General features: G+C 32.6%; 37 protein-coding genes (2 of these 37 only partly in view). 9 read left to right on the forward strand and 28 right to left on the reverse strand.

All coding sequences use genetic code 11. The annotated features are described in order from the left end of the window. Positions 1-1,621, reverse strand: partial view of a SulP family inorganic anion transporter gene (locus bsdtw1_RS16040; protein ID WP_244638177.1) — the 5' portion only. It extends 26 nt beyond the left edge of the window; the window shows 1,621 of its 1,647 coding nt (coding positions 1-1,621); the start codon lies at positions 1,619-1,621; its stop codon lies off the left edge, out of view. Positions 1,622-2,075: 454 nt separating this feature from the next. On the opposite strand from bsdtw1_RS16040, the gene bsdtw1_RS16045 reads away from it, so the two are divergent. Beyond that, positions 2,076-2,702: a VanZ family protein gene (locus bsdtw1_RS16045; protein WP_183278565.1), complete on the forward strand. Its 627-nt coding sequence runs from the start codon at positions 2,076-2,078 to the stop codon at positions 2,700-2,702. A gap of 140 nt (positions 2,703-2,842) precedes the next feature. Here bsdtw1_RS16045 and bsdtw1_RS16050 read toward each other — a convergent pair whose 3' ends face one another. After that, positions 2,843-3,541 carry a DUF2161 family putative PD-(D/E)XK-type phosphodiesterase gene (locus tag bsdtw1_RS16050; RefSeq protein WP_183278566.1) on the reverse strand — a complete coding sequence of 233 codons (699 nt, stop codon included), beginning with the start codon at positions 3,539-3,541 and terminating at the stop codon, positions 2,843-2,845. Between the two features lie 393 nt (positions 3,542-3,934). On the opposite strand from bsdtw1_RS16050, the gene bsdtw1_RS16055 reads away from it, so the two are divergent. Further along, positions 3,935-5,686 (forward strand): methyl-accepting chemotaxis protein, encoded by a 1,752-nt coding sequence (locus bsdtw1_RS16055; RefSeq protein WP_183278567.1) that lies wholly within the window; start codon positions 3,935-3,937, stop codon positions 5,684-5,686. A gap of 129 nt (positions 5,687-5,815) precedes the next feature. Here bsdtw1_RS16055 and bsdtw1_RS16060 read toward each other — a convergent pair whose 3' ends face one another. Together bsdtw1_RS16060 and bsdtw1_RS16065 are read right to left on the reverse strand one after the other, a co-directional pair. Further along, positions 5,816-7,840, reverse strand: coding sequence for a glycosyl hydrolase family 18 protein (locus bsdtw1_RS16060; RefSeq protein ID WP_183278568.1), 2,025 nt, complete (start codon positions 7,838-7,840; stop codon positions 5,816-5,818). A 26-nt stretch (positions 7,841-7,866) separates the two neighbouring features. Beyond that, positions 7,867-9,615: a carbohydrate-binding protein gene (locus tag bsdtw1_RS16065; protein WP_183278569.1), complete on the reverse strand. Its 1,749-nt coding sequence runs from the start codon at positions 9,613-9,615 to the stop codon at positions 7,867-7,869. A gap of 847 nt (positions 9,616-10,462) precedes the next feature. Between bsdtw1_RS16065 and bsdtw1_RS16070 the strand changes: the two genes are divergently transcribed. After that, positions 10,463-11,392 (forward strand): alpha/beta hydrolase, encoded by a 930-nt coding sequence (locus bsdtw1_RS16070; RefSeq protein WP_183278570.1) that lies wholly within the window; start codon positions 10,463-10,465, stop codon positions 11,390-11,392. 217 nt (positions 11,393-11,609) lie between these two features. Further along, the gene (locus bsdtw1_RS16075) at positions 11,610-13,256 is read left to right on the forward strand and encodes a cell shape-determining protein (RefSeq protein ID WP_183278571.1); all 1,647 of its coding nucleotides are present in this window, start codon (positions 11,610-11,612) and stop codon (positions 13,254-13,256) included. Positions 13,257-13,324: 68 nt separating this feature from the next. Here bsdtw1_RS16075 and bsdtw1_RS16080 read toward each other — a convergent pair whose 3' ends face one another. The 8 genes from bsdtw1_RS16080 to bsdtw1_RS16115 all read right to left on the reverse strand — a co-directional run bounded on the left by bsdtw1_RS16080 (position 13,325) and on the right by bsdtw1_RS16115 (position 21,750). Then, on the reverse strand, positions 13,325-13,996 hold the full coding sequence (locus tag bsdtw1_RS16080; protein WP_183278572.1) for a DUF421 domain-containing protein: 672 nt from the start codon (positions 13,994-13,996) through the stop codon (positions 13,325-13,327). Positions 13,997-14,030: 34 nt separating this feature from the next. Then, positions 14,031-14,402 (reverse strand): hypothetical protein, encoded by a 372-nt coding sequence (locus bsdtw1_RS16085; RefSeq protein WP_183278573.1) that lies wholly within the window; start codon positions 14,400-14,402, stop codon positions 14,031-14,033. Positions 14,403-14,694: 292 nt separating this feature from the next. After that, complete coding sequence (locus bsdtw1_RS16090) at positions 14,695-15,459, reverse strand: MerR family transcriptional regulator (protein WP_183278574.1); 765 nt, start codon at positions 15,457-15,459, stop codon at positions 14,695-14,697. A gap of 378 nt (positions 15,460-15,837) precedes the next feature. After that, complete coding sequence (locus bsdtw1_RS16095) at positions 15,838-16,785, reverse strand: sugar kinase (RefSeq protein WP_183278575.1); 948 nt, start codon at positions 16,783-16,785, stop codon at positions 15,838-15,840. Between the two features lie 39 nt (positions 16,786-16,824). Further along, a complete protein-coding gene (locus bsdtw1_RS16100; protein WP_183278576.1) occupies positions 16,825-17,469 on the reverse strand; it encodes a bifunctional 4-hydroxy-2-oxoglutarate aldolase/2-dehydro-3-deoxy-phosphogluconate aldolase in 645 nt (214 codons plus the stop codon). Between the two features lie 26 nt (positions 17,470-17,495). After that, positions 17,496-18,983, reverse strand: coding sequence for a UxaA family hydrolase (locus tag bsdtw1_RS16105; protein ID WP_183278577.1), 1,488 nt, complete (start codon positions 18,981-18,983; stop codon positions 17,496-17,498). Positions 18,984-19,006: 23 nt separating this feature from the next. Next, positions 19,007-20,455, reverse strand: a complete 1,449-nt coding sequence (locus tag bsdtw1_RS16110; protein ID WP_183278578.1) for a tagaturonate reductase — start codon at positions 20,453-20,455, stop codon at positions 19,007-19,009. A gap of 296 nt (positions 20,456-20,751) precedes the next feature. Beyond that, complete coding sequence (locus tag bsdtw1_RS16115) at positions 20,752-21,750, reverse strand: LacI family DNA-binding transcriptional regulator (RefSeq protein WP_183278579.1); 999 nt, start codon at positions 21,748-21,750, stop codon at positions 20,752-20,754. A gap of 468 nt (positions 21,751-22,218) precedes the next feature. Between bsdtw1_RS16115 and bsdtw1_RS16120 the strand changes: the two genes are divergently transcribed. After that, positions 22,219-23,109 carry an IS1/IS1595 family N-terminal zinc-binding domain-containing protein gene (locus bsdtw1_RS16120; protein WP_183278580.1) on the forward strand — a complete coding sequence of 297 codons (891 nt, stop codon included), beginning with the start codon at positions 22,219-22,221 and terminating at the stop codon, positions 23,107-23,109. Positions 23,110-23,932: 823 nt separating this feature from the next. On the opposite strand, the gene bsdtw1_RS16125 is transcribed toward bsdtw1_RS16120, so the two are convergent. From bsdtw1_RS16125 to bsdtw1_RS16175, 11 genes are all read right to left on the reverse strand, one after another. Beyond that, positions 23,933-25,288 (reverse strand): glycoside-pentoside-hexuronide (GPH):cation symporter, encoded by a 1,356-nt coding sequence (locus bsdtw1_RS16125; RefSeq protein ID WP_183278581.1) that lies wholly within the window; start codon positions 25,286-25,288, stop codon positions 23,933-23,935. A 301-nt stretch (positions 25,289-25,589) separates the two neighbouring features. Continuing rightward, entirely contained in the window at positions 25,590-26,990 is a 1,401-nt protein-coding gene (gene uxaC, locus bsdtw1_RS16130; RefSeq protein ID WP_183278582.1) for a glucuronate isomerase, read from the reverse strand. 738 nt (positions 26,991-27,728) lie between these two features. Continuing rightward, positions 27,729-27,914, reverse strand: a complete 186-nt coding sequence (locus bsdtw1_RS16135) for a hypothetical protein (protein ID WP_183278583.1) — start codon at positions 27,912-27,914, stop codon at positions 27,729-27,731. Positions 27,915-28,190: 276 nt separating this feature from the next. Beyond that, on the reverse strand, positions 28,191-29,105 hold the full coding sequence (locus bsdtw1_RS16140) for an AEC family transporter (protein WP_183278584.1): 915 nt from the start codon (positions 29,103-29,105) through the stop codon (positions 28,191-28,193). Between the two features lie 2 nt (positions 29,106-29,107). Then, on the reverse strand, positions 29,108-30,571 hold the full coding sequence (locus bsdtw1_RS16145; protein WP_183278585.1) for a glycoside hydrolase family 1 protein: 1,464 nt from the start codon (positions 30,569-30,571) through the stop codon (positions 29,108-29,110). A gap of 756 nt (positions 30,572-31,327) precedes the next feature. Continuing rightward, on the reverse strand, positions 31,328-32,368 hold the full coding sequence (locus bsdtw1_RS16150; RefSeq protein ID WP_183278586.1) for a PocR ligand-binding domain-containing protein: 1,041 nt from the start codon (positions 32,366-32,368) through the stop codon (positions 31,328-31,330). A gap of 209 nt (positions 32,369-32,577) precedes the next feature. Further along, positions 32,578-41,778, reverse strand: coding sequence for a carbohydrate binding domain-containing protein (locus bsdtw1_RS16155; protein WP_183278587.1), 9,201 nt, complete (start codon positions 41,776-41,778; stop codon positions 32,578-32,580). A gap of 550 nt (positions 41,779-42,328) precedes the next feature. After that, entirely contained in the window at positions 42,329-42,493 is a 165-nt protein-coding gene (locus bsdtw1_RS16160; RefSeq protein WP_183278588.1) for a hypothetical protein, read from the reverse strand. A gap of 1 nt (position 42,494) precedes the next feature. Next, positions 42,495-43,838, reverse strand: coding sequence for a Ger(x)C family spore germination protein (locus tag bsdtw1_RS16165; RefSeq protein WP_183278589.1), 1,344 nt, complete (start codon positions 43,836-43,838; stop codon positions 42,495-42,497). After that, a complete protein-coding gene (locus bsdtw1_RS16170) occupies positions 43,825-44,934 on the reverse strand; it encodes a GerAB/ArcD/ProY family transporter (RefSeq protein ID WP_183278590.1) in 1,110 nt (369 codons plus the stop codon). Before bsdtw1_RS16170 ends, bsdtw1_RS16165 begins: the two co-directional genes overlap by 14 nt. Further along, positions 44,918-46,666: a spore germination protein gene (locus bsdtw1_RS16175; RefSeq protein WP_183278591.1), complete on the reverse strand. Its 1,749-nt coding sequence runs from the start codon at positions 46,664-46,666 to the stop codon at positions 44,918-44,920. The genes bsdtw1_RS16170 and bsdtw1_RS16175 overlap by 17 nt, the downstream gene beginning before the upstream one ends. 247 nt (positions 46,667-46,913) lie before the next feature. On the opposite strand from bsdtw1_RS16175, the gene bsdtw1_RS16180 reads away from it, so the two are divergent. Then, positions 46,914-47,390, forward strand: coding sequence for a DUF3237 domain-containing protein (locus bsdtw1_RS16180; protein WP_183278592.1), 477 nt, complete (start codon positions 46,914-46,916; stop codon positions 47,388-47,390). Between the two features lie 208 nt (positions 47,391-47,598). On the opposite strand, the gene bsdtw1_RS16185 is transcribed toward bsdtw1_RS16180, so the two are convergent. From bsdtw1_RS16185 to bsdtw1_RS16195, 3 genes are all read right to left on the reverse strand, one after another. After that, a complete protein-coding gene (locus bsdtw1_RS16185; protein WP_183278593.1) occupies positions 47,599-49,062 on the reverse strand; it encodes a family 43 glycosylhydrolase in 1,464 nt (487 codons plus the stop codon). 922 nt (positions 49,063-49,984) lie between these two features. Beyond that, positions 49,985-50,809: a phage replisome organizer N-terminal domain-containing protein gene (locus bsdtw1_RS16190; protein ID WP_183278594.1), complete on the reverse strand. Its 825-nt coding sequence runs from the start codon at positions 50,807-50,809 to the stop codon at positions 49,985-49,987. 286 nt (positions 50,810-51,095) lie between these two features. Beyond that, the gene (locus tag bsdtw1_RS16195) at positions 51,096-51,941 is read right to left on the reverse strand and encodes an aldo/keto reductase (protein WP_183278595.1); all 846 of its coding nucleotides are present in this window, start codon (positions 51,939-51,941) and stop codon (positions 51,096-51,098) included. Between the two features lie 174 nt (positions 51,942-52,115). Here bsdtw1_RS16195 and bsdtw1_RS16200 point away from each other — a divergent pair, with 174 nt between their 5' ends. Continuing rightward, a complete protein-coding gene (locus bsdtw1_RS16200; RefSeq protein ID WP_183278596.1) occupies positions 52,116-52,577 on the forward strand; it encodes a MerR family transcriptional regulator in 462 nt (153 codons plus the stop codon). A gap of 235 nt (positions 52,578-52,812) precedes the next feature. Here the strand turns inward: bsdtw1_RS16200 and ppsA are convergent, their stop codons facing one another. Together ppsA and bsdtw1_RS16210 are read right to left on the reverse strand one after the other, a co-directional pair. Then, a complete protein-coding gene (gene ppsA / locus bsdtw1_RS16205) occupies positions 52,813-55,425 on the reverse strand; it encodes a phosphoenolpyruvate synthase (RefSeq protein ID WP_183278597.1) in 2,613 nt (870 codons plus the stop codon). Positions 55,426-56,123: 698 nt separating this feature from the next. Beyond that, positions 56,124-56,450, reverse strand: a complete 327-nt coding sequence (locus bsdtw1_RS16210) for a winged helix-turn-helix transcriptional regulator (RefSeq protein WP_183278598.1) — start codon at positions 56,448-56,450, stop codon at positions 56,124-56,126. Positions 56,451-56,605: 155 nt separating this feature from the next. On the opposite strand from bsdtw1_RS16210, the gene bsdtw1_RS16215 reads away from it, so the two are divergent. Further along, the gene (locus bsdtw1_RS16215; RefSeq protein ID WP_183278599.1) at positions 56,606-57,007 is read left to right on the forward strand and encodes a pyridoxamine 5'-phosphate oxidase family protein; all 402 of its coding nucleotides are present in this window, start codon (positions 56,606-56,608) and stop codon (positions 57,005-57,007) included. 133 nt (positions 57,008-57,140) lie between these two features. Continuing rightward, positions 57,141-57,671: the 5' portion of a pyridoxamine 5'-phosphate oxidase family protein gene (locus bsdtw1_RS16220; protein WP_183278600.1), read on the forward strand. 96 nt of this gene lie beyond the right edge of the window; the window shows 531 of its 627 coding nt (coding positions 1-531); it begins with the start codon at positions 57,141-57,143; its stop codon lies off the right edge, out of view.

Below are 57,671 nucleotides of genomic sequence, written 5' to 3' on the forward strand. Positions count from 1 at the left end.
ACATAGATTGTCCTATGTTATCACATATATTTTCTTCTCCGATTATATCTATAAAGCCATATTTTCTGAGCATTTTCATTGGTTGTTCTTGTACATCCATAATCTTAAGTGTTGTATTATTACTTTTACATATATCAATCAGCATTTCGAAAGAATGGTATGCAGTAGAATCCATATATGGAACTTTACTCATTTTTATTATCAAGGTTCTAGGTGGATCTCCCATTTCTTTTATGGCACTGACAAACTTATTTGCAGCTCCAAAGAAAAATGGACCTGTAATTTCAAATACTGCAACCCCTTCTTCTAAACCTTCCTGATTATTTGTAAGACTTTCTTCATATTCATTTACATCGTCATCCAATATGTATTTTACTTCTGTTACTTCGGCCATCTTCTTCATAAACAATAGTGAGGCTAAAACCACACCCACACCAATTGCTACAACTAAATCTAATACAATTGTTAGGATAAACGTAACAATGAAAACTAAAGAATCACTTTTGGGAGCTTTAAATATATCTTTAAAAGCAGACCATTCTCCCATATTGTAAGATACCATAACTAACACAGCTGCTAAGGCTGACATTGGAACTAACTTTACATATGGCATACAGACTAACAATATAGCAAGTAATCCAAGTGAATGAACCATTCCTGCAACAGGGGTTCTTCCACCATTCTTAACATTAGCGGCAGTTCTTGCTATTGCGCCAGTGACAGGAATTCCACCAAAGGCTGCAGAAAAAATATTAGCAGTTCCCTGAGCAATAAGCTCCATATTTGAACGATGCTTTCCTCCAATCATTCCATCTGCTACTACCGCAGAAAGTAATGATTCTACACCTCCAAGAATAGCTATTGTCAAAGATGGCATTAAAAGTTCATTTATCATCTTCATACTTATTTTTGGCATTGAAAAACTTGGCAAAGAAGAAGATATATGTCCAAATTGTTTTCCTATCGTGTTGATTGGCAGATTAAATACAACAGTAATTATAGTTACTATTATTATAGCAACAAAAGTTCCTGGTATTTTTTTATTTATTTTAGGCCATGCAATTATAATAGCAAGTGTAAGCAATGCTATAAGAGCACTTGATATATTGATGGTTCCCATATTTTTAATGTAAGCTTCCCATTTGCCTATAAACTCTGAAGGTACTGATTGTATTTTTAGTCCAAGCAAATCCTTAATCTGAGTTGAGAAAATTGTGATGGCAATTCCACTTGTAAATCCAGTTGTAATTGAAGATGGTATAAACTTAATAAAACTACCTAGCTTTAACGCTCCGATTATTATTAAGAAAATCCCCGCCATTATAGTAGAAACTATAAGCCCATCTAATCCATATTTTTGTATTATTCCATATACTATAACTACAAAAGCACCTGTAGGTCCACCTATTTGCACTCTACTTCCCCCAAGCAAAGATACAATAAACCCTCCAATTATCGCTGTGTAGAGCCCCTTTTCAGGTGATACTCCTGAGGCAATAGCTAACGCAATAGATAAAGGTAGTGCAATGATAGCAACAATAATTCCTGAAATAAAATCCTTTGTAAATTGTTCCTTTGTATATCCTTTCATGCAGGTTACAGACTTCGGAACTAATAACATTTTTATCCCCCCGATATTTTAATTAGTTACATACATCTACAGATTTACTACTTTATATCTTCTGTCTTTTCCACGTCATAAAAGAATTCAAAACACGCAATTATTCTTAAAATGACTTTTTGATTGAAGTAGCACTTCTTTAGATGTACATTGTTAAGCCGTAGAAATTATAACACATAAATCCAAATTTAAAGTAAATGTTCCAATTTTTTAAATTATTTATCTATTGAATAACTTCCTACATATTTCATCATATTTGAGGATATATTATTCACTTCCGAGTTACTCCATTATTGCCACAGCATTACTGGATCTATTACAATTAATGTTATAATACCATAAATACACAAATACGAAGATTAATGGTATAATAATTTACATTGGAACTTTATAATGGTAGCTTTACAGTTAATTTATTGTTTCAAGGAAAGTAATTTTAAAGGAGTATTGAAATATGGCCAAAGGATACATATTCAAAGGAACAATTCTTTTTATAACTATAATACCTATTTACTTATTTGTTCTTTGTATTAGAATTTTTATAAGTAAAAAAAGTGATAAGGAGATATCTTTTAGGAAAGAACTTATAAGATTTATTTTTACTTTATATATTTTAGCTGTTGCTGGGGTAACACTGTTACCTATTACAATCTATTTTTATGGATCGCCGCCTATATATGATAATGTTATGTCAGTAAATTACGTTCCATTTACTGATATAGCAAGGGAGCTTTCTGAGATGGGACAGCACAATTTTTCAGTAGCATTTCAAATCAAACTTTTAATTAAAAATGTTGGTGGAAACTTTATTCTTTTAATGCCTATGGGGATGCTGCTACCTTTACTTACAAGTAAAGTACATTCCATTAAGAAGAGTTTTATATTAGGTTTCATTGTTTCTTTATGTATAGAAACAATGCAATTTTTAGAAAACTATTCAGGACTAGCCTTCGGCAGAATTGTGGATATAGATGATTTGATTTTAAACTCATTAGGAGCTGCAGTAGGTTATTGTATTTTTATTTTCGTAAGTATATTTATTTCAAAATATAAAAATAGTAATAACACTCTACAAAACTAAAACTTATTAGCTTCATTAAATAAAACCATGTATATGAAAGGTGTTATTATCCTATCTATACATGGTTTCTATTTAAAGGGTGTAAGCTTCAACTATCAGTTATGTATGACACCAAAATATACTATCAAGACAACACACAGCTAACCTGTTAGCAAAGATCTCTTCTTAAGTTCCTCTACTCCTGCTTCACTTAACTCATATTTTCCCTTGTCCAATTTCTTAAACCACCCATAATAATTCTTATAAAGAATAGAATAAGTTTTCTTATGTTCGAACCCAACTTTTGAAAGATTCGCGGCAGAAGTCGGACCATTTTCCATCATATATTCTGCTATCTTTATAGTCTGCTCTCTATATGCTGTCATTAGCTTCTTACCTCTGCTGCCTCCAACATTATCTTCAAGACTTCGTCCTTTAAATTCTTTCACTAAACTATTTCTTTTTTTCTTTCCTGAGTTTATGCTTTTCTTTATGTCGAAAGGAGCTGGTTCTATAGCAATCTTTACCGAGTACTCATTGTCTTTTTTAGAAACTAATATAAGTCCGAGTTGTAGTCTTTTTATTAAATTACATATATCTTTCCACTTCTTACTGAAAAAATTAATTTTAGGCTTTGGGATAGCTACATATACTAAGTCAGCAAATTTTTGTCTATTGGTAGCTTGCACCAATAATTCTATGGTTAAGCCTTTTTTGAGCTCCACTACAGCTACTTTGCTGTCTTTCATTGCAAAAACATCACAATTGCCGACTTCAGCTTTAACATCATATCCAATGCTTGATAGATATTCTCTAACAGGCTTATACAATTCTTCTTCAAGTAAAAAATCCTTCTTCATTATTCAACTCTCCACATGCTAATTAATATATTTTTATAGCAATCAACTATTTAATATTATACTATAAACTCTTTTAATGAAAAAATCACTGAAGCGACTTTCTTTAATGATTTTCTTGCACATCTGCCTTTCCAAATACATACCCGTAAACTTATAGGCAACATATTCTTCTTTTTTATTCTTTAACTTATATTATACTTTAAGTTTTTTACTCATAATTATCCACAAATCTTATTAAATTATACTTTCCCTCCCACTATTTACTAGTATTCAAAATAAAGTTTTGTAGAAATTCTACGAAAATTGTAATATAGAACACTAGATTTTCATTGGTATTTTAAAACTATATAAATATTTTTTTATTAATTCTAAATTTCAAATTTGGGGGATTATATGTCTAAATTCATTAAAATTAACAACATAAAATTAGGTGGAAAGATGAGCTTAATCTTGCTTATCCCAGTAGTATCATTATTTTTCGTATCTGCTCTCTCATTGGTTGATATTGATTCAATAAATAAAAAGTTGGTATCAGATTTGTATGATAATGTACACCAAAGTGAATATTGGCTACTAAATGCAGATAGGGATTTTTATCAGGCATTGGATGCTGAATCAGAATTAGAAAGTCCAGATAAAGGCTCTGATCTTAAAAGCTTGAAAAGTGATTATACTGAAAATTTAAAGCAAACTCAAGATAGAGTTAAGTTAGCAATCGATATACTAAACAGAGATAAAGCCACCTTAAGTAAACTAACTCATAAAGATTCAAATTTAAATGTTTTTCAGCTTTATGATAACTTTAATAAAGATTTTAATTCATGGACAAGTCTTTACGATCCTGAAACAAATACTTTAAAGGATAAGAAGCAATATTTAGATGCTTTTAATTCAGCAAGAAGTAATATAAATCAAATGGAGGAAATCTTAGACGATTATGGTAAGCAGGTTATCTTTAATAGTGCAAGTTCTGTACAAAGTATAAAAAATATAATTATGACTGTTTCTATATCTACCTTAGTAATTTCCTTACTTTTAGGCATAGCTTTAATAATTAACATCAATAGAAGAGCAAAAATTGCTATTTCTTTAATTAATAAAACTGCTGATTTTGATCTTAAATATGATGATAGTTATACACAATATTTAGAAGATAAAGATGAGTTTGGTCAAATAATTAAAGCTGAAGGAACTTCAAGAAAAGAATTTAGACAAACTTTAACAGATGTTATCTCTTCCACTAAATCCGTAAATATAATGGTTGATAAATCTAATTCTAACATGACAAGCTTAGGACTGGAACTAGAAGATATATCAAAGACAGTTGAGCAATTATCTGCTGGTATGGAAGAAACATCAGCAGCTACTGAAGAAATGAATGCATCTACCTTAGAAATTGAAAAAGCTGTTGAAAATATTGCCGGCAAGTCAGAGGAAGGAGTTACTTCTTCAAGAGAAATTAGTGGTCGTGCTACTGCATTAAAATCTGAGGCTGTTGAATCTCAGAAAAAATCACAACAAATATTAGTATCTCTTGATAGTAACTTAAAGGCATCACTTAATGAAGTTAAAGCTGTTGAACAAATTAACTCATTAACTTCAAGCATATTAGAGATCTCATCACAAACCAACCTACTTGCTTTGAATGCAGCAATCGAAGCTGCAAGAGCTGGAGAATCAGGAAAAGGATTCGCAGTTGTTGCTGACGAAATAAGAAAGCTAGCAGAAGTTTCAAAGCAAAGTGCTATGGAAATTCAAAACGTAACAGCTTCTGTTATAACTGCTGTTAACAAATTAAGAGAAAGCTCTGTAGATGTACTAGGTTATATGGAGAAGCAAGTAATTCCTGACTACGAAAAACTTGTTAATACTGGAGATCAGTATAACGCAGATTCATTAACATTTAATGATCTAGTTACAGATCTAAGTTCTACAACTGAGGAACTACTTGCATCTATTCAGGATGTTACTAGATCAATCACTGAAGTTAGTAGTGCAACTAACGAAGGTGCAATGGGAATGACAAGTATTGCAGAAAAAACTACTAATATTGTTGAAATGGCAACTGAAGTCATAGCTCAGTCTAATAGATCAAAAGAAACTGTAGACAATCTAGTTTCAATGATTTCTAAATTTAGATTGTAGGCGTAAAGCACCATTTAAATTAAGTGGTTATACATCCTTAATGAGCTTGCGCAAAAAATTAATATATACAAAAATCTCTGTAGATCTATAAACTTAGATTTACAGAGATTTTTATTATTTATTAACTATTTATTGTGCCTGCCAAAGTGCTGGTACATTTGGTGGTTCCCAGCCTACTAATGAGGTATGGGCCTGTATGCACTTATAAGTAACTCCATTATAGGTAACTAACGCGCCTACCGCATATGCTGTATTAGGTGCCCATGCAGAAATTCCTGTTGATGCTTGAGTCTTTGCTGATACAGAACTGCTCCATGCACTTACCCCAGCTGAATTTACTGCTCTTACCCTATAAGTATGAGTTGAGCTCGCAGCTAAGTTCTTATGAGCATAAGGACTTGTCACATTAGTTACTACAACTCCATCAACTTCTATATCATAACTTGTTGCATTTGATACTGTACTCCAAGTCACATTTATCTGTGAAGTACTTTCAGCTGTTGCTGCTAAGCCAGTTGGTACAGCTGGTACTGTTACTGTAGTTGAAGTCTTAGCAGATACAGATGTACTCCATGCACTTGTTCCCACTGAATTTACTGCTCTTACCCTATAGGAATGAGTTGATCCTGCAGCTAGATTATTATGTGCGTAAGGACTTGTCACATTTGTGATTACTGTTCCATCAACTTCTATATCATAACTTGTTGCATTTGATACTGAGCCCCAAGTTACGTTAATCTGTGAAGTACTTGCAGCTGTTGCTGTTAAGCCTGTTGGTGCTGTTGGTGCAGTTGGAGTCACTGTTCCACCAATTCCAAGCTTAGAAGCAATAGTACTAGTAAGAGGCATTCCAGTAGCTGGGTCATCATTTGATATATCCCAAGCGATTACACCACCAAACCCATTATTTATAACATAATCACATCTTGCAGCAGCTGATCTAGTGTCTTCGTAAGTATACATTATACCTAATGAAGAATTGTACAACCATGGGACTTGGGAATAGCTATCTCTATATTTTACATACCCTGATGTTTTTTCTAATTGTAGCATTTGGCTATAAGAATTTTGTCCACCTGGATTGTTTGGATCATCAAGATTACCTACAGGAGCTCCACTTGCATTTGCAAATAAGCCATTAGTTCCAGTAGTCTTATCAACATTCTTCCAACCTCTTGAATAGAATGGTGATCCAGCATTTAATTTATCAGCTGGTACATGATATTTACTTACAAAATACTTCATTATATAGTCTGTATTATATTTGTTCTTTATATCTATTGGTGATGTAGGTGAAGGATCATTTGGATTTGCATATATAGCTGATTGGTGATTTGTAGTATTTTCAAAAGCACCATGGATATCATAAGTCATAACATTTATCCAATCTAGATACTGACTGTATAAATCTGGTTGAGTTAGATCTACTTTGTCATATCCTCCTGGAGCTGCTATAGTCAATAACTTTCCTGATAATCCATTGTTGTTATACGCCTGTCTTATCTCTTGCATCAAAGAAGTATAATTTTGTTTATCCTCTGGCCCACCTGGACATCCTCTATCATACTGGTCTCCTGATGCAGGTGTTCTGTTAACTCCTGGATACTCCCAATCGATATCTATACCATCAATAAAAGGATATTGTTTTAAGAAAGAGACTACACTATTTATAAAAGTAGCTCTATTAGCTGCAGTACTTGCCATAGCATGGAAGTTCTCTCCTCTTGTCCATCCACCAATTGAAACAAGTATCTTTACATTTGGATAAAGTGATTTATAGTATTTATACTCTCCAAAATGTCCTCTTAGATCACCAGGATTCCATCCACCTGAATGAGGGAATGTTGCTTGATAATCAGCATACTCATCAGTACTTGCTAACTTATAAGTTGAATCCACTGTAAAAAATGCATGATTTACAACTGTAACCTTATCCCAAGGAATATTATCAACAGACATGCTATTATGTGCAGCACTATACATTCCCCAGTTTGGAAAATATACAACAAATCTCTTAGCAGCTGCTGCTTGGGTAGACAAGGTGCTATTAGTACTAGCTGAAGCTGTAGCGCCGGCAAAAGTAGGCGCTGCTAAAGATAAAACAGATAAAGAAACAGCAATAGAAAGTATCTTTTTCAAAGATAATTTTTTCATTTTTTAACCCCTTTCATTTATCCTTTTTATTGTGCTTGCCAAAGTGCAGGCACATTTGGTGGTTCCCAACCTACTAATGAGGTATGAGCTTGTATACACTTATAAGTAACACCATTGTAGGTTACTAAAGCTCCTACTGCATAGTAAGTATTTGGTGCCCATGCCGTAACTCCTGTAGAAGTCTGAGTTTTAGCAGATACAGATGTACTCCATGCACTTGCTCCAGCTGAGTTCACAGCTCTTACTCTATAAGTATGAGTAGAACCTGCTGCTAAGTTCTTGTGTGCATATGGACTTGTAACATTTGTTATTACAGTTCCGTCTACTTCTATATCATAACTTGTTGCATTTGATACTGAACTCCAAGTTACATTTATTTGTGATGTACTTGCAGCTGTTGCTGTTAGACCTGTTGGAACTGCTGGTACTGTAACTGTAGAAGCAGTCTTAGCAGATACAGCTGTACTCCAAGCGCTTGCTCCAACTGAATTTACTGCTCTTACTCTATAAGTATGAGTAGAACCTGCTGCTAGGTTTTTGTGTGCATAAGGACTTGTAACATTAGTTACTACTGCTCCATCAATTTCAAGATCATAGCTTGTTGCGTTTGATACTGTATTCCAGGATACGTTTATCTGTGATGTACTTGCAGAAGTGGCAGCTAAACCTGTTGGAACAGCTGGTACTACTGGGTTTGTACTTAATCCATCAAAGTAAGCACGATAATTATTAGTGAACTCATATCCGGTATATGCATCCCAATTTATTGACCAAGCCATTAATCCTCTAAAGTTAGCATAGCCTTGAGGGTTTGCAAGTTTGTAAGTTCCGCCATAAGATTGTCCTTTTATTAAATAATCAAGTGCTTTTTTCATCTCTGTAGGATTTATATATCCTCCACTTGGTGCTGCACCTGAGCTAGCTGGTAAACCGATCATTACTTGATCTTGCCTTAATGCAGGGAATACATTATTTGAATTTCCTCCTACTGGGAAGCCATGCAATAACATTTCTGCTAGAGCTACTTCAAAGTCAGCAGTTCCTTGAGTATAAACCTTACCATCTAACCCATAGCATGAACCTGAATTATAATGTTGTACATGTATATAAGTTAATATATCTCTTACACCATATATAAGAGGAAGATAACCTCCCCATATACCGCCATAAGTTCCAAAACCACCTTGAACATATGCAGTTTCAGGTGCCATACTAACTATAAAGTTAGATCCATAGTGAGCATATAACTCTTTTATTGCAGCTATCAGATTTACCATTTGTGGAGTTGTTGGATTTTTAAAATCACTATCTCCTCCATTTAGAGACATACCAGTTTCAAGGTCTATATCTATACCATTGAAACCATATTTATCGATTATAGATATCATTGAGTTAACAAATCTAGTTTTTGCTGCAGCATCTGGTAAGAGAACTACTCCATTTTGACCACCTACTGATAATACAACCTTCTTACCTATGCTGTTTAAATAAGCTATATCCGACTTAAAATCTGCATCAGTTCCTGTTACTGGTGCAAAAGTCATGGTACTATTGTCACTAGCTGAACTTGCAAAAGCGACATTGACAACATCCCATTTGGTTGAAACATTTCTAAGTCTTATTATGCCTGTCCCATTGTCAAAATTATGCCAGTATCCTACAAGAAGTCGGCTGTTAAGGGCCGGTGCGGCAAGGGCGCTAAAGGATGGTAATACTAAGAAAGTAAATACCATTGCCACAAGAAGTGAGGAAATTAGTTTAAGCTTCCTTTTCATAAAAAACTCCTTTCAAATATTAAATTTATATGATTTTATAGGTCGCTTTTTTATAAGGTATTTATTAAGGTTAGACTTTTTTATTAGTATCTCTATAAGATTTGATATTGTATTTTTAGATATAGCTATAAAAGATAATTTTTAAAAAGAGGTTTATATATATAGATGTATATACCAGTTCTATTTTATTAAAACATTTCATTTTCTTTTGTTTAATATTGATTTTGTTGTTTTACTATTGTGATTTAGTAGAAATACAAGTAGAAAATAAGTTATTTAGAATTAAATTATAGAAATGTATTATGTTAGCTACTGTAGATAACAGTGAGTAAAATATTCGCCTTTTGAGTTTAGTAATTATAATTATTAGAAATAATTACTAATTTTTATATCTTTATTATATAATCATAATGTCAATTTGTAAACATTATTTTAAATATTTTAGTTACTTATATTATTTATTAATCATCAAACATTACATATCTTTTATTATTGAGTTATAAACTCGTCTTTTACAACACTATGTAAGTTCTAAAAAACTTTATTTCTTCATTGATTAATCATACAGAGTTCCAAGCTCAACTATTAATTTACACATAGGAATTCTTTACTAATCTTTTGAAAGACTAATTAAAACACGGAGTGCCTAACCACTTAATTTAAACTAAGAACTTTAACATCACTAGTTTAAATATTTATATGAATATATAGAGTTTTGACTGCCTTAAGCCATATATACTAACTTATAATATAAAATCTTCATTTTTATTAAGCTTACGCTATTTGACTTCACCATTGAATCCATTAAAATTGATTGTATTCTATATCCTAGAAAGGATTGATCTAAATGAAAAATAAAAATGCGAAAGATAGCCTTTTTATTAACACAAAGGATAATAAACAAATATTTATATATTGTTGGGATGATGTTAGTTCTCCAAAAGGGGTCATCCAAATCGTTCATGGCATGGCTGAGCATGCTGGTAGATATGAAGAACTTGCCAAGTTTCTTAACTCTCATGGTTTTATTGTCTATGCAGGAGATCATAGAGGCCATGGCAAAACTGATGAACACAATCTTGGATATATTGGTAAAGATGGCTTTAATAAAATTGTAGAGGATCAACACGTTATACTAAGCCTAATCAAAAACAATCATATGAATCTTCCAATAATCTTTTTTGCTCATAGTTTTGGTTCTTTTGTAGGACAGGAATACATTATACGATATGGAAATGAACTTTCAGGTATAATACTTTCTGGCTCTGCAATGAGAAAGGGGCTAGATGTTGATGCTGGAATTATTGCAGCCTACATCCAAAAAAATATCTTTGGCGAAAATAAAGAAAGCAAGCTATTAGATTTTTTAAGCTTTTACAATTATAATAAAAAAATTAAAAACTCTGCTTCAAAGTTTTCATGGCTTACCACAGATGAGATAGAAATAAAGAACTACGAAAATGATCCTCTATGTGGAAATATATCAACCTGCGGTTTTTATTATTACTTCCTTAAAGGCCTGAAAAATCTCTATATAACTAATAGATTAAAAGAAATACCTAAGGATCTTCCTATATTAATTATATCTGGAGATGACGACCCAGTTGGGAACTATGGCAAATGGGTAAAAAACTTATATAATCTATATAAAAACGTAAAGTTAGAAAATGTTAATATCAAATTATATGTTGGTAAAAGACATGAACTAACAAATGAAACTGATAGAAAAGAAATATTTTCAAATATTTTAAACTGGACAGAAAAAAATTGTTTATGATACCAAAATATCTGTATTTTAATCAATTCAATCTACAATTATATCCTATTTCAAGAGATACATCTAACAAAACTTCTTCGTGTATTTGTTGCTAGGATAGGTTATTTGATTTTTCTACAAATTATGTTAAAATTGAACATACTCGCTCTACTTATACTTTAAGTAAGATATTAAGCTTATAAGTATAAACTTTAAACATATAATAAGGAGACTTACTATGAAAAAAGAATTTAACTCTAAACTGCGTGTGGCGGCAATAATTTTCTTTGCTTTAGTTGCATTATGTTTTCATTTTATCTTTTTAATGCCACTATCTCTTAGCTTTTTTTCCACTACATTATTTATATCCATAGCAATCATAATTTTCTCAATACTCTTTTCAGGTTTCTCAGAGAAGAAGCTAGTCCTTTTATTAATACCACTTACAATAATACTATTTATAGGTTATTGTGTATCAACAAGTGGTATGTTTAGATCTAAGTCTTATAAAAGCTTAATCGGAACTATAAAAGAGCAGGAATTTTCAAAAGACATATCTCCAATCGACATAACTCAACTACCTGTTGTAGATAAAGCTTATGCAGAGAAATTAGCAGAAAAGAAGCTAGGTGAAGCTGGAGCAATAGGTAGCCAAGTTGTAACTGGTGATCCAGTAAAACAAATAGTTAAAGATAAACTTTGCTGGGTTGTGCCTTTGCTTCATTCTGGTTTTTTCAGCTGGGTCAGCAACCGTGAAGGAACTCCAGGATATATAGTTGTAAGTGCTACAAATGCCGATGACGTTACCTTTGTGAAGGAGTTAAACAACAAGCCTATTTCTTTAAAATATCAACCAAATGCATTTTTAGGCGATGATCTTAAAAGACATGCGTACTATAAAGGTAATGAATTCACTGGACTAACAGACTTCTCATTTGAGATAGATGATAATGGAACTCCTTATTGGGTTATTAGTAGATATAAAAACACTATTGGTTTTTCTGGAGAAAATGTTATAGGTACTTGTATAGTAAATGCTCAGACTGGACAAGTTGATAACTATGATGTTGATAATACTCCAAAGTGGGTAGATAGAATACAACCGGAAGAAATCATTAAAGATCAATTGAATTTATATGGAGAATATATAAAAGGCTATCAGTGGTTTACTAAGAACGACAAGCTAAAGACCACTGATGATGGAGAAATAATATACGACAAAGGTAATTGCTATTTTTATACTGGACTTACTTCTGTAGGTAAAGATAGTGCAACTATAGGATTCACTTTGACAAATATGAAAACCCACGAAACAACTTTGTATAAAACCTCAGGAGCTACCGAATCTGCAAGTATAAAATCAGCAGAAGGAAAAGTTCAAAATATGGGCTATACTGCAACTTCTCCAATATTAATAAATATAGAGAATATCCCTACTTATTTTACTACTCTTAAGGATAAAGATGGAATAGTTAGAATGTATGGAATGATTAGTGTACAAGACTATAACCTTGTTGGAGTTGGTGAAACTACTAAACAAGCATTATCAGATTATACAAAAGCACTTACAGGAAAAGGCAGCTCTTCATCATTAAATTCTTCTGGAAAAGTTAATCATGAACAAGATACTGTTTTAAGGATTGGTCAGGAAAACATAGATAAAACAACTTTCTATCATATAATAGTTAAAGAAAAATCTGATGTTGTCTTTGTTGTAAGTTCGGACGCATCTAGTGAACTAGCACTAACACAGCCTGGTGATAAGATAGAGATTGAATATATTGATTCAGATAATAGTGTTATAAATGCAACTGCCTTCGATAATTTAGAGTTTTCTCAAAAGAAATCAACAACTGAACAAAAAATTGAAGGTACGAAAAAATAATATACAGTAAACATTTCTGTATATCATAACAAAGCCTTAAAGAGTTATAGGTATCCATTCCTATAACTCTATTTTTTTAACACAATTAGTTTCCATTCAGGATCAAGTTCTGCTATCCCCACTTCATTTTTATAATCGTAAATCCCTTGCTTATTCAGTTCTTCAATCAGCCATTCCTTAGTCTTTTTTATATGCTTAATATTAGTATAAATTATATCTCCATCCATTATTAAAGGTATTGTTATCCCTTGGGTATTATCTACTATGTTTAAATCTTTTAAAGTAACAGGTTTATTTTCAGCTTTAGGAAATGCTGAAATATTACCCTGTGGCTCCATTATTATTGTATCTAAATCAGACATCTTATCATATCCTTGTTGTCTAAGTAATCCCTCAAGTTGATTGAGGCTTATACCTAATGCACTCAAAGCTTTCATATCAAGTTTTCCTTTATCCATGATTATACTCGGACCATGTTCCATTATATGATTAAATTTATTTTTTAAAGCCAGTCTAGTACTTAATGCCATTAAAACAACCAATAACCCTGTTCCATATACAGATTTAACTGTGACCTTATCTACTAAAGGTTCCGCTGCTACATTAGCTAATATCATAATCCCTGCAATTTCATAAGCTGTCATTTGAGCCATGGCTTTTTTTGTAAGTGATCTAGTGCAAAGGTAAGTAAAATAGAAAATTATTACTACTCTTATGCTAAAAGATACGACATCAATCATTTTACTCCTCCTAAGTGGTTATTTTCTCATGAAATTAAGGCCCAGCAAAAGCTTTTATCACAAAATCTGTATAATATCTTAGTCCCCCGATAAATTCTCCAGCCAACTCTTGCTTGTTCTCTATAGCATCATCCAACTGACCTATCATTGAGTCAAATGTAACAAATGCCTCTGTAGCATTATTAATCTGAATTATAGTTCTATTTCTTTCATATATTTTTTTCAACTCATCCATAGAGACCCTTGCTTCATCCCATCGACTTTCTATAACATTCTTCTCAATTATGTCTAATTGTTCTTTAAATCTATTCCTAGGTAATAATAAATAGAAGAAACACCACATAAATACAAAAGAAATGACCCATGTCAAAGCAATAAATAATCTGATATCATGTTTGTTCTTCATATTGTCTCCTATCTTATCTAAAAGTTCATGTGTTTATCTTTTGATAAAACTCACTTTATATACAGTGAAAAAACAGCTAAAAGACCTTCTTCAGTGATTTTTTTGCGCATCCGCCTTTCCAAATGCATAGAAGGAAAATTTGGCAGCGAATAAGTTTTATTTTTTGCTGTACATCTTTGAGCCCTTCTAAAATCATTAAAATCTCTAGTTTCAGCTTACATATAAATCTTATGTTTTCTTAGATAGCAAAAAAGGTTACAGATATATCAATCTGTAACCTTTAATATTTATACTATTTTTTCATCCCTGTATATATAAGGATAGCATCTCTTAAAAACTCTGCAGTACCTGGCTGTTCCTTATCATAATATTGAGTAAATCTCTCATCATCTACATACATCTGAGCTACTCCTGCGTGAGCTTCTTTACTGTATTTATCCCAATAGAAACATAACCACTGTTTGTGTAGATCAGCTGCTTTCTGTGCTAATTCTCCTGCTGGGTCTCCTGTCTTAAATGCTGCCGCCAATGTTTCAGCAACCTCATTTGTAAGCGCAGTAATTTTCTCATGTTCCTCTTCAGTCATATTTTTAATTTTATTATTAGATTTATTTACAGCTTCATCTCCGTATTTCTCACGAATTTCCTTGCCATATTTCTTTTCATTATCATCAACTAGCTTTTGTTTAAAGCCTTCAAATTTTTCTTTATTACTCATAGTAATTCTCCCTTCCATAGACTCAATGGTCTTATCAACATTTACAATTAAAAGATCTAACTGCATTTTTCTCTCAAGAAGCTTTACACGGTGCTCCTTTAGCGCTTCAGCTCCGTCAAAAGAAGGTGCTGTTATTATATCTTTGATTTTATCTAGATCTACTCCAAGCTCTTTATAAAAAAGTATTTGCTGAAGCCTATCTACCTCTTCTTGACCATATATCCGATATCCAGATGAATTGACTCTTGCCGGCTTAAGAATCCCTATCTCATCATAATATCTAAGTGTTCGTGCACTGACACCTGCTAAATGAGCTAACTTTTGAACTGTGTATTCCATGTGTACCACCTCCTGATATCTATACTATAAACTTATACGTAGCGTAAAGGTCAATAGGAATTTAAAATATTTTTATAGATATAAAAAAGTCGCTGAAGCGCCCTTCTTCAGTGAGCTTTTTTAACGCATCTGCCTTTCCGAATGTATATGAGGAAAATTTGGCAGGCGAATAAGTTTTATTTTTTACTGTATAGCAATAAAAATATTCTAAAGTCATTGAGATATGTGGATTTAGCTAAATTGAAAATTCTATATTTTTATGCAGTAAAAAAAGCTTGAAAAATTTCAAGCTTTTTTACCATGTTCGTCCAAAACATTTTCTTATAATATACTATTTATCCTTAAGAATCGTAATCCTCTCAGGGATTATCTGTCTTCTTATCTATCTACTACTTTTTTCTTACCCATAAAGGTCATAAGCTGTTCTTCATATGGGTATGCTTCCATGTCACCTTGAACAAGAGTTGCCATTGCACCTACTGCGTTACCTTGAGTTCCGCACTCGCTTAAGTTTAGTCCCTTAAGTACTCCTGATAAAAATCCTGCAGCAAATCCATCCCCTGCTCCAGCAGTATCTACTAGCTTTTCTATCTTAAAGCCAGAAACATATACTCCTCCATCTTTATCAGCAACATAACAGCCATCAGCACCAAGCTTTACAGCTACTATTTTCGCTCCCATAGCTATAAACTTTTCAGCTATCTCTTTTTCATCTGTGGTTCCTAGAAGAAGTCCACCTTCATCAGCACCAGGAAAAATTATATCTGCCATCTTAGCAATTTCTAAAAGCACTGGCTTTGCTTCCTCAATAGTCCATAATTTTAATCTTATATTAGGATCAAAAGAAACTGTTATACCATTTTCTTTTGCTATCTTTAAAATTTCAAAAACCATTGCTCTTGCGCTTTCAGATAATGCTGGTGTTATACCAGTAATATGGATTATCTTAGCTTGCTTTATATACTCTACATCTATATCTTCTACAGAAAGTCTGCTTGCTGCAGAACCTTTTCTATAATAATAAACACTAGGATTGTCTCCACCTATTCTTTCCTTAAACATGATACCCGTACTTGCCTCAGTATCAAATTTAACTCTAGAGGTATCAACACCTTCTCCTCTTACTACATTTAAAATTTGTCTTCCAAATTCATCTTTACCTAATTTTGAAAACCATGCTACATCGTGTCCAAGTCTTGAAAGTGCTGCAGCCACGTTAGAATCCGCTCCACCTACAGACTTACCAAAACTATTAACATATCTTAGCGGTCCATTAGATTCTGGATTGAAAAGCACCATAGTTTCACCAAAAGTTAATACTTCCATCTATGTTTACACCTGCTCTCAATTTTTGTTTTATTTGTATTAAGCTTCTCTTGCTTTTCTTAATGCTTCAACAAACTTTTCAGCTGTTTCTGTAACTAGTTCATAATCACCAGTCTTAGCACCTTTAGTTAAGTCAGAACCTGTTCCAACTGCTACAGCTCCTGCTTTTACCCAATCCTTTATATTGTCTAGGTTTACGCCACCTGTTGGCATGAAGTTAGCTTGTGGTAAAGGACCTTTAAATGAACTTATTATTGAAGGACCATAAGCATTTCCTGGGAACACCTTTAATACTTCAACACCGTATTCTAAAGCTTCAACAGCTTCTTTAACTGTCATTATTCCTGGCATTACTGCTATTCTATATCTATTACATAGTTTAACAGTTTCTGCATCAAAATAAGGGCTTACTATAAATTCTGCTCCTGCAAGTATACATGCTCTAGCTGTTTCTGGATCAAGAACTGTCCCTGCTCCTATAATTAGATCTTCATTTTTGTAGATTTCTGATATTTCTTTTATTATTTCAACAGCACCTGGTACTGTCATAGTTATTTCTAAAGCTTTTATTCCGCCTTTTTTAACTGCATCTATAATTTTGATTGCTTGCTCTTTTGATTCAGCTCTTATAACAGCTACAACACCACATTCAGTTATTTTTTGTACTACTTGTATTCTTTTCATCTAATTCTCCTTATTTACACTTTTGATTAAAGAGTTACACCTGTTTTGAATATAGCTAATTCTCTAAAATCATTTTTTTCATTATTTGCAAGTTCTCCACTAGCTACACTTATTATGTAGTCGATGAATTCCTTAAGAACTTCTTCTGAGTTCTTATCTTCGAGAAGACTTCCTGCATTAAAGTCAATCCAGTGAGGTTTAAGTTCAAATAATTGTGTATTTGTTGATATCTTTAATGTAGGAACATAGGATCCAAATGGAGTTCCTCTACCAGTTGTGAATAGTACCATTTGACAACCTGCCGATGCTAAAGCAGAAGCAGCAACTAAGTCATTTCCTGGTGCACTTAACAAGTTTAATCCTTTTTCCTTAAGTGTTTCACCATATTTAAGCACATCCACTACTGTAGCTGTACCAGCTTTTTGTGTGCAACCTAAAGATTTATCTTCAAGAGTTGTTATACCACCAGCCTTGTTTCCTGGTGAAGGATTTTCATATACTGGTTGATCATATCTTATAAAGTATTCCTTAAAATCGTTTATTAAGTGAACTACTTTATCAAATACTTCTTCGTCTAAAGCTCTATCCATAAGCAGTGTTTCTGCTCCAAACATTTCAGGAACTTCTGTTAAAATAGTAGTTCCACCTTGTGCTACAAGGAAATCTGAAAATCTCCCTACTAGAGGATTTGCAGTAATTCCTGAGAATCCATCGGATCCTCCACACTTAAGTCCTACTTTTAATTCAGATAGTGGAACTTCTTCCCTAACATCATTCTTCATATTTTCATATAGCTCTTTTAATAGTTTCACGCCTTCTTCTAGTTCATCAGAAACTTCTTGTGAAACTAGAAACTTAACTCTGTTCTCATCATATTCACCTAAAGATTTTTTGAAATCAACCATATTATTGTTTTCACAACCAAGACCAAGAACTAAAACTCCACCTGCATTTGGATGTTTTACAGCATCACCTAGTATAGTTCTTGTAGTCACATGGTCATCACCAAGCTGTGAACATCCATAATTGTGCTTAAGTACTAGAGTATTATCTATTCCTAATTCTTCAATTTCCTTCTTAAGCCTATCTAACATTCTGTCTGCCATTCCATTTACACATCCAACTGTCGGAACAATCCATAGTTCATTTCTTATCCCAACACTGCCGTTTGCTCTCTTATAACCTTTGAATGTTAAAGCTTGATTCTTATAAATGTTATCCAATAATTTTTGATTGAAGCTATAATCTTTTATTCCGTCAAGATTAGTTTTAGTGTTGTGTGTATGAATCCATTGTCCTTCTAATACAGGAGTAATTGCATGACCTATTGGAAATCCATACTTTACTATGTCTTCGTCAACGCCTATTTCTTTTATAGCAATTTTATGGCCTCTTTTAACGTCTTCTTTTAGAGTAATAACTTTTCCGTCTACTTCTATAGTTTGATCTTTATCTAAGTCCATTAATGCTACAACTACATTATCATTTTCATTTATTTTAAGAACACTTTTCATGAAATTACCTCTTTTCTTCTTAATTACATAACTTCTTTAAGTGCTTCCTTAATTCCTAGTGTTTCTATTTTAGCAAGGTAATAAGTAACAGCGTCAGTTAAGCCTTTAACTTCATTTAAGTTCATCTTCCAATTCTTTTCATATCCAAGAACTGTAGTAACAACACTTCTTAATCCAGCTTCACTACCATCGCAGCTTCCCCATGCAGTTTTATATAAATCTAATATATCTGCATCATCAGCTAGAGCTATAGCTTCTTCGCCTCTCTTACCTTTATAGAACTCTATTAAAGCAGCAAGTGAGAATACTAATTTCTTAGGAAGTTCTCCTTTTCTGTTTATGTATTCTAGTAATGAAGGTAAATCTCTAGTTTCAAACTTAGACATTGAGTTTAATGCTATGCTCATTAAATAGTGATTTACAAATGGGTTTTGGAATCTTTCAAGTACTGCACCTGCAAAGTACTCTAACTCTTCTTGTGGTAAATCTAATGTAGGGATTATTTCGCCATAAACAACTCCCTTTATAAACTGACCTATAACTTCATGATCAACTGATTCACCAACTGTTTCTAATCCATAAAGATACGATACTGGTACTAAAGCAGTATGGGCACCATTTAATATTCTAACCTTTCTTGTTCTGTATGGAGTCATATCTTCAACAAATATAGTGTTAAGACCTGCTTTTGCAACTGGTAATTCATTTCCGATCCATGCTGGTCCTTCAATTACCCACAGATGGAATTGTTCTCCAACATTTACTAGGTTATCTTCATATCCTAATTCTTCTGTTATTTCTTTTATTGTATCTCTTGGATATCCAGGTACAATTCTGTCAACTAAACTTCCACAGAAAGTGTTAGCTTCATTTATCCAAGCTACAAATTCTTCACCTAAGTTCCAAAGTTCAGCATACTTAAGGATTATAGCTTTAAGTTTTTCACCATTTTTATCGATTAGTTCACATGGTATTATTATTAGACCTTTTTCTTTAGCTCCAGCAAAAGCCTTAAATCTGTTGTATAGTAAAGCTGTTAATTTACCTGGGAAGCTTTTTTGTGGTCTGTCTTCTAACTTATCATTTTCATCAAAAGCTATTCCTGCTTCAGTTGTGTTTGATATTATAAATCTTAATTCTGGGTTTTCTGCAACTCTTAAGTATTCATCATATTGAGTATATGGATTTATTCCTCTGCTAATGCTGTTTATAACTTCATGTTCTTTAACAGCCTTTCCATCCTTTATTCCTTGTAAATAAAGTGTGTATAATCCGTCTTGTTCATTTAATTTATCAACTAAACCAAATTCTATAGGTTGTACTACAACTACACTACCGTTAAAATCTGCTTCTTTATTCATTTTATCTATTTGCCAATCTACAAATGCTCTTAAGAAGTTACCTTCTCCGAATTGTAAAACTTTTTCTGGATATTGTTTGTACTCTTTAAAAGTTTCCCTATTTAATTTCATTTCCGACTCCTCCATACACATTTTGTTAACGTGTGCAAATTAGTTTAAATTTTTTTTATTAACAATCCGATATTAATATTTCTCTTTTCAAATATATTATATCATTTAATGCACACGTTAACAATAAGTTTTTTTTAAATATTCCACTCATTATTTTATGGAAGGTATTGTATAGCATATTTAAATTGTTTACTGCTTTGTAGTGTTTTTAACAAAATGAAAAAGATATGCCCAATATTTTTAGTTCTCATACTTGGCATATCTTTTCACTTAAGAAATTCTATACATTATTATTTTTATAACTTACGTGCTGATTCCCTAATCATAAGTTCGGTTTTTATATATACTTTCTCACCTTTATAGTCTTTTTTGTCAATTAAATCTATTATTGTTCTTCCACCTATTATACTTATCTCTTCCATAGGTCTCTTTACTGTAGTTAGTGCAGGGGTAGCATACTCTGCAAAACCTATGTTATCGAAACCTACTATTGATATATCCTTAGGTACTGAAAGCCCTTTTTCAAAAACAGCTTTTATAGCTCCGATAGCCATATCATCATTTGAACAAAATACTGCTGTTGGCTTGTTAGGAAGATCAAGTAATTTTTTCATGGCCCCATAACCGCTCTTTATATCGTAGTTTCCTCTAACCAAATATTCTCCTCTTACTGGAATATTATTATTTAACAAAGCTTTTAAAAATCCATCTTTTCTCTTCTTAGATGATTTAAATTCTTCTTTTCCCTCTATAATAGCTATATCTTTATGGTTATTTTCTATCAAATAACTAGCTGCCTTAAAAGCTCCTTCTTCGTCATCTGATAGTATGTTTATTAAAGAATTACCTTCGATTTCTCTATTTAAAACAATAAGTGGTATCTGTCTTTGCCATACATGATATATGAATTCATTATCCTTATCACTTTGACTCATAAGCACAATTCCATCAAATCTTTTATTATTAATTCCTGAAAAATCCTTGTAGTCGTCTATACCTCTTACTACTAAATTATAGTTTTCTTTTATTACACTATTTACGCCTCTTACTATTTCATAGAAAAAACTTGGAGATGTTCCTCTGCTTATACTAGAGAAGAATAATCCAATAGTATAAGACTTATCCAAAACTAGACTTTTTGCACTATAGTTTGGAACATAATTAAGTTCCTCTGCTATTGCCTTGATCTTAGCTTTTGTTTCTTCATTAATTAGAGGACTATTATTTAGCGCTCTAGATACAGTGGTATGCGATACATTCGCCAATTTTGCTATATCTTTTATAGTTATGCTCATGCCTTCACCTTCTTAATTTCTTAATAAAAATTCTTATATCTCAAAAAAATATCTCTTAACTATAGTTGTACACCTTTCTTTTAAGCTACTGCTCTTATGAAGTATCTACACTAAAAGATTTTTTTAATACCATCTATTTCTTAATTTCTCTATAAATACAACCATCTTATTTTAATAACATTTTATAAACCATATCAAGCTTTAGGTTAACAACATTATAAAGCTCTGTCAATATATGAAATATAAAAATCTACTTTAAAACCTCTTCTCCCTTCTAATTATGTAATGTAAAGATATAAATTTTTAATATAGATGAGCAAAAAACTCACTGAAGAAGAGCGCTTCAATGAATTTTTATAGTATCCAAATATTTGTTAAATAAATGTTGGTAGTGATTAAAACCATGAACATATGGCAAGCATTAAGAGGATAGCTTAATTATTAAATTTTCTTAGAGAGGTGTTCCTTTTGCTACAGCATGATGTTCAATTGAAAAAGTTTGATCTGCATACTAACAAGATGCTAAAAAGAGATTTTTATAAAGATAGAGTTGTAGAAGTCTGCCCAATTTGTGAATCAACTTGGTATATTAAATATGGTTTTTATAATGGAATTCAAAGATACAAATGCAAAGTGTGTGAAAAAACCTTTTCGCGTACAACTAATTCATTGTGGAGTTATTCAAAAAAGAATGCTAGAACCTGGCTAGAATTTACTGAATTAATGACAGAAAATAAGACTTTAAAATTCTGCGCAGAGAAGCTAAATATAAGTATTGGCACAGCCTTTTATTGGAGACATAAAATACTTCAAGCGTTAAGTCTAGATTCCACTCCAGATAGTTTATCAGGAGTTGTACATGTAGGAAAGGTTATTTTAAAAGAGAATTTTAAAGGGTGTAGAAATGCAGAAATAATTGCTTCATCAACTCCAAGAGAAAACATTTGGGTTGTTGGTGCAAGAGGACAAGAAGACTCTATGTTTATAGAACCAATATTTAAGCATCAATGGGATGGAAGAGCTTTCAATGAGAAAGTTTATTCTAAAATAGAAAAGAAATCATACATTGCTCCTTATGGAGACAGTTATATAAAATCAGTAGCAAGAAGACATAATAGAAAAAGATCCATTAAAATAGAGACCGAGTATAGAATAAAATATCTTTGGCCAAATTTGAAAAAGTGGCTATCAACCTTTCATGGGGTGGCCTCAAAGTATCTAAAAAGATACCTTAGTTTCTTTATAATTATGAACTTGGATAAGGTGCTCGATTACATGAACTTGATATATGATAGATTATTTGAAGGAAATAGATTTATAAAAATTGATGAAATAAGAATTATAAATTCACTTTTTTAAAGAAATTATAATTAAATATAACTCTGAATAATCCTTGGGAAGTAGATTGAAAATTCAACTCTTTGTCCGATCAAAATTTAATATAGTTGAAAATATTTTTTGATATTAATTAAAATTAATAAGATAGTAAAACAGCTAATTTACTCTGAAGAAATTGTAAAGAGATGTAGTTTATTCGAAAACTGTTTTAATACTGTACTAGATTCGGATAAGAATCTTTAAAAACATAAAGTTGATAACAGGGTTGTCCACCTTTGTATAAATATTTAACAACATTTAATTAATATATAACTATATAATGAAAAAATATACTATAAGTATAGAGCTTGTGGTAAATAATAATCTGTTTATTGCAAAAATACACTATTATAGCTATTTCTCTAATTTATTTTATTAATCAATTAATAGATTAAAGTATATTTACTACGATATTTTTATGGATAAAATTTATTAGACCTTGTATATAAAAATAAAAAACAAGCACCTATTTATTATAAGTACTTGCTTTTCACATGATTTTTATAGAATTTAAATCTATAACATTTATTGAGGTATACGGTTCACTCTACTTAGGGTTCGTAGCGGGAAAATATGTTTAGTCCCAAATGAACCGTATCCTTTATATAAATTATAATCTTTTATTATTAAAACTTAGTTAATGGTCCTTGTGGGTAATAAGGAAGAAGTTCAAAAATAAGCTCTATAGTACTATAGAAGTAGGTGGATTTTTACTAAATTTAAGTATTATATATTGAGCCTATCTATGAAATTGTAGTTTTAAACAATAATTGATCAAATTATATACATTATATTAATTATATTATTATGCTCTGCTTGATTCGTACTTTCCAGCTTGAAGATCAGTAACGATTTCTTTGTACTTCTTATCTGATAATCCGTACAATACTCCAAGTACTATTGCAGCTATTATTAAAGCTATACAAGGATATAACATTAATAATCCCTTCATTCCTAATAATGTTTGAGCTGATTGTCTTACGTTTGGAACATATCCTATTAATGCTAATCCAAATCCTGAAAGAGATCCTGCTATTGCTTGAGCTATCTTTCTTGAGAAGTTAAATGCTGAATAAGTTATACCTTCTCTTCTTTCACCTGTATGCCATTCACCATAGTCGATAACGTCTGAAACGAATGCCCATGTAACACCGTTTGGTAATGCAATCCCGATAAATGATATAGCCATAAGTATTGTAAATGGAACTATATGAACTGGTAGTATAAAGTTTAATCCATCAGCTATGAAAGCCATTGAGAATCCTAGTATTGCTGTTCTCTTCTTTCCTAATTTCTTTACTAAAGTAGGTATGAAAAGTATTGCAATTATTGAACTACCTATTGTAAAGAAGTTTGTTCTAGCTAAAAGTGCGGCATTACCAAGATAATATTGACAGAAGTATACCATCATTGCTGTCTTAATGTTGTAAGCTGATATTGAGAATACAGTCATAAGTATTAAAGTAAGTAATGGTTTGTTTGTAAATACAGCTGTTGCAAAATCCTTTGGCTTTATCTTTTCAGCTGTTCTCTTAACTTCTACAACTTCTTTTGTATTCTTGAAAGTTATGAAGAAAGATATTACACCTATTAAAGACATTATACCTGCTGCTATTGGAAAACCTATTTTTGTGTTAGAAAAAGATGTTACTATTGGCATAAATACTACACCGGTGATTAATAGCGCTGAAACTGAACCCGCTTGTCTAAAGGAAGCTAGATTAGCTCTATCCTGAACATCTTGAGTCATAACTGAAGCTAATGAACCGTAAGGAACGTTAGTAAATGAATATAGAAGTCCCCATATCATGTATGTAGCGTATCCATATATTAATTTCTGATGAGCCGATGCCCCCATTGGTGTTGTAAATGTTATTACAGTAAGTATTGCAAGTAGTATACTTGATACGAACATTACCGGTTTAAATCTTCCATTTTTACCTATATTCTTTCTTGAATCTATTGCTATACCTGCTATTGGATCCATGAATGCATCAAATACTTTTGTGAATAAGAATATTCCTCCTGCCGCTACTGATGCGATTCCACAAACGTCTGTGTAGAACTTTAGTAAGTACGCTTGACCTAAGTCGAACATGAACCCATTACCAAAATCGCCTAGACCGTATGAAATCTTTTCTTTCAACGTTAATTTACTCATACTAGTTATACCTCTTTCTTAATATTATTATTTAAATAAATTTTATAAATACCTTTTTTCATTTAATTGCCTAAGTACTATTATGCAATTTTTTATAAAATGCTTTACTAACCTGCTATTATTTGATGGTTTATTGGTTTATAAGTTTTTCAATAACGTTTACACTAAAGCTTTTTTGTAGCCTCGTTGTAAAACTTTAGATTATTGATTTTCATTAGTGTATATATTTGGGTTAACGCATGCAATAATATTCTCGTCTTTGCACACGTTAACAATTTTATGCAAATTTAACTACTTATTTCTATAAGTTAAAATACTCTCTAGCATTTCTATATGATATATCTTGAACTATGCTTCCTAAAAGTTCTATATTATCTGGAACTTCTCCATTTTCAACCCATTCACCAATAAGATTGCATACTATTCTTCTGAAATACTCATGTCTCGGGTATGATAAGAAACTTCTTGAATCTGTAAGCATTCCGACAAATCTACTTAAAAGCCCTAAATTAGCTAATGCTTTCATTTGTTGAGTCATTCCATCTATACTATCATTAAACCACCAGCCTGAACCAAATTGTATCTTTCCTGGTATTCCGCCTCCTTGGAAGTTTCCAAGCATTGTTCCAAGAACATAATTATCTTTTGGATTTAATGTATATAATATAGTCTTTGGAAGTAAATCTTCTCTATTTAATGAATCTAAGAATCTTGAAAGTGCTTCTGCTACTTGTCCATCATTGATTGAATCAAATCCGGTATCTGCTCCTAATTTATTAAACATTCTTGTGTTATTATTTCTAAGAGCTCCGATATGAAGTTGCATTGCCCATCCTAGCTTATGATAAATCTTTGCTACAAAACCTAAAGTGAATGTTTTATACTTCTTTTCTTCTTCAAAACTAACAGCTTCACCTTTTAATGCTTTTGCAAATATTTCTGCTGCTTCTTCTTTAGTAGAATCTGCATATACTACTGTATCTAAAGCATGATCTGATACTCTACATCCAACTGAGTGGAAGAATTCAACTCTTGATTCAAAAGCTTGTAAGAATGCTTCATAATCAGCTATTTGTTTGCCTGATACTTCTTCTAACTTCTTAACCCATGGTAAGAATGTAGCTCTATTTATTTCGATTCCTTTGTCTGGTCTAAAAGTTGGTAAAACTTTTACATCAAAGTCTTTAATTTCTTTAAGTTTTATATGATACTCAAGTGAATCAACTGGATCATCAGTTGTACATATTGCTTCTACATTAGACTTTTTAATTAAATCTCTTGCTGAGAAATCACCTGCATTTAGTATCTCATTAGCCTTGTTCCATATTTGAGGAGCAGTTTTCTCAGTTAGAGGTTCATAGATTCCAAAGAATCTTTGAAGCTCTAAATGCGTCCAATGATAAAGTGGATTTCCTATAGCAACTTGCAGTGTCTTTGCCCATGCTAAAAATTTATCATAGTCACTTGCATCTCCAGTTATAGTATTTTCATCTATTCCATTACTTCTCATTGCTCTCCACTTGTAATGATCCCCGTATAACCAAACTTCAGTTATATTTTTAAATCTTTTATTCTCATAAATTTCCTTAGGATTTAAATGGCAGTGATAGTCAATGATTGGCATACTTTTTGAATAATCATGGAATAATTTTACCGCTGTTTCATTTGATAATAGAAAATTCTCATCCATAAATTTTTTCATAATAATCACCTTACTTTTCATTTAACTTTTACTAATTGTTCACGTGAACAATCGCTTACAATGTTATTATAATCGTTTTCTTAAAAGAATACAATAAAAAAATGTTCACGTGAACAAAATTTTTGTGAAATTATTCACTATTTTTTATTAATACATTTATTGTTATTAGTTTGCATGGTTTTATCTACTTCTTACCACTTCTCATTTATACATATATGTATAAATGTTGCTGAAGCTATCTTCTTCAGTGAGCTTTTTTATCGTATCTGCCTTTCCGAATGTATGTGAGGAAAACTTGGCAGGTAAATAAGTTTTACTTTTTTACTGTTTTACCTAAGAAGCTATTTATCAAACTATTTGAATTCACAGTCTTAAGTATCATTAACATTTTATACTTTCTTATACTGTAAAAAAAGTCGCTGAAGCTATCTTCTTCAGTGAGCTTTTTTTATCGCATCTGCCTTTCCGAATACATATGAGGAAAACTTGGCAGGCGAATAAGTTTTACTTTTTTACTGTATGTCCTAAAAATATATTTATATCAATTGAACTCACTAGGTTTCAGTAGAATTAACGTCTTATACTTTCTCATACAATAAAAAAGTAGGTATGCAATGCATACCCACTAACATAACTATATACTCCTTAATGAAGACTTATATTCTAAGTCATCTCATTAAAGTTATCCATCTTTACTACTATTCCACATGATTTTCTAGTAATTAAATTTCTATATTACTATTTTCCTTTATTTTGTCTAGATTGCTCATTTAATTGCTTTGCTTCCTCTACGCCACTGCTCATTGATCCTGAAGTTCCTGAGCTAAATGATGCAGTTCCACTAGCTGAACTTGACATACTTCCTTGTCTTGATTGCTGATTTAATTTCTTAGTCTCTTGTACCCCATTCTTATTAGTAAGCATAATTTTAGTCTCCTTTTCTACTCGCAATTTTTTAGTAAGTCTAATAAATTTATCAAGTACGTAATCACCTTTTTATTTGGCTTACGAATTATATCTTGTGTATTTCTTTCTTACTTATCACAAGTAAATGAAGCTATAATTGGTATATTAATGGAAATTCATTTAAAGATATACCGTTTCCTATATATAATCTTATTTCACTTATTTGATTTTCGATTTCTTTCACAACTTCTGTTATTAATTTTGCAGATAAATTAGATTGTTCAGCTAGTTTCCTTATTTCAAATTTAGCTTTATAACCAAAAAGGTTATAATAGTTAAACTTATTACAATAGATAATGAATTTAAGAGACCTGACTTTTCTTTATCTCCCCCACATTTTATGGTATTAATTACATTTAGTGCAGACATAGGAGCAAACATTATTAACACTACTATGGTTTTTACTTCACTAGTAAATGGACTATATTTATAGAATAAATATGCTATAACCGAGTTAATTGAATAACGGATAAAAAGTGATGTCCATACTTGTCTTAAAATTCCTTTATCTAATACAATTTCAAAAGACAGTCCTATCATAAACATAGCTAAAAAAGCATTAGCATTGCCGATTAAACTTGCTATACTATACACAGCCTTAGGAAACCTAATATCAGTAAAATAACAAAAAAGCATGACAATATATACGTCAAAAGGTACAGATGAAAATATTTTATGTAAAAAATCCCTAATAGTGAACTTTTCTTTACTTGTTACTTGAGATGCTATTGCATAAGTAACGCCTGTACACATAATAGCATTTCCCGCATCAAATAGACACGCAACTACAATTCCCATACTTCCTAGAAAACTTTGTAGATATGGCATAGCAAAAGTTCCTATGTTGTAACCTGAATAATTTATGATATTGAAGGCTTTATCCTTTTTACTTTTTCTTAATGCAACCAAATATCCTATACCACTCATGATTAAATTCATGAACAAACCTATAACCGTTATAAAAATTAATCGTGTATCTTTTTCAAAATTTGCAAATGCTGCTATAACCGCAGCAGGAAGAGTTATATTCATTATAAGTTTCATTACAGTACGTTGGTCTTTAAAATCAAATAAGCCTATCCTTTTTAATAAATAGCCAATTATTATAATAAATATATAACCTGCTGCCTTAATTAGAACTTGCTCCATCTCTACAACTCGACTCCATTAGTTTCAATTACGTTCTTATACCAATAAAAAGATTTCTTTTTTATTCTGTTATAGGTACCATAACCTAAATCATCTGCATCAACATATATAAATCCATATCTTTTACTTATTTGGCATGTGGACATACTTACTAAATCTAAGCATCCCCAAGGAGTATACCCCATAACTTCAACTCCATCTTCAATTGCATCTGCTATAGCTTGGATATGTTGTCTAAAATATTCAATCCTATAATCATCTTGAATACTACCGTCTTCTTCAAGCTTATCTCTGCTACCTAGTCCATTTTCTACAATAAATAAAGGTTTGCGATATCTATCATACATATCAATTAAAGAATAATGTAACCCCATCGGATCTACCTGCCAATTCCATTCTGTAACATCTAAATATGGATTTTTTACACCAGTGGCTATATTTCCATTAACCTTTTCTTTCCTTTCAGCATCTATGCTAGAAACGAATGACATGTAATAACTAAAGGAAACGAAATCTACCGTATACAGCTTAAGTATTTCCTCGTCTCCAGATTCAAATTTTACATTAATACCTTTCTTGTCCCATTGATTCTTTATAAACTTAGGATACTCACCAAATACTTGAACATCTGCATAGAAATAGTTTTCTCTGTTATCCTTCAATGCAAGCATACAATTTTTAGGATCACAATTTTCTGGATATGTAAGAGTTCTTGTAAGCATACACCCCATTTGTGCCCCTGGTATTATTTCACGTAGATATTTCGTAGCTAGGCTACTAGCAACAAACTGATGATGTAAGGATTGATAAATAATTTCCTCTAGTTTTTCCTTTGGATATCTATCAGTTACAAGCCCGATTGTTGTAAAGGGATGCCTAAATACACTATCAATCTCATTAAAGGTTAGCCAGTACTTGACCAAGTTTTTATATCTCTTAAACACCACTTTGCAAAATTTCACAAACAAATCTACTACAGCTCTTTGATACCAACCATCATAATTATTAGAAAGATACAAAGGCATCTCATAGTGATGCAAGGTTACTAAAGGTTCAATATTTCTTTTTTTCATTTCAATAAATAAACTCTCATAGTATTGTAGACCTTTTTCGTTTGGTTTCTCTTCTATGCCATTGGGAAATATACGAGTCCATGCTATTGAAACACGAAGCACCTTAAATCCCATCTCAGCAAACAAATCTAAATCTTCCTTATATCTATGGTAAAAATCTACGCCATGTCTTTTTCCATAAAGTGATATATCATCACTTTTCATAGCTTTTTCAATATCATCGCTGCTGATTCCATTCTGTGCAACATAATCCTTTGGATCTACCTTAGGCTTATAGGTACTGCAATCTGCAACCGACATCCCCTTACCATCTTCATTCCATGCTCCTTCACATTGATTTGCAGCTGTTGCTCCTCCCCATAAAAAATTCTCTGGAAATTTGTTTTGCATCATAATCTTCTTCCTCTCTTAATGTGATCCTAATTGTTTAAAATATATATTTTGTTTAGCTAATATTTAATGCCCTGTTAAAACTAATATGATACTCAAATAACTTTAACCACTAACCCATTACCTAAAACAATAAAGATTTATTAATTAATAAACAACATTTTTTCAAAATCTGAAACAACTATCTGCTTTCGTAACAATACAATTAAAGTATTTAAGCTACAATAGCTCAAAAATAACTTCTTTTTACATAAAAAAATATTGCCAGAATTCCTAGAATTATGGCAATGTTTTTTTATGTACTATCATATTTTTTAACTCATTTATAATTATCCACACTTTTATCTATATCTAATAAGATTATTAAAATTAATTGGTTATGCAGGAGATGCTATATGAGCGAGCTATTAGAATTAAATGATTTTTTCAGATGGAATGGCTCTAAAAAATCGCTAATCGTTCTTTATTAGTGATTTTTTTACGCATCTGCCTTTTCTGAACGTATGTGAAGAAATTCTGGCAGGCGATATATTTTTATTTTTTACTTTTTAGTCAGATAGCCTTTTTATCTTCTTAAATTTAAGAAATGGAAGATTTATAAAAAGTATTGATTCTTAAAAAGTAAAACTGTACTGTTCGAACGTAGTGAGTTTACAGTTTTAGCCATGAAATATGACAAAATCATATTAATTCTTTGCGAAGGCTCATTAAAGCATTGGATGCATAACCAATTAATTTCAAAAGGTTCTTAGTAGCGTCTTATTTATTAGTCATTGTATTTAATTCTTCTGCTAAAGTAGCTATTTCAGTTAAGCTGGCAGTAACTTCTTCCATTGCTGCTGATTGTTGCTCTGCATTTTCAAGAGTAGCATTCGAAGTCTCCATTGTTCTGTCCACAGAATCTTGTATCTTTCCTGTAAGATTCATTATCATAAATGCAGTTTCTTTTGAACTTTGAGAAAGTTTCCTTATTTCTGTAGCTACCACTCCAAAACCTCTTCCAGCATCACCTGCTCTTGCAGCTTCTATGGCAGCATTTAATCCAAGCATCTTGGTTTGATCAGCAATACTCTTTATCGAATCCAAAATAGTGTTTATCTCTATTGAAATATTTTTAACATTTGTTATCTCATCATTTAGATTATGTTGGTTATTTGCTACGTTCGCCGAAGTGGCATTTAGTTCTTCCATTGTAGCTGATATTTGACTAAAGTTTTCTGAAAGTACTTGGGACATATTGCTTAATACAAGTTGCTCATATCCAGCTCTTGATAGTGAGTTAGCCACTATAAATAAAACTTCTGCTGCTGCTTTTACGTTTTCTTCTTTAGTCATATAAACATTTCTTGCTGCATCAACATATTTATCCTGATTAACCCCTATTTCCAAAGCAGTTTCTCTAAAACTTTTTTCCTCTGGACTTGAGGTTAAAATCTGACCACCTAAAATTGTTCCTATTAAATGCCCGTCTATCATGATTGGTGCTGCAAAATCAATTAATCCAGCATGGCATTTGTAAATATATGGTCTTCCAGTTCTTGCTGCTTCCTCTCCACCTTTTTTATGAGACTGGGCACATCTACTCTCACCAGCACCAGTTGATTGCGTCAAATTAATACAGAAATTTGTATAAGAACTAGGCTTTGTAACGGGTGTTCCATTTCTATCTACTGTTACGCTTGCAATATTCATTCCTATAGCAAAATTATCTTGGAAAGTTTGCAATAGTTTAAGATCTATTACATCACTTATTTCTAAAGCTTCAAGATCTAATTCCCCATTATTTAATCTCTTAATCATAAAAAAACCTCCACTAATTCCCCTAAATTTTATTATCCGCTATTTTAAATCTATCCCTAGTTATATTATCGTTCATATTTATCGAGTATTTATGTAATTTTTATATTTTGTTAAGGTACTTTTCAATAATTATCCTATAAATAAAGAGATTGCATACAGAACCTAGCAATCTGTATGCAACCCCTTATTTACCTTTACTTAACTATAGCCTACTTTATATCATATGGTAGTACAATATTAGACGAACTTGCTGGAGCATTAGCCTTCACTTCTCCATTGCCTGCACCAAATAATACATAAAGACTTACTTTAACTTTTCCATTGGTAAAGTCTTTGTACTCTGAGCCAGAAACAAATGACGAAGCTCTCTTGAAGTTTTCATAACTTCCACTACTAATTACTCCATCAGTCGGCATCATATCAAGACTTTCAACTCTATCTACTACACCATCTCCATCAAAATCATAGGATATATCCCCCTTTAATCCCTCACCTACTGCTAAACTATTAAGATATAGTTCTGCAGAAGTATTTCCACTCTTGTTGTAGCTTCCGTTTAAATTATCTATGGTATATTCTACATGCGTTTGATCTTGTGGTAGTATATCTTTAGCTTCACTGGTACCTGGATTTAATGATAATTTTCCACCAGAAGTTAAATATAAAGTTTGGGTAGCAAGTACTGGATCTAAATTCCCTACCTGAGTACCATATACTTCAAACTCCCATAGTGAATATCCATAAGGCAATGCTCTCTTTATTCCAAGCATTCTCACATATCTTGCCTCAACCTTATTCATAGGGATTTCATCAATATTACCATCACTGTTGCTTTCAGTATAAACATCTGTCCAATCAGCTTCTGTTGGATTCATAACTGAAGTAACTTGTATCTTATACTCTTTACCATAGGCAGCTTCCCAGTTTAATAAAACCTTGTCTAAACTATATACTCCGCCTAAGTATACTGAAATCCATTGGTTATCATTAAATTCAGACTCCCATCTTGTACCCTTATTTCCATCAAAGGCAAAAGCAGTATTTCCAGAGGATGCTTTTCCAGTCTTGTTTAATGCAATATTTGTACTTGTAACTGGTGGTACCGTTGAATTTTTTACTAACCCATTTATAGCTGTTGTTAAGCTTGATACAGCATTGTCTACATCTGCTTGGGTTGCATCAGTTTTAGCATTCACTGCAACTGCATTTGATAAAGAATTTTGTAGTGTCTGCCAGGATGCTTGAGTATAATCTGCCTGTACCTTGCTTTGTGCTTCATTTATCTTTGAAACCAAAGCTGTCTTATCTACTGTAACTTTTACTTCTTTTATACATACATCATCAATAAATACATGATGTTCTCCACTAGGAGTTACATTAGTTCCATCCTCAATATATCCTAGAAGATAAGTTAAATTCATATTTGTATCTTGAGTTGGTTTTAATGTATATTTATAAACCGCATCTTTATCTGAAGTAATATTAAAGTTAACCTTAGGACTTCCACTATAGTTTGTCATTTCTGCAATGATTGGACGATTAACTGTAGACCATGCCTTAAAGCTAAGCTCATAAGTTTTATTTGCAGAAAGTTGTATTCCTTTTTGTACAAATTGAGTTGACCAACTAAATGGAACACCCCACTCATCATCCTTAGCTCCATGATAATTAATCTTTATATCAGCTACTCCATCTGCGATAGTATAACTTGACCAATCAGCAGCATTGTTCCAGAAGGTCCAGTTTTTATCTCCAAGCGACATATCCCCATTCAATATTAGATTGCCACTGCTTGGGAATATGTTTTGAGTAACTGAGGTATTTGCGTAGCCATTAGCTTCCACTGAAATATTGTAGCTTCCCTCTGAAGTAAATAATTCTGGTGCTAAAGTAAGCTTACCTGAGGATAAAGTATATTTACTATTTTCAATAACCTTATCATTTACCTTAACTGCGGTTATTGCATTAACCCAGGCATCATCTTGACCAAAAATTATATCAATTGGCTGCCCTGCATTATTATTAGCTGAATCTGCCCCTAACATAGGTGGTTTTTTCACTGGTGCATTTTTGACTTGAAGCACAACATTATCTATGAATACATCTCCTACAGCCCCTTGTGGTGTTTTTCCAAGGATAAATTTAAGTGCTAATACATCATCAACAGTCATCTTGAAACTATATTCAAAATGCTTAGTTTGTGGTGTAAGAGCTATAAATCCTGAATCAAATCTTCTAGTATAAGAGCTATTTTCAAGAGTAGCTTCAATATCACGATTAACAGAAGATCTTGCATCAAAGGATACTATATATTCAAAGCCCTTACTTAATTTCATATTTGATTGATTAAGCATAACATTCCAGGCTTCAGTTCCTAAACTTTGAACACCTACTTTTGCCTCTCCGTTTATTACATCAAAACTTGCATTAGCTCCTTGAGTAAATGGTTCCCATGCATTTAAACCTAGTGCAAAATCACCATTCTTAAGTGGGAATAAATCTACACCTGTGTAATCAACATTGCTATTAGTTGTTCTGATTAGTTTTATATTATCTAGATAAACATCAACATTTGTACCACCTAGATTAAATACAAGCTGACCTTCAGTATCAGTTACCCCTTGAGGCATTGTGAAATCAATAGTTTGTTTTGAGGAAGCAGTACCTAAGTTTAATATTTGTGTTTTATAAGCTGTGCTTCCATCTTTACTTAACAGTTTAACTTCTATATCTCTAGCTACAGCAGCTCTTCCATCAAAAGTTAGTTCATAAGAATCACTTTGAAGTAGGTTAATGCCCTTTTGAACTAAGTTAACTGCATTTCTAGAAGTTCCTCCATTATCAATAGCAGCTTTAAACTCTGTAGTATCTGGATTTACAGAAGCTTGTGCTATAGCACCAGAAGCATTAAAGTTCCAAAAAGCCATACGTTCCATGGTACCTAATTCAAAGCTTCCATTATATACATGGTTTCCATCATCTAATGGTGTTTTAGCTGCATTTTGATCATAAAGTCCATCTACTTCTTCAACCTTTACATTTCCTATCCATACAGCAGCGTTATTAGTTCCCAGGTTGAATTCCATTCTAGCTAACGTATCAGTATCAGATTGCATTTGGAATCTATACTCATAGCTTTGAACAGAATCTTTAAGTCCAACGTCAAAATTATCTGAATATGCACTCCAACCTCTGTTTGATCCACCACCAAATTTTACGCTGATATTCCTACTCGCAGCAGCTTTAGCATCAAAAGTTAACTTATAGTATCTTCCCTTAGCCAAGGCAACATTTTGAATAAGTTGTAATGCATAGTTTTGTGTACCTACATTTGTTATATTAACTTTAGCAAATCTTTCATTATTGATTGTATCTACTGATACAGTACCTGCACCGCCAGCATCTGGAACGTGTACGAAGTTCCAGCTTTCAGTATTTAAGCTTCCTGTAGTAACTTCTGTAATTGGCTGACTGAAGTTAACATCATGAACATAATTACCGTCTATTGGTTGCTTTGCATCTGCTGGTAAAGTATCTTTTTCTAGTATTGGCTCTACTGGCTGTTTATATTGTCTTCCAGTTAAGTCATAAGCACGTACATAATCTACTTCCATCTTTGCAGGGAAATCACTTGCTGAAGGTTCAACTCCTCCATCAAAGTTTCCTCCTACAGCTAGATTTAAGATTATATAAAATGGTTTATTAAATGGTGCTGGATAAGCATTCTTATCTGGCTGACCTGCACTTTGGCTAAACCAATTGTTAGTAGTTTGATATAGATTTCCATCTACATACCATCTGATTTCTCCTGGCTCCCATTCTACTGAATAAGTGTGGAACCCTGTTATATCTTGACCTGTAGGGAAATTATAAGTTGCTCCTGTAGATTTATTATTTGGCCATGGCTTTCCATAGTGGAGTGTACCAGCTATACTATCAGGAACACGACCTCTAGCTTCCATAATATCTACTTCTCCAGAAGAAGCCCAAGTTCCATAAGCAGAATCCTTTGGCATCATCCAGAAGGCTGGCCAGAAACCTTGACCCTTAGGAAGCTTCATCCTAGCTTCAAATCTTCCATATTGTTGAGTAAAGGTTGGACTAGTCCATAGTCTTCCAGAAGTATATGTCTTTCCGTTCTTAGCTTCCGGTTTTGCTTCTATTACTAAGTTACCATTCTCAACTTTTATATTATCCTTTTGATAGTACTCTTTTTCGTTATTTCCCCAGCCGTCTATTCCATATTCAGCTCCGGTTCCATTCTGATATGCCCATTTATCTAAGTTAACCCCATTAGTATCAACATTAGTGCCTGAGCCATCAAATTCATCATCCCAAGACAATGTCCATTCACTCTTAGCTTGGATAGCTTGAGTAACTTCAGCTCTTTCAAATCCAGTAGCTTTTACAACAATGTCGTAATTCTTTTCTGTTGTAAACTGGTCTGCTTTTATGGTTATTATTCCCGGCTCAACTGTATATTTACTGCTATCTATAGCCTTTCCATCAATAGTTAATGCTGTTATAGCATTTCTCCAAGCAGAGTTATCACCAAAAGTTAGTTTTATATCTTGACCAAGTTCATTTCTATCAGCATCTGGTGATAAAGCTGGTGCAGCTGGAAGATGAATATTATCAGCGGTTTCTGCTAATTCTCCTGTTGCATCCTTGGCACCTTTCACTTCAAATCTTACATTGTCGATGTAAACATCATGAATACCTATTTGTCCAAGACCTTCTACCTTACCTAATAAGAACTTTAGCCCTGCTACATCATCTTTGTCTATAGTAAATTCATAGCTATAAGTCTGAACGTAGTCTTCTAGTTTAACCATCTTGTCTAAATAACGAGTATAACTAGAGTTTTCAGTAGTAAGTTCTATTAATCTTGGAGTAGTAGCTCTAGCATTAAAGGAAACGGTATAAGTCTTTCCTTTGGATAAAGTTAATCCTTCTTGATAAAGCATTACATCCCATGGATTGTTAGCAGCACTATAAACATGGAACTTCATACCACCATTTTCAACAGAATATTTAGATTCTTTATCCCATTGATCATATCTGCCTTGTACAAATTCATTCCAATTGGCTGTTCCATCTGTAAAGTATCCATTTTTAAGTGGGAATGCTTTTTCTCTTGCTCCCTTTTCTTCTACTCTTACATTATCTACATAAACCTCATGTGAAACATTGTTTACTGTTCCATCAACTTTACCTAATAATAGCTTGAAGGAAGCTAACATGTCTGAATCCAATGTCAATTCGTAATTTAATGTTTTAGTTGTTGTTGATATACTTTCATTCTTAGATAAATATCTATTTCCATTAGCATCTACCACAACCTCAACAGTTCTTGGCATAGTTGACCTTATATCTAAAGACACAACATAAGTTTTACCTTTATATAGCTGGAAGTCATTTTGCATTAGCATTACATCCCATGGATTGTTGCCTATACTTGAAACTAGATATTTTAACTGACCGTTTTCCACCTTAGCTGATGTAACCTTATCCCATCCGTCATATCTACCTTGTACAAAGTCAGTCCATTTTGTCATACCGTTTGAGAAGTCACCATTTTTAAGTGGGAACTGATCATTTAATGAAAGCTCACCAATATTGTTATTAGTTAAGCGAATCATCTTTATATTATCAAGGTAAACTGTTTCATTACTTCCACCTAATTTAAATACTAACTGTCCCTCTGTATCAGTAACCTTTGGCATTGTAAACTCAAAGGATTTTTCTCCCATGGTGTTAGTTAGATTAAAGGATTTTTCTGCCATTGTGCTAGTTAGGTCAATTGTTTGATCACCAGAATAGTTTGTCTTACCATCCTTACTTATAAGTGCTACTTTAATCTGCCTAGCAGAAGATGCTCTAGCATTGAATGTAACCTTATATCTATCTGTAGGAAGTAAATTTATTCCCTTCTGAAGGAATTTTATAGAGTCTGCACTATTTCCTGCATTTGATATATCAACTCTAAGCTCTCTTGTATCTGCATCAACGGATGCTACTGCTACTCCTTCAGCATTTTCAAGATGCCAGTATTCCTTTCTGTCTATTGAACCAAGATCAAAGGTTCCATTATAAACTTGGTTTCCATCCTTTAACGGATCTTTAGGTGCATCTTGATCAGTTAGAGAATCAATTTCCTCTAGTTTTACATTTCCTATCCAAACTGAGTTTGTATTAAGTCCCATATTAAACTCTAGTCTAGCTAAAGGATCTGTATTTGCTTGCATTTGGAAGGTATATGCATAACTTTGCATGTCACTCTTTAGATTTACATTGAAATTATCAGAATAAACCTGCCAGCTGTGACTTGCATCTCCACCAAATTTTACAGCCATAGTTCTAGCAGCTGATGCTTTTGCATCAAAGCTTAACTTGTAATATCTTCCTGTTGCTAAAGCTACTTTTTGTATCATTTGAATTGAGTGAACTTGTGTACCAGCATTAGTTATATCAACTTTTGCATACTTATTGCTATTTATAGTATCTACTGATATAGAACCAGCTCCACCAAATTGACTTTGATGTACAAAGTTCCAATTAATATTATCTAAACTTTGAGAATCACCAGTTATATCAGTGAAACCTTTTTCGTAATTTGTATCATAAACATAGTTTCCACTTACTGCTGTCTTAGAACCATCTGGAAGATTATCTTTTTCCACAACTGGTTCCACTGGAGCCTTATATGGTCTTCCAGTTAAATCATAAACTCTTACATAGTCAACTGACATAGTAGCAGGAATATCTGACGCTGCAGGTGTTTTTCCTCCGTCAAAGTTTCCACCTACTGCAAGGTTTAGGATCATATAAAAATCTTTATCAAACGGTGCTGGATATGCATATTTATCTGGTTGATTTTCTCCTTGACTGAACCAGTTGTTAGTAGTTTGATATAAGTTTCCATCAACATACCATCTCATCTCGCCTGGTTCCCATTCTATTGAGTAAGTGTGATATCCTGTTATGTCCTGTCCACTTTGGAAAGTGTAATTATCTCCAGTAGATTTATTATTAGGCCATGTCTTACCATAATGTAGGGTTCCTGCCACTTGGTCTAAAAGACGTCCTCTGGCTTCCATTATATCTATTTCTCCTGAAGATGCCCACGTTCCATATTCAGAGTTCTTTGGCATCATCCAGAAGGCTGGCCATAAGCCTTCTCCCTTTGGCATCTTTATTCTTGCTTCAAACTTTCCATAGGTTTTATCAAAGGTTGGATTTGTCCAAAGTCTTCCTGAAGTATATGGTTTTCCACCCTTACCATCATTCTTAGCTTGTATAACTAAATTACCATCTTGTACTTTAATATTGTCCTTTGTATAGTATTCCTGTTCATTATTTCCCCATCCATCTAAGCCGTATTCAGCACCAGTTCCGTTTTGATATGCCCATTTATCTAAGTTAACCCCATTGGTATCAACATTAGTGCCTGATCCATCAAATTCATCTGACCATACAAGGGACCATGGATCCTCTGGAGCTTTTGGAGCTGCTACATTAACTTCTATAGAAGTTGTCTTATCTGTTCCTTCTACTGCTCCCTTAAATACAAACTGAGTTGCTTTTGAAACATTTCCATTATAGCTTGAACTGTCCCATGTAACTTTAGCACTAGCATTCAATCCATTTGATAAGGTAATTTCAACTGTTTGAGGAAGAGATAAGTTTTGAAGTAAAGTACCATTATCCACATATATTGAGGCTGGTGCTTTAATAGAAACCACATAAGGTGCACCAACATTTATAGTTATGCTTGCCCTTATACTAGTCCCCTCAACTGTTCCTTCAAAAGTATAAGATTGAACCCCTGAAACATTTCCATTATATCCTGAAGTATTCCAAGTTACCTTAGCCGGTGCTATAGTTTTATTTGACAGATTTACACTTACTGTATTTGGTAATGGTAAATCTGATAGGGATGTTCCATTAGAAACATTTATTGATGCTGGATTAATAACTGATACTATTGTTATAGCTTCGTTCTTTGCAGCCACATATACAGTTATATCTGCATTAATATTACCTTGTTCTAGCGTCCCTTTAAAGGTATAAGTCTCTGCTTTAGTATTATTAGAATTGTATTTTTCTACAACCCAAGTTACTTTGGCAGATGAAACAGCACCATTTGACATATTAACTGTAACTGTCTTTGGTAGCATTTCTAATAGATCTTTTGCTGAAGTTCCATTTTCTATGGATACTGCAGCTGGATTGTTTACGGAAACCACTGTTGGATTTCCTACCTTTACACCTAAAACAGTAGTCTTAGTGATTCCTTCAACAGTTCCTGTGAAGGTAAATGTTTTTTCTGAAGCTGTGTTTCCATTATAGCTTGAGGTATCCCAAGTAACCTTTGCATCATTTTTACTTCCGTTTGACCATTTTACTTCTACTGTCTTAGGAAGTAGTTTCTTAACTGCGTCTAATGTAGTTCCATTATCTACAGCTATCATCTTTGGTTCTGTTATTGAAGTTACATAAAGACTTCCAACCTTTACATTTATCTTAGTGGATATGTCACTTTGACCATCAATGCTTCCTTTTAAAGTATAAGTGGTCTCTTTTGAAACATTTCCGTTATATCCGTTAGTTTGCCACGTAACCTTCAAGGTACTGGTAGTACCATTTGATAGATTTACTTTAACAGTTTTAGGTAAACTTGCCTTTAAATCATTTAAGGAAGTTCCATTGCTTACATTTAATGAAGCTGGATCTATAGCTGATACTACGAAAGGACTTCCAACCTTTACTTTTATAGATATCTGACCATCATAGCCACTAATAGTCCCCTTTAATTCAAAGATTGTTTCTTTGTCCACATTTCCGTTGTAAGAAGAAGTGTCCCAAGTTACCTTAACATCCAAAGCCTTGTCACCTTCAGTTACTGCACTTACGGATTGAGGTAATGGTACATCCTCTAGCTTTGTACCATTCTTAACTTCTATAACTGATAATTCCTTTATGGACTTTATCTTTGAGCTATCGCTCTCTACATAAACAGTTATTTTTGTAGTTAACTTAGTTCCTTTTACAGTCCCTGTAAAGGTGTATCCTTCTTTAGGTTCCTTTATAGATACATAATTAGTAGTATCCCATACTACATCTACTGTACTTTTTGTTCCATCTGACATAACTACATTTATTTTTTTAGGGAGAAGCTCTATTATTTCGTTAAGCTTAGCCCCTTTTTGAACATTTAGATTTTCTGAATCAACGACACTTTTTACTGTAACACTGGTTGAACTATCGGTATCCTTCTTTCCACCAGTGATTCCATAGTTAACTCCTATGCCTCCCAGTATTATAAGTATCACTACAACAATCCCTATTAACCATTTAGTTCTCATGTTTAAGGCTTGTTTATTATCTTTTTCTGATAATTTCGTCATACTTTCCCCCCTAAAGTAAGATTATTAATAATTCCGAACTTAGAGTTATAAACGATTACAACTTATAGAAATCTTTTCATCCCTCCTTGATTAAATATTTATGACATGATTTTATCAGCACAGTTTTATACAGTTCACAATTATTAAAGATAGTTTTTGAAATTTTTCATTATACTTTTTATAGCTTTCATTCATATTAAATGAACTTCGAGCATTATTATTTTAAATTCTTTAATAAAAGAGTCTCTATTATAAACACTTTACTGATAGGATTAGATCTGATTAGTGCTAGATATTTTATTAATTATCTTGAAGCTTAACTGTGATAAATATTGCAAATATGTCATAATGTTCCATTATTCATATAAATTATAGGTATCTGCTTAAACATTTACAACGGTACTTTTTTTGGATATGCTGTGCTTTTTTTATATGTTCAATGTTTTGCTGTACACAATTTTAAGTAATTACACTAATAGCCTCATATAAAACATTTCAAAAAAATACCGATACCAACTATAGTACCGGTGTGTCTTGTTGTTTTAAAGTTTTATGTACTAAACAATACAAATCCAGGAATAAAAGTTCCTAGTATTGCTAGAACTAAAATGCCAATTCCTCCAAGCATATTATTATGCTCTTTTATCAAGTTTATACCGTATGTGCATGTATAAAAACAACTTGCTAACATAAATAAAAAAAGTAAAATTCTCATTTTAATCTCCTTCTGATGTTATTGTGTCTTCGTTATTTCTTATAGGTGAGGACTTAAACATTATTCCCGTTCTTCTCACATTAGCATCAACTTCAACATTTATTTTTGCATCTTTATAATGTTTCAACCAATTATATTCTTCAAATTCTGTAACAGTAAAAAAACTTCTAGCGACCTTTTTCCCAAATCCGAAGACGTCAGTATTGTATTCTTGCTGAGTTTTCCTTATTACATCTGAAACTCCTCTCTGTATAAGTTGCTCTATTGTTTGATTTAATTCTTCAATCTTATCTAAATCTTCATAAGGTATTCTGCTTTGAATAGCTCCTATATCTGCTTCAATATTCAGCTTTACATTAATTATGGGAATACCATCTGCAAAATGCGTAGAGATTTTTGGTCTCCGGCCTAAGCGCATATCAACTACAATAGCCTCTCCCTTACTTTGTTCATCCTCCAATGTAAAAAAGCCTCTTTGAAACTTCCCCGATACCATAAGTAAGTATCTAGTTTCATAGGCATTTAAAGTCCCAACCATCTTACTTCCATTAAAAATTGCCACTCCCATAAATTCTATCTTTCTATTTCCACTTCTAGGCATTTCTCCCGGTGGCCTATTGTATTGAGTTTTTAGCATAGATGAAAATATTTCATTAGAATCTAAAGGCAACGAACCACTTTTATCCAACGGTTGTAATTTCTTAAATTCATTTAGGCCAGCATAAACAGCATAGGATTGTTTATACGGAGAAATTACACCAGTGTAAAACTCCTGAAACGTTTGCTCTGGAAAGTAGCCTGAATAGTTTGCTTGAGTAGATGCGAGTTCCATGGCTTTTGCTGTACTTTCACCTATCAATGTGTTGTTGTTTTTAATAAATTCTTCGGCGCTTCCTCTGCATATGACAACCTGCATTATTCTTCTTGTTTCTCTAAATCTTGAAATTGGTGCTAAATAATCTTCAACCCCTTCTTTTGCTACTGCTTCAGAAATAATTATAGTTTTAGTATGTACAAGAGATATTCTTCTGGTTGTCGCGCTACCTAAGAGGTTTAGCGCCTCTAGAACCGATGGAGCTTCTACAGTCTCAAATAATGTATTACCGTTATTAGATACACCTTGTGAAGAACCATTGCTGTTTTTATCATTTCCAGAGTTACCATTACTAGCTGTCTTATACACCGGGAACTGAACAGTAACTCTCATCTTATTACAAATACCTTTATCACACCCAATTACCAGTGAATATACCTGATTATCTATTTCCCTACTATCTTTTGTACAACCTAATAGAGATAAACAACTAAAAAAAATTACTACTACAACTGTACTAAGTCTCTTCATTTGTAAGCTTACCTCCTTTATTACCGCGAACTACGGAAATCAATAACACTAATATTGGTATAAAGTAAGTAATTAAAAGACTGTATTGTCTAATAGATTTAATATAAATCTCAGAAGCTTCACTTATATTCTTCGGTATCAGTGTGACCATAAAAGTAAAGTATGCAAAAGAAAATAAACAAGGCCTGTGATTAGGAACATTAAATGCCTTACAAAAGATACTTATAGCTACATAAAACGTCACTGAAACATTGATTATAGAAGCAATTACCCAAATAAATATAAATATACTTTCTATTCTTTGAATAAATCTGCTTATAAAAATTATTCTTGAAAGCTGAAAGAGTGATGACAGATTTTCTCCTCCTTGTGAATATTCGAATGCCATTAATGAGCATACAGTACCCATACTTATAATAATTCCCGATAACATTAAGCTTATTAAGCCTACTTTTTTTAAATGCTCAGTTCCATAAAGACAATTAGCTAAAAATGCAAGAAAAATCACTTCACTATATGCTGATGACCTCCAAAGTCCTACAGTAAACGTCTTTTTTACTCCGTATCCCCCTATTGGAATAAGATTGTTTATATCGTAAAATTTATATGGTAATATAAGTATTGTTATTAAGCCTATAATCATACAGAAAAATCCTACATATGACATTCTTGCAATTCCTTCTATACCAACATAGGCATATGCAACAACAATTAATAAAAGCACTGTTATAATCACGCTGGGCTGAGTATTTGGCAAAACATAGGATATTACCATTTCTACAAACTCTCTTATAGTTGCACCTGAATAAAAAATGAAGTAAGCACAAAATATAAGTGATAGAATTTTACCAATGAACTTTCCTGTAACTATATCAAATATTTGAACAAGATTCTTATTTGGATATCTCTTCATTAGTAAACAAACAATAGTGAACAATATCATACTAACCAAGCATGAAATCAATGTTGTATACCATGCAGCTGTACTTGCTTCTTTAAATAATACACTTATGCTAGTGTAAAAAACCTTAGAAGTTAAAACTACAGTAGTAAGAGTCACTGATTCCCTTATTCCAAATTTACCTTCCTTTATCATCAGATTCCCCCCTATCATAGTTATAGTTCGGAGCTTCCACAGTCCATTTTCTAGAGATCTTTGGCTGTCTAGTAGTATCTAAAGGGTTAATGCTGTCTATCCTCTTTTCCTGTTCCCATATAGGATATCTTACAATATAGTCCTTACTTTTAGAGGTTCTTGGTAACACAGGTGCAAATATTGGTATACCAAAGGATTTAATACTAACTAAATATATCCCTATTAACATCATAAAACAGGTTATCCCATAGAATCCAAGTAAAGCTCCCGAAGCAATAAATCCAAACCTTATCAATCTTATGGCCAGCCCTAAACTGAAGCTTGGTATAGCAAAATTACCAAGACCAGTTATGGCAACAATTATAATAAGTACTGGACTTACAATATTTGCTTGTACTGCCGCCTGACCTAAAATCAAAGCTCCAATTATCCCCAAAGTGTTACCGATTATTCCTGGTATCCTAATTCCCGCTTCTCTAATAAGCTCAAAAGAAAATTCCATCAACACCACTTCTACTATTGTAGGAAAGGGGACATTTTCTTTAGCCTTAACTATAGCAATCAATAAGTCTGTTGGTATCATTTCTTGGTGAAAATTTGTCATAGCCACATATATACTAGGCAGTAATGTTGCTATAAACATACCAATTAACCTTACAAATCTTAAAATTGTTCCATAAGGGAATCTCATAAATGCATCTTCCGGACTATGAAGAAGTGACACAAAATTTATTGGTACTACTTTTGCAAATGGAGTCCCCTCACAAATAATTGCAACTCGCCCTTCTGCTATATGTGATGCAGTTCTATCCGGCCTTTCAGTTGTAAGCATCGTTGGAATAATGGAAAAAGTATTATCTTCAATAAACTGTTCTAACATTCCATCCCCTGCATTATAATCAGTTTCAATACTGGCTATTCTTCTTTTTACCTCATCAACAATTGCTGGATTTACAAGTCCATTCAGATACATAATGGCACACTGGTTTTTATTTCTTTCCCCAATACTTAAAAGTTCTGTAGTCAAGTTCTCATTCTTAATAATTTTTCTTACTAAAGATATATTAACTCTTAAACTCTCATTAAAAGCTTCTTGTGCACCTGTTACAGTTTCCTCAATAGCTGGCTTCTCAACCCCTCTAGCTGGAAACCCTTTTGTTTCATTAGTCACATAGAAATTACATCCATTAATATAAAGTACCGTATTTCCTAAAAGTATCTCATTAATTACCTCCTTAACTTTATTTAACTTTTGAGTTTTATTTGCTTCAAGTATACTGTCAAAAATGTAATCTAATTGACATTGCTGTTCTTTTTGTTGAAATTCTTTAATATTTAGCAAAGGCCTTAATATAAAATCATTAATTATTTGTTCATTTACCATACCATCAAGATAAGCAATAAACGCATTATATTTACCTGCTATTAGAAATCTTCGAATAATGATATCTTTATTTACTGGAGCATTAAATTTTGAATTGATTAATTTAATATTGTCTTCAATTGAAGTTGTTATCGTCCCATCGTTGTCTTTTTGTTTTCCTCCATTACCAGCTATATTAGAAGACGGGTCATTAGCTTTTATGTTAGTATTATTACTTGTATTGGAATTGTTACCTTTGCCGTCTCTTAACTCATCAACAGTAGGTATGTAGAACTTCTTAACTTGTTTTTTATCTTTATATGAAATATAAGATAGGATCTTATTTAAAGATCCTGCTTTTTTTACCACTATTATCACCACTCTATCAACAGACTTATAATTATATAATTTACGAAATAAGTGGAAATTACTCATATTAAATATGCTACAATATAATTGATGTTCAGTATCATGGAGCATTATCATTCAATATCTCTTACAAACAAATTCTGTATAGTTTTTGCTTCAAAAAATCACGTTAAAGAACATTCTTTATAACCATATGACTATTTAATAATTAGTTTCAATTTATTTACAGAAAGGATTGAAGCCTTATATGAACACAGGTAATATTAAAGAATCAGAACTTAAAGAAATATTTAGCATTGAAATTGTAGTAGATAAACCTATAGTTGTTGGACAAGACGATATAGTTGGAAGACGCCAGCTAATTCCGATTTTATCCGGAAAGGTAATTGGTGATGGCTTTAATGGAGAAGTTCTGCCTGGTGGAATAGACAGTCAAATCATTCGACCAGATGGGAAGTGTGATCTTTCAGCAAGATACGCCATAAAGCTAGAAGATGGCGCTTCGATCTACATTGAGAATAATGGAGTTCGTACAGTGCCAATTGAATATGTTGAAGATGTTAAATCAGGAAAGTTTGTTGATCCTAGCGTCTATTATTTCCGTACAATTCCCACTTTTGAAACCTATGATGATGGATATAAATGGATGATGGATTGTATCTTTGTATGCTATGCAACCAGATTACCTGAGAATGTTTTGCTAAAATTCTATAAGGTTATGTAGTATAGGGTTCCATTACGAAAACTTAAGTTATTCATGTTCCAAAATAGCGGCTTGAGGGACTTTAGGTCATATATAAATTAATAGTTGAGCTAGGAACTCTATAACAAATCTTAGCTTTAAATATAATTTTAGTGAAAATAAATAGAGTGTTGTATTAGTAATTTTTTATCACTAATACAGCACTCATAATTTTATAATATGATAACTCTTAACCTACACGGGTTAATCTCCATCTCTGAGCATTATTTCCGTTGTCCTGCCACTGATCTATCTGTGCACCACTTTGTGTTGATGCTCCTGCAACATCTAGAGGAAGATTACTAGCCTTATTAACTATTTTATATACTCCATTTCCCATGTCTTCAATTCTAAATCTTTGTGCATCTTGGCCATTATCAGTACATATCTGATATGCAACGGCACCACCAAGTGCTGTTGATCCATACGGATTATCAACACACATATTAGGAGCACACATTGGCACTATCTTGTAGTACCCACCACCGCAATCTACAAATCTAAATTGTTGTGCTGCAGTCCCATTACTTTGATATTGTTGAAGCTTAGTGCCATCAGCATTTTTCCCACCAGATACATCTAAATTAAGATTACTGCATAGTGCTGTAAGTGTATATATCCCGTTATTTACTAGTGGCATACTGTTTCCAGTAGATGGTACTTGAAGCGGAACATTAGGTTGTACTGGTACACCGAACATTGGAGTTCCGTTACTTAGCATTGTAAATTGCTGCATTCTTATATTTCTTGTCCAGCCTAACCCCTGTGATACTGCAGCATGATATACAATCCAGTTTTGTACTCCATCAGGTGATTTTACAAAACTAGCATGTCCTGGGCCATATACATCTCCAAACTTAGAAAATACAGGACCAACCTTTGAATAAGCAGATCTATTCATTAAATCTCCATTTGTACAGGTTAGCCTTCCTAAGCAATAATCATCTGTCCAGCTTCCGCTTGCAGAATAAATAATATTTACTGTTGATCCACTTACAATTACTTCTGGTCCTTCATTAATATATGGTGTTCCATTCCTTTCCCAGCTTTGATCAGGTGTAGATATTAGTACTCTGTCTCCTGATATAGTATATGGATTACTCATCTTAGCTATATATAAGTTTTGTGCTACATTTGAAGTACCTTCCCAACCAGACCATATAAAGTATAGTTGGTTGTTGTAATCTAAAACAGTACCATCTATAGCCCATCTATCTGTAGCAGCTGCAACCTTTCCTTTAAAGTTGAAAGCCCCATTTAATGGGTTATTAGCATCTGTACCACCTTCTAAGCAATACATTCTATGATTCTCGTTTGCTCCGTTATCAGCAGCAAAATATATATACCATCTGCCTCTTACATAATGTAATTCCGGTGCCCAGGTTTCACTTGAATATGGAGTTCCTGCTGGAGCTGTCCATACTGTTGTTGCTGTTCCACTAGTTATGTCTTGAAGCGTTGAGGATTTTCTAATAGTTATAGTATTAACACCATTTGATTGAACATAATAATAGGATCCACCAGCTGAAATAACCCAAGGATCCGCTCCACCTCCTATCGGATTAGTAAAAGTAGCTGCCGAAGCCTTTACCCTTAAGTCCGGCAAACAAATTGCAAAAATTATAACCAAGCATAGAAATATCTTTTTAAACATTTATTACACACCTTTCCAAACTTATTTCAATTTATTTTATATTTATGAATTAATGTAAGGAACATTAGATGTCAAACTTTATACTTTAAGAGCATACTTGGAGTTAGAGGCCATATTATGGATATCAATACTTGAATTGTGTAAAAAAACACTAAAAGACTAGTTAAGATATTAGCTTATAGTAAGAGCTGAAATCGATATATTATTTAACACTGTTTTCCTCTCATTCCTCCCCTCTTTAATTATTACTTCTTGCAACTTACTCTAATATCCAAGCATACATCCTATTTATCGTTAAATGATTTTAATTTAGACTTATTGAGATTAATAAGTTTTACCTAATGTGTCGTAATATACTGAATGAAAATTCTTTAGAATTAATATATGGAAACGAAATTTATAGATTTGTTTTAAACATTTTAAAGCATATTATATTATTGTAAATAATCATAATTTTTGCATTTATAAATTTAGAAAATTCAAGATTAATAGAAGTCTTTTAATTCATTGAGAAAGATAGATATTAAGATTACTATACTATTTTGTTAGAATTGACTATTTATTACGATATTTTTTCTATTTAAACTCTGATATGTTTGACTATATATTTCATTAATGTTGTTATTATACAAATATTATATTATTATCTTTACAAAATCTCAATAGATTTGTTAATAATTAATTTAAAGCTAATCAACAACCTAAATAATTCTGTGTTTTATAAGTTCACTTACCAATCCTATTGTTGGATTCACATGGCTGTGTGATGGTATACCTAAAAATAATACTTTTGCCATACTGACACTTCCGTCTCATCGTATAATTTTACTTTTACATCAAATTCTTATTGATTCTATAAAGTTTCAATTATAAAGTTTTAATTTTATGATTAAATAATTATTTAATCATAAAACTATCTCTATTATCCAAAGGAAAATTCGGCAATACTTATTTCACCTTTTTCTAACGGTCTTACTCCTTCCATAAAGCAGCTTGTATCAGCTGTATCTCCATTCTCTTCACTGATTTCCCCAATAGCTTCATTATTGGAAGTACTATTTTTCTTCTTTCTGCCACTTCTTGTTCTCTTTTTACTTTCAAATACTTTAACTTTGTATTCCATTATATTATCTTCACTATTTTTATCTTCTTCGCTATTGCCAGCTATAATTAATTCATTTCCCTTATCTTTTAAAACTTCTGCATTTCTCTGTCCCATTGTTACCTCTTCATTCTCTTTAGAATTCTCCGTGGTTTTATGCTTGTCCACTGCATATCCACTTCTTTCCTTATTCACATTTGATTGTTCAAGGGAATTCTCATCTTTATTATTTATCACTTTATCAGAAAAATAGTTATTTGCATTTACATCATTCTGCTCTGCTACAGCAGCTTCATTTTTAGGTGTTTCTTTTTTCTTAGGTTTAATGTTTTGGTGCTTAGCAAAATTTTTTACCCTATATACCTTTTCCTCGGTTAACTCAACCATCTCTAGTTCAATAAATACTTCTAATGCAAGCTTAATTTGAGCTACATCTCTATTAAATTCTATTGTGAAAGTCTCTATTGTATATGGAATATTCTTTGAGAAGAACAGCTCCCCTTCTAAGTTGACCTTACCAGCAAGCAACATCATTCTATTCCATATATAATGAATAACATCTCTTTCTGGTTTCATATCTATTATCTTAAACTTAGTATCCTCATACATATCAACTCTGAATTTTACATATTTTCTTTCTCTCATATATCTCATTCTCCTTAACCTTTTATTTTTGCATATTGATCGTACTACTTCATTCTAAAATTCCCTCTCATAACTCAGAAGAATTTTGAAGATAGCTTATAGTCTTTGATTGTTTTAATATCCCTTTCACTTAATATATATGCCTTCATTAATAAAGTTAAAGGATTATTTATTACTTTTTATTTTATTTTTTTACATGTCATAGATTATTTCATTTTTTAAGCAAAAAAGAACTATCTGTCTTTTAGATAGTTCTTTTTATAATAATGCGTATTAACGATTAATCTTACCTTGCTAAACTTGTTAAATATTCAACTGTTTGTGGATTATAATGTGAGAAGAATAAACTTTCTCCTTTATCTAAATCAGCAATTAAATCCATATCTTCTTTTGCTAGCTCAAAATCAAATACGTCAATATTCTGAATCATTCTTTCCTTATGAACAGATTTAGGAATTACTACTACTCCACTTTGAATAAGATATCTTAATGCTACTTGAGCATTTGATTTATTATATTTATCTCCAACTGCCTTCAAAGTTTCATCAGTAAATAGGTTGTTTTTTCCCTCAGCAAAAGGTCCCCATGATTCAATTTGTACTCCATATTTCTTCATTATTTCATTGGCATTTGCTTGTTGATTGAACACATGTGTTTCAACCTGATTTACTGCTGGAACAACTTCATTGAACTTAATTAGGTCAATTAATCTATCTGGATAGAAGTTACTTACACCAATTGCTTTAAGTTTTCCTTCTTTATATAGTTCTTCCATTGCACGATAAGTTCCATAATAATCACCAAATGGCTGATGGATTAATAGTAAATCTAAATAATCAAGTTGAAGTCTTTCTAAAGATTCTTCAATAGATTGCTTTGCCTTTTCATATCCAGCATTGGAAATCCATACCTTTGTAGTTATGAATAATTCCTCTCTTGGAATACCACATTTTTTAATAGCTCTTCCTACTGCTTCTTCATTTCCGTAAGCTTGAGCAGTATCAATTAATCGATAACCTACCTCTATCGCATCAAGTACACATCTTTCACATTCTTCCTGATCAGCGATTTGAAACACTCCATACCCTAGGATTGGCATCTTAACACCATTGTTTAATTCTACAAATTCCATATTAATTTCTCCTTTACTCCAATTTCATCCTGCTCTTTGTATATGATTAGGCAGAACTATCTTTACACAATTTAGCTTGCTGTGTTAAAGTTAGTGTATACCATTCGTGTAACTCGAAGTCAAGAATTTAATAAAAAAATATATCTCGTCTTTGACGATGGAAACGAGGTAAATATGTATACAGTAAAAGAGATAGCAAAACTCCTTGATATGACCGAACATACCGTAAGATATTATACAGATATGGGACTCGTACCTTCTTTAAAACGGGATAAGAATGGAAACAGACTTTTTGATGAGCAATCTAAAAACTGGCTAATCGGCATAAAAAATCTTAGAGGATCAGGTATGTCCATACAAGCAGTAAAGGATTATGTAGATTTATGTCTCAAGGGTGAATCCACAATAGAAATAAGATATGAAATTATTTTAGAGCAAAAAAAGAAAGTAGAAGAACAGTTAAAAGAAATGAACGAAAGATATAAATATATTGAGAATAAAGTAACCTGGTATCTAGACATCATGAACCATCGTATACCAGACAATAGCAATCCTGGAGAGTGGAGCACTTCTATTTCAGAACCACAAGATGAAGATTGCAAATCCTCAGTTTCGACTAATCATGAGGCTTCATAATGCTTTTTCATTTTTCAGAAAAAAATATCAACGATAAAGTTGCCGATAAATAAATGTAGATGGCTTAAATGCAGATATAATGGAAAGAATAAAAAACAGAAATTATGTCGCCTGCCAGATTTTCCTCATATACATTACGAAAGGCATATGCGCAAAAAAGCACACTGATAAGATTATCAATGTGCTTTCTTGATTTCTGTATCTGTATTGTAATAGAAAGATATCATCTTCCATATTATAAGATTTCTACATACCCTTCTGTTCCATGTACACGAATTCTCTGCCCATCTTTTATCAGTTTGGTAGCATTTTCTACACTTACAACTGCTGGCAAGCCATATTCACGAGCGATAACTGCTCCATGGGTCATAAGTCCACCAACTTCTGTAACTAGTCCTTTTATAGATACAAACAATGGTGTCCAGCTAGGATCCGTAAAGGAGGTGACTAATATATCTCCAGCTTCTAAATCAGCATCTTCTATGTTTAAGATGACACGTGCTCGCCCCTCTATAATTCCTGAAGAAACAGGTAGGCCGACAATGGCGTCCTCTGGAAGCTTTTCTCGTTTGTACTTCCCTGCAAAGATTTCACCTTCAGATGTCATAACACGTGGTGGCGTTAGTTTTTCATATAGTTTATACTCATCTTTTCGCTCTATAACGATCTTGTAATCAAGTTTATGCGTGCGTACCACATCGCCAAATTCTTCAAGAGTTAGATAGTATATATCTTCTTTATCATGCATTACGCCTATTTGCACCAGTTGCTTCGCTTCTTTAAGTAAAGCCTGCTTATAAACAAAGTAGCGACTAACCATGCCGTATTTTGGATACTCACGATAGCCAATGAAATTTCGTATTAAGTCTATCTTTCGTTTTGTCTCTTTGGCCTTTTGTTCACCATCTGGTAACTCTTTTAATCGATCCAATAGCTCTTGTTCTTTTTTCAAAGCTTCCTGTCGCCCTTGCTCAAATTTTTGATTAGCTGCGTTAGGCTCAAAGTTTTTAATGTTGCTTAGAATCATTGGGATAAGTATAGTTGGTCTTTCGCTCCAACGGGTTTTAGTAATATCAATCTCACCAGCACATCTCATTCCGTATTTGTCGAGATAAGAGTAAATAGCTTCTTCGGCTTTTTGCCCACCATCAAACTTAACCAGTTTCTCTAAGAAGTCATCATCTTTTACATGTTGTAAATAATCTATTAGTTCTGGATAGGGACGAATCACGTCTGCCAAATCCATTAATTCCAGACCCATTTCCGAAGTAATATTGTTTGGTACAGATTGAGAAAGTATGTCTGCTACATTTTTTTCACCTAGCCATTCACTCATCTTTTCATTGACCCATGCTGAAGCATTTATAGCAGCCATAAATACAGCAGAACTTTGTGGATTAAATAAAATCTTCTTTAACTCTTTGATATCTTCCATAATAAAATCAAATAAATCTGTTCCTGATTTCCTTTGGATATTTCGTTTTAACTCTTTTATGGATATTTGACTTTTGTTAATTAAATCAGAAACGATTGAGGAGTCACTTTCCATTTGCGCCTCTGAATTAGCAGGCGATACACCTTTATTGCTTTTACTATCACTCTGCTCCTCTTTATCCTTTGGTAAGCATTTTATAAAATCTCTCTCTATTATGGTCATAATTGCATCTTTTGTGAGTGGATCGTGTTGCTCCATGTTCTTTAATAACATCTTTCTACTGTCTGGTGAAGCTAGCATTTGCGCCACATCAACAAACAACCTTCCACCAGCTTTAAACCTGTGTCCAAAAGATATTAACTCCATTAAGGACATCCCTAATGGTTTTAAGGGATCAGTCATCATTTGTTGATGACCTACAGATAAATAAACGTGATTTTCTCTATCATTTACTTGTGGGATTGGGTATAAAGTTGTGATTGGACGACTCTGCACTATATAAAATGTGTCATCAGTCAAACACCATTCTATATCCTGTGGGTGACCGAAATGTTCTTCAATCTTTCTTCCAATGTACTCAAGTTGTAAAATTTGCTTATCCGTTAAGGCCTGGCTATTCTGAAACTCACTCTCAATCTGCTGTTCTTTCGTACCGCCATCTTCTAAGGCATAGATAGCTAGCTTCTTAGTGGATATCTTTTTATCAATAATCTTACCGTTCCGTACTTTATAGTTATCTGCATTCACCAAGCCTGAGACCATAGCCTCACCAAGTCCGAAGCTGGCGTCAATTGATAACACCTTCCTATTAAAAGTGACTGGATCAGCAGTAAATAAAATCCCTGCAGCCTGTGGAAATACCATCTTCTGAACAACCACAGACAGGTGGACTTTACGGTGATCGAAGCCATTTTGAATACGATAGATTACTGCTCTTTCGGTAAATAAAGATGCCCAGCACTTACTGATATGCTTTAGTATTGCCTCTTTTCCAATAATATTTAAATAAGTATCCTGCTGCCCGGCAAAGGAAGCTGTAGGTAAATCCTCTGCAGTGGCACTGGATCGTACCGCATATGCAGCTCTTTCTCCTAGCCTTGAAAGAATGGAGGTGATCTCCTCAACAATGTCTTCTGGTATGGCTATACCTTCTATTATTCCGCGAATCTCACCACTAAGTTCACCTATTTTATCCCGGTCTTCCACCTTTAAAAGCGATAGCTGATCAAGTAATTCATTAATCAACGCCTTTTCTCCAATAACTCTTTTAAAGGCTTCAGTAGAAATACAAAAGCCATCTGGTACGCGTATTTCTTCAATCCTAGAAAGTTCTCCCAGGTTCGCGCCTTTTCCCCCGACAACCATGATTTTTGTTTTATCAATTTCCTGAAAACCAAGCACATATGAACTCATGTTTTTACCTCCTTATTTAAACCGAAAATTCTTCAAATTCCTTGAATTATAAAATAATAAATCTCATATCATGTTATTGAATTATAGCACTAGCACCCAAGAACAAACAGTCTATATTTAGAACTCTTTATATGTTATAATTAAAGTGAGGGGTAGTTAAGTTTAAGAAAAGTAAACCTCAAAAATAATAACCTAATGATACTCACATCCTTAACATATCCTGAATTTTTTTATTATTGACTATCATCTTTCCTATCTAAATACTCTTCAAATGCCTTAAGTAGAATCCTAACTTATACTTATTGACTCATCTTAAAATGTGTTTACCAAAGCATATTTATACAATAATCAGGAGATAATTCCACACTTTTTTACTGTAAATAAGTGTATACAACCAGCTAATCAATCAATATCCATAGTTCTATGTAAATGCGCACAAAAATTCCCCCAAACTATCTGTCTGAGGGAAAATACAGTTCAATATTTACTTTAATTTCTTCCATGTTCAGTTATTTGCGTTGCAATACCTTTTCAATCTGTCCGAGATAAATTCTATGATATGTTTATGTATCTTTATAGTATTCTTTAAACAACTTCTGTGAATCAAAATTCTTTAAAGATATCTCTTCAAAATTCACTACTAACTCATTTCATGGCTTATTATTTACTATATTATGGACTAGAAAACAACTTATATATTATCCTTGGTTAATCTTACACTTATACTGCTCACCCCAAGCCCACAATGAATCCAATATAGGCTTAAGACTAAAACCGTCCTCAGTAAGAGAATATTCAACTCTTGGTGGAACTTCGGCATAAACCTTTCTATCTACAAGACCGTCCTCTTCCATCTCTCTTAATTGTTGTGTCAGCATCTTTTGACTTATAGAGCCAATAGATTTTCTTAATTCTCCAAATCTCTTGGTTCCTTCAATTAAGTCTCTTAGTATTAATACTTTCCACTTGTCTCCTATGAGTAAAAGAGTTGTTTCAACAGGACAGGCAGGCAATTCCTTCTTCATGAATTATCCCCTCTTTCTTTCAATTATAAACCGCTCATTAGTTACTTTTAGGTGCCTATAGCACTTTAAGGTGCATACTTGCGAACACATACTATAGCATTTATTATATGATTGTAGCCGGCAAAAATCAATTTAATTTAGGAGAGATGTTAACTATGAATGAAGTAGTAAAGTTTTTACAAGAAAATCCTGTGCAGTATCTTGCTACAGTTGGTCGCGATGGGAAGGCAAAGTGCCGACCTTTCATGTTCTGTTTTGAACAAGAGGGTAAGCTATGGTTCTGCACTAATAACACGAAAGAGGTTTATAAGGATATTAAAGAAAACCCATATGTTGAAATTTCTGTTTCCAGTCCTGCATATGCATGGATTCGCTTGAATGGCAAGGTTGTAATTGAAAACAACGTAGATGTAAAAGAAGCATGCATGAACAACCCTATTGTAAAAGGCCAGTATCAAACTTCAAATAATCCAATATTTGAAGTGTTTTACCTTGATAATGCAAAGGCTGTTATAGCTGACTTCTCAGGTAATCCCCCTGCAGAATATTCTCTTTAATTTAATAGGATTAGTTCCTTCACGAGAATATAATGAAGTGCCCTGGTTATGATCTATCATACCGGGGTGTTTAATTTAAAAATAAGCTAATATTTAAGGAATATGGAGCTCTTGAAAAAATAGGAGAAATATTATGACTACAAAAAAATATCTTCAAATGCTACAAAAAGAAATCCACTCTACTGCATTTGCAACTGTAGATGAAAATGGACTGCCTCATGTTCGTATTATCGATATTATGCTGGTAGACGATGATAGTCTTTATTTTATAACTGCAAAGGGTAAGGAATTCTATAGACAGATTGAAAGACAAAAATTTGTTGCAATTACTGGTATGACTGGTGGAAGAGGAGATTCACTTACAAAAAAGGCTATATCCATTAGAGGGAAAATAAAAAATGTTGGGCAGGATCTTTTAGATAAAATCTTTGAACTAAACCCCTACATGAAAGATATATATCCTACAAATACTCGCTATGCTCTCGAGGTTTTTCAAGTTTATGAAGGTCAAGGAGAATATTTTGATCTCTCTTCTAAACCTATATATCGAGATACTTTTACACTAGGTGGGAAAAAGGAAGTACATTCACAATATGTCATCGATAAGAACTGCATTGGCTGCGATAAATGTGCAAAAGTTTGTCCTCAGCAATGTATAGATAAA

This window comes from Clostridium fungisolvens (assembly GCF_014193895.1).
Lineage (GTDB): Bacteria > Bacillota > Clostridia > Clostridiales > Clostridiaceae > Clostridium_AR > Clostridium_AR fungisolvens.

What these genes read in the sequence shown, in the direction of transcription:
- bsdtw1_RS16045 (WP_183278565.1), top strand. Translation starts at nt 2,076, where the DNA reads ATGGCCAAAGGATACATATTCAAAGGAACAATTCTTTTTATAACTATA.
- bsdtw1_RS16050 (WP_183278566.1), bottom strand. Translation starts at nt 3,541, where the DNA reads ATGAAGAAGGATTTTTTACTTGAAGAAGAATTGTATAAGCCTGTTAGA.
- bsdtw1_RS16055 (WP_183278567.1), top strand. Translation starts at nt 3,935, where the DNA reads ATGTCTAAATTCATTAAAATTAACAACATAAAATTAGGTGGAAAGATG.
- bsdtw1_RS16060 (WP_183278568.1), bottom strand. Translation starts at nt 7,840, where the DNA reads ATGAAAAAATTATCTTTGAAAAAGATACTTTCTATTGCTGTTTCTTTA.
- bsdtw1_RS16065 (WP_183278569.1), bottom strand. Translation starts at nt 9,615, where the DNA reads ATGAAAAGGAAGCTTAAACTAATTTCCTCACTTCTTGTGGCAATGGTA.
- bsdtw1_RS16070 (WP_183278570.1), top strand. Translation starts at nt 10,463, where the DNA reads ATGAAAAATAAAAATGCGAAAGATAGCCTTTTTATTAACACAAAGGAT.
- bsdtw1_RS16075 (WP_183278571.1), top strand. Translation starts at nt 11,610, where the DNA reads ATGAAAAAAGAATTTAACTCTAAACTGCGTGTGGCGGCAATAATTTTC.
- bsdtw1_RS16080 (WP_183278572.1), bottom strand. Translation starts at nt 13,996, where the DNA reads ATGATTGATGTCGTATCTTTTAGCATAAGAGTAGTAATAATTTTCTAT.
- bsdtw1_RS16085 (WP_183278573.1), bottom strand. Translation starts at nt 14,402, where the DNA reads ATGAAGAACAAACATGATATCAGATTATTTATTGCTTTGACATGGGTC.
- bsdtw1_RS16090 (WP_183278574.1), bottom strand. Translation starts at nt 15,459, where the DNA reads ATGGAATACACAGTTCAAAAGTTAGCTCATTTAGCAGGTGTCAGTGCA.
- bsdtw1_RS16095 (WP_183278575.1), bottom strand. Translation starts at nt 16,785, where the DNA reads ATGGAAGTATTAACTTTTGGTGAAACTATGGTGCTTTTCAATCCAGAA.
- bsdtw1_RS16100 (WP_183278576.1), bottom strand. Translation starts at nt 17,469, where the DNA reads ATGAAAAGAATACAAGTAGTACAAAAAATAACTGAATGTGGTGTTGTA.
- bsdtw1_RS16105 (WP_183278577.1), bottom strand. Translation starts at nt 18,983, where the DNA reads ATGAAAAGTGTTCTTAAAATAAATGAAAATGATAATGTAGTTGTAGCA.
- bsdtw1_RS16110 (WP_183278578.1), bottom strand. Translation starts at nt 20,455, where the DNA reads ATGAAATTAAATAGGGAAACTTTTAAAGAGTACAAACAATATCCAGAA.
- bsdtw1_RS16115 (WP_183278579.1), bottom strand. Translation starts at nt 21,750, where the DNA reads ATGAGCATAACTATAAAAGATATAGCAAAATTGGCGAATGTATCGCAT.
- bsdtw1_RS16125 (WP_183278581.1), bottom strand. Translation starts at nt 25,288, where the DNA reads ATGAGTAAATTAACGTTGAAAGAAAAGATTTCATACGGTCTAGGCGAT.
- uxaC (WP_183278582.1), bottom strand. Translation starts at nt 26,990, where the DNA reads ATGAAAAAATTTATGGATGAGAATTTTCTATTATCAAATGAAACAGCG.
- bsdtw1_RS16135 (WP_183278583.1), bottom strand. Translation starts at nt 27,914, where the DNA reads ATGCTTACTAATAAGAATGGGGTACAAGAGACTAAGAAATTAAATCAG.
- bsdtw1_RS16140 (WP_183278584.1), bottom strand. Translation starts at nt 29,105, where the DNA reads ATGGAGCAAGTTCTAATTAAGGCAGCAGGTTATATATTTATTATAATA.
- bsdtw1_RS16145 (WP_183278585.1), bottom strand. Translation starts at nt 30,571, where the DNA reads ATGATGCAAAACAAATTTCCAGAGAATTTTTTATGGGGAGGAGCAACA.
- bsdtw1_RS16150 (WP_183278586.1), bottom strand. Translation starts at nt 32,368, where the DNA reads ATGATTAAGAGATTAAATAATGGGGAATTAGATCTTGAAGCTTTAGAA.
- bsdtw1_RS16155 (WP_183278587.1), bottom strand. Translation starts at nt 41,778, where the DNA reads ATGACGAAATTATCAGAAAAAGATAATAAACAAGCCTTAAACATGAGA.
- bsdtw1_RS16160 (WP_183278588.1), bottom strand. Translation starts at nt 42,493, where the DNA reads ATGAGAATTTTACTTTTTTTATTTATGTTAGCAAGTTGTTTTTATACA.
- bsdtw1_RS16165 (WP_183278589.1), bottom strand. Translation starts at nt 43,838, where the DNA reads ATGAAGAGACTTAGTACAGTTGTAGTAGTAATTTTTTTTAGTTGTTTA.
- bsdtw1_RS16170 (WP_183278590.1), bottom strand. Translation starts at nt 44,934, where the DNA reads ATGATAAAGGAAGGTAAATTTGGAATAAGGGAATCAGTGACTCTTACT.
- bsdtw1_RS16180 (WP_183278592.1), top strand. Translation starts at nt 46,914, where the DNA reads ATGAACACAGGTAATATTAAAGAATCAGAACTTAAAGAAATATTTAGC.
- bsdtw1_RS16185 (WP_183278593.1), bottom strand. Translation starts at nt 49,062, where the DNA reads ATGTTTAAAAAGATATTTCTATGCTTGGTTATAATTTTTGCAATTTGT.
- bsdtw1_RS16190 (WP_183278594.1), bottom strand. Translation starts at nt 50,809, where the DNA reads ATGAGAGAAAGAAAATATGTAAAATTCAGAGTTGATATGTATGAGGAT.
- bsdtw1_RS16195 (WP_183278595.1), bottom strand. Translation starts at nt 51,941, where the DNA reads ATGGAATTTGTAGAATTAAACAATGGTGTTAAGATGCCAATCCTAGGG.
- bsdtw1_RS16200 (WP_183278596.1), top strand. Translation starts at nt 52,116, where the DNA reads ATGTATACAGTAAAAGAGATAGCAAAACTCCTTGATATGACCGAACAT.
- ppsA (WP_183278597.1), bottom strand. Translation starts at nt 55,425, where the DNA reads ATGAGTTCATATGTGCTTGGTTTTCAGGAAATTGATAAAACAAAAATC.
- bsdtw1_RS16210 (WP_183278598.1), bottom strand. Translation starts at nt 56,450, where the DNA reads ATGAAGAAGGAATTGCCTGCCTGTCCTGTTGAAACAACTCTTTTACTC.
- bsdtw1_RS16215 (WP_183278599.1), top strand. Translation starts at nt 56,606, where the DNA reads ATGAATGAAGTAGTAAAGTTTTTACAAGAAAATCCTGTGCAGTATCTT.